The organism is Flavobacterium pokkalii (assembly GCF_014596575.1).
Classification (GTDB): domain Bacteria; phylum Bacteroidota; class Bacteroidia; order Flavobacteriales; family Flavobacteriaceae; genus Flavobacterium; species Flavobacterium pokkalii.
This window is the reverse complement of the sequence record NZ_NASZ01000008.1, coordinates 1-57671: the sequence shown is the minus strand read 5'-3', so window position 1 is coordinate 57671 and position 57671 is coordinate 1. Positions and strand designations below refer to the sequence as shown.

Below are 57671 nucleotides of genomic sequence, written 5' to 3'. Positions count from 1 at the left end.
CTGCCGGAATGGGTATCATTCCTTTTTGGACTTCAGATATTTCCGGATATTGTGGTGATATAAAAGATTATGATGCTATGTCTGAATTATATATTCGCTGGATGCAATTTGGCATTTTTAATCCTTTGAGTCGGGCACATCACGAAGGAGGAAATGCAGTTGAGCCTTGGCTATTTGGCACTGAGGCCGAAAATATTACCAGAGCTGCAATTGAGCTTAAATATAAATTATTTCCTTATATCTATACTTATTCGCGGGAGGCACATGATACTGGTATGCCTATAATGAGAGCTTTATTTTTAGAATATCCTAATGATACGGAAACCTATAATTTAGATGGACAGTTTCTATTTGGAAGAGAATTACTGGTTGCACCGGTAGTTGAAAAAGAAGCGACTACAAAAAGACTCTATTTGCCAGAAGGAGAATGGATAAACTATAATGATGGAAAAACGCTTTATAAGGGGAAACAATGGATTACAGTTGAAGCGCCATTAAATGTGATTCCAATGTTTGTAAAAAAAGGTGCTATTATTCCGAGTATGCCTGTAATGCAATACATACACGAAAAACCTAATTATCCGGTTAGTTTTGATATTTATCCAGATAAAGTTGGAAAAGAATCTTCTTTTGTTTTGTATGAAGATGATGGAGAAAGCAGGGATTATGAAAAGGATATTTATTGTAAAACTAAAATTAGAGCTCTAAGCAACTCTTCTGGCTATACCATTCATTTGAATGTCCGAGAAGAAAAGAATTACAAGCCATCAGGAGCAAGAAACTATATTGTAAAATTGCATAGTGGTACTAAACCTAAATCGGTAATGGTGAATTCTTCAAAAATTAAGAAAGAGAAAACAGAGGTTTTACTTCAAAAAGCAGATTTAGTAAATGAAAAGATTACTTATAGTTGGGATGAAAAAGAAGGAATTGTTTATGTTAAATTACCAGATACCGGTTTGGATTCTCAAATTGAAATTAGCTACGCATTATAAAATTATTTTGAAAGTCAACTGGTTAGAATCCTGCTGAGACAATAAAACAGAACATTCAAACCATTATATCTTAGAAGTTTAAAGATTTTGCGTGATTTTATAAATATTGAAAAGTGGTATAAAAGTAAAAACCCTGGAAATCGTTTGATTTGCAGGGTTTACTGCTTTTTTTAGGCTTTTTTGAAAACTTTGAAAATCTTATTTCAGATTTGTTTTCAGACCTCTGCGGAGAAAGAGGGATTCGAACAAAAACGTCACATCCCGCTATTATACTGCATTTCTAATATTTTTTTAAATGTTGTGCCACGGATGTGCCATGAAGATTTTCACCATTTTTATAAATATTGAAAATTCTAGATTGGTTTAAATCCGTTTAATTTTAAGTTATAAATCTTAATCGATTCAAAGACAAAGCTATGCTTTTTTCATGACAAACTAGGACAAAAAAATTTGAAAACAGATTTTGATAATTGGATTAAGGAATTTATAATTTTTATTTGATTACGGTTTTTTTAAAGTTTAGTCGCCGCTATTACAATCGAATAACTTATTTATAGTTTTTGATATTTATATATGATTTGGAGAGATTAATTACGATAGATAGCAAATTATTATAGAAGTAGATAATTATTTATTAATTACTAAAGGATAACTATCATATTATAAAATTTATTGAATTACAAATATTTTAAAATATTAAGAAAATTTAATTCTATAGTAGAAAAATAATAGCTTTTAAATTTTAATTTATAAATTTGAAGCCTTCATGAATTACTTTCTAAATCAATCTAAATATTCTGGATTAATGAAAAAATCAATCATCATTTGGATGGTGTTGTTATTAGTCAGCCATTTGAGTTATTCGCAATATTCCAATCTTAAATTTGAAAATTTTGACACTAATAAAGGACTTTCCAGTAGTACCAGTGTAGAAATTTTTCAGGATAGTGATGGTTTTTTGTGGTTTGGTACTATTGATGGTTTAAATAAATACAATGGATATGAATTTGAAATTTACCGACCAATTATAAATGATATTCATTCTATAAGTAATAACAGGATTAATGCCATCACTCAGGATGATAAAGGTTATTTATGGGTAGGTACGAGCAATGGATTGAATGTTTTTGATAAAAAATCACAAAAATTTTACCGAATCAATCTTTATAAAAATAAAGATGTCAATGTAAGGGAAGAGATAAATAGTTTGTTGTTTGATAAAAAAAACAGATTGCTATGGGTGGGAACTAAAAATGGTTTAGTGAAAATCATTTTAAATTCTGCGGACTATCCTTCATTTAAAAATTTTCATTTTGACCGTTATACCAATAAGATTAGCGATAAAAAGTCAATTGATAATAATAACGTTACTAATGTTATTCAGGATAAAAAAGGAGATATTTGGATAGGAACCGAAGGGAATAATTTACATCGTTATAATTTTAAGACAAATACATTCGACAGAATTAATATAGTTTTTGAAACCCATCAATATTTAGATCATTTGCCCAAACAAATTCTTCTGGATAGAGAAGGTTATTTTTGGATAGGAAACGATTTATCACATCTTTATTTATATAATCCTATTGCTAAAGCCGCTAAGAAAATTGCACCAGTTGGACAAAGCACACCCGTTTTTCATTTGTATCAGGACAAGAAAGGAACCATCTGGGCTGCAACTGACGGAAGTGGTTTGTATTTGTTGGACAGAAATAAAGGCGTATTACAGCATCTGTTACAAAATCAGGATGATCCCTTTTCCTTGCCTAATAACCAGCCTTCAAATGTGCTGGAAGATAAAGATGGTATCTATTGGATTGCCAGTTATAATAAAGGAATTAATAAACTGGCTTTGTTTAAATCCTCTTTCGGACACTATTTTTATAAGCCCAATAGTGGTAATAAAGGTTTGAGTACCAAAATTGCGCAGTCGGTTATAGAAGATGGAAAACAACGTATTTGGATTGGTACTGATGGAGGAGGGCTTGATTTGTTTGATAGTAAAACAGAAACGTTTAAACACTTTAAATCAATTCCAAGTTCAGTAAATACATTAAGTTCTAATAAAATTTTGTATCTCGCGAGGGGAGAAAATAGCGATTTATGGGTATGCACCTGGGATGGAGGGCTGAATAAATTTAATACAGAAACCGGAACTGTAAAACGATACGAGAACAATACTAAAAATCCTTTTTCTATAGGACAAAATACGGTTTGGTGTGCGGTTAAAGATAATCAGCAAAGATTATGGGTAGGTACATCTACAGCTGGTTTAAATTTGTTGGATACCCAAACGGATAAGTTTTACCAGTATAAAAATCAACTTAACAATTCTAAAAGTTTAATAAGCAATTTTGTTTTTTCCTTATTTGTAGATTCTAAACAGCGTCTTTGGGTAGGTACTTCTTTAGGTTTGTGCTATGTAAAACTGAATCATTTGAGAAGCAGAATTCCTAAAAATATCAACTTTGAAGAAATAAAGATAAAAAACATACAGGGTAATCGTGTCAATCAGGTTACCGAAGATTATAAAGGTAATATTTGGGTTGGAACCGATATGGGGTTGTACCAGCTAGGAACTGATTTAAAATTAAAACAGGCGTATTCTTCTAAAAACGGACTTCCAAATAATTTGGTGGTTGGAATTCAGGAAGATAATAATAAGAATATCTGGGTGAGTACTAAAAGTGGTTTGTCCATATTAAATCCTAGAACTAAGAATATTAAAAGTTTCAATGCTCATGACGGTTTGCAGGGATTAGAGTTCCAAAGTAAATCGATTGCCAAAACTTTTGATGGAAGAATTATTGTTGGAGGACTCAATGGGTTTAATATTTTTTATCCTAATGATATTGCTTTAAATACACACAAAGTACAGCCCATTTTAACCGATATCAGAATATTCAATAAACGGGTAAATGCCGGTGATGCTGTTAACGGAAGAGTATTGTTCGATAAAGCTTTGTCAGATGTTAAAAAAATTGAACTAAAGTACAACGAGGGGTATATCTCATTTGGGTTTGTAGCCTTAAATTATCAAAATCCGGAGAGGGTAAAGTATGCTTATAAAATGAGCGGTCTGGATGATGAATATGTGAATGTAGATAACAATCGGGTAGCTAATTATGCTAATTTGGCTCCGGGGCTTTATACTTTTGAAGTTATGGCATCCATTGACGGGCAATGGAAAAATGCCGGAAAAACAAGTATCTTAATCAGAGTACTTCCGCCATTTTGGAAAACCTGGTGGGCTTACCTTTTATATTTTGCGCTTTTTGTAGCATTGTTGTGGTTCGGATTGGAATATTATACCAATAAGATCAATGAAGAAAAAGAACATGAATTAGATCAAATGAAATTGCGTTTCTTTATCAATGTTTCTCACGAATTCAGAACACCACTTACATTAATTTTAAATCCTGTAGAAAAGATTTTATCCCATTTTAATGATACCGAAGAAGTCAAAAAATCAGCTCTGATTATTCAAAAGAGTAGTAAGCGATTGCTTTATTTGGTGGATCAGCTTTTGGATTTAAGAAAGATGGATATGGGTAAGTCCCGTTTGGAACTTTCCAATATGGATATTGTCGCTTTTGCCAGAGATACTTTTTCTCTTTTTGAAGATTTGGCAAAGAAGAAAGATATTCGTTTTGTATTTAAATCTACATCAAAAGAATTTTACGGACAATTCGATCCCGATAAAATAGAGAAAATGTTGGCTAATTTGTTGTCCAATGCGATTAAGTTTACCGATAATGGTGGAATAATTACGCTTTCCTTATCCGAAGTGATGATTTCAGAAAAGAAATATAAAAAGTTGTTCTTTAGTCCGACAACTCAGGTAAAAGGGATTCAAATTCAGATAAGTGATACTGGTATTGGTTTCAAGAAAAAACAATTGAAAGAAGTGTTTCAGCGGTTTTTTCACGCCGATGCTTCCAAAACAGGAACCGGAATTGGATTAAATTATACTAAGAGTTTAGTCGAATTGCACAAAGGACATATTACTGTAGAAAGTCAGTATAAAAAAGGAACTACTTTTTCCATAACACTTCCTGCTGATTTAAAAGCGGTAGTAAAACAAAAGCAGTCGGATAACTGGAGTACACAAGGTAAGGAAATGAATGCTATCCAATCGGCAGAATATGAAATTGCTATTTCTGACGAAAAAATGAAACCGGATTCACTGGCTTCTGAAAGTGAAAATAAACCACTGATTCTTATAGTAGAAGATAATAAGGTGCTTCGCAATCACTTAAAAAGTGAATTGAAAGAGTATTATCAGGTAAAAGAGGCTACAAATGGGGCAGAAGGTTTGGAAAAAATCAGAAAGTACCAGCCAAATATGGTAATTAGTGATGTGATGATGCCAAAGATGGATGGTTTTGAGCTCTGTCAACAGCTTAAAAATGATTTTGAAATCAGTCATATACCTATTTTGTTATTAACCGCCAGAAATCTGGATGAAGATATGATTAGAGGTTATCAAACAGGGGCAGATGCTTACCTGTCAAAACCGTTTAATATGGCGGTACTGAAAACCCGAATTGATAATTTGTTGGAATCCCGAAAAAGATCCAGAGAGCGCTTTGCTGCTATTGGAGGAATTGTAGCTGCTTCTGAAATTACGATTAACTCATTAGATGAACACTTTCTGGATAAAGCTACCAAAGTAGTAGTGGATAATGTAAGTAATATCGATTTTACATTGGATGATTTATTAGGGAATTTGGGAATGGGACGTTCACAGTTTTACAGAAAAATCAATTCCCTAACCGGACAAAACCCTAGTAATTTTATCCGTACCATCCGATTAAAATATGCATCCGAAATGTTGTTGACCAATCAATATTCGATAAAAGAAGTGGCATTGAATTGCGGATTTAACTCGACAGCTTATTTTACAAAAACCTTTAAAGAAGTTTTTAAAGTAACTCCTACACAGTATATTCAGGATCAAAAAGACCTGGAAGAAACTACTGAAGAATAGATTTTTTAATATAATATTTTGCTAAAAAAGGCTCCGTTTTTAAGTTGAAACGGAGCCTTTTTTTATGGTTCTTTGGGAGAATTAGAGGAAGTATCTTTTAATTTTTCAATTTTTTTAAAAACAGTTTAGATTTTTTTTAGGTTTCAAAGTTGCTTTAAATCCTTGCAAAATATGGGGAAATTAAAAAATGGTCGATAAGTTATACTGATTGAATCATAGGTTATAGACTGCTTTTTTTTTAATCAATAATATTGTAATGCTATTATCATCATTATGATAAAATTTATGATTAAAAATTATGAGTATTAAAATTATCAACCTTCAAAAAATAATTAAATGTAAAAAGAACTAAATTTCATTACCAAATTTGAATTCTCTAAATGTAATTAGAGAAATTAATAAAAAACTAATAACTAAATCAATTAATAACGAAAAAACAATTCATTATGAGAATAAATGCGTTGAATAAAACCGAATTATGGAACAGGATTAAACCATCCTTGGTTTTGTCTTTTCTGGTTTGTATTTCTTCCCAGTCGTTTGCTGAAACTAATGGGAAATTAAATCTGGTTGAAAAATATGCTTTAAATGTAGCTCAACAGCAAATTACAATAAAAGGAAAGGTAGTTGCTGCTGAGGATAACATGGGAATCCCTGGAGTAAATGTAAATATAAAAGGAGAGAAAGGCGGAATAAGTACTGATATTGATGGTAATTACAGTATCAATGTTTCTTCTTCAAATGCAATTTTGGTTTTCAGTGCCGTAGGTATGAAAACTCAGGAAATTAAAGTTGGAACGCAAAAAGTATTAAATGTAACCATGAGTGCTGATGTAGCTTCATTAAATGAAGTGGTAGTAGTAGGTTATGGTACTCAGAAAAAAGCAACATTAACTGGTGCGGTTGAAGTGGTAAGTTCTAAAGTGTTTGAAGATCGGGCAGTAACCAATGTTGGATTGGCATTACAAGGTCAAACACCAGGTTTAGTAGTGACTCGTTCGTCTTCAAGACCTGGAAGTGAGGGACTGAATTTTCAAATACGTGGTTTTTCGTCAATAAATGGTTCTGATCCGCTAATTATTATAGATGGAGTTCCGGCAATAAATGCTCAAGCTTTTCAAAATTTGAATCCAGATGATATTGCGAGTGTTTCAGTTTTAAAAGATGGTTCGGCCGCTATTTATGGTTCCCGTGCTGCTAATGGAGTTATTTTGGTAACTACTAAAAAGGGCAAAGGTGAAGTTAAAGTTACTTTCAACTCTAATTTTCGTTATGTTACTAATGGCTTAACAAACTTTTCACCTAATATTAAACAATATGCTACCATGTGGATTGAGGCTAATAAAGAAGAGTCTTTACCTAATTGGTGGATCTGGGATAGTGAACAGAATTTGAAAAATTTACAACAGGGTGTTGAGGGGGCCTATCATTTTAATACATGGCCAGGTAGGGATTTCTTTATCTTCAATGCTAATAGAATTAATGAATTATTTGGTCCGCGTTTTTCATTTCAACATAATTTAGCTATTTCTGGAGGGGGTGATAAATCTAGTTACAGATTGTCAGCAGGTTATGCTGATAATCAGGCTAATTTGTTGACCGCCTATGATGGAGAAAAACAGATGAATATTCGTTTTAATTATGATTATCAATTATCTGATAAATTAAAATTAGAAACTGGTGTTAGCGTTGTTAATACTAATACTAGTCAACCTTCAAGAGGATTTGGTAATATTCTTTATTCTTTTGATATGCCTTTCTATCCTGCAAAAAATCCTTATGGTCAATGGTTGGCACCTTTTAATGGGGTGGATGCAGGAGCTAACAGGAATGCTGCTGCATCAACTTCAGATGCTGGTCGAATTAACAAGAAAAGATTAACAGGTCGTATAGATTTGAAGGCAACTTATGATATTGGAAGTGGCTTTTCATTAGAAGGCTTGGCTTCTATTCAAAATGAACGATATAATACTGAATCATATGTTGTACCAGTGCAACTCTATGATTGGTATGGAAATCCTACAGCTAATGCATATCAAACAGATGGAATCAATAATGGTTATTCAACAGGTGCTGAATCTAAATATTATTATTATTATCAGGCGTTAGCACGTTATAATAAAACTTTTAACAATGTTCATAATGTTTCCGTTATGGCGGGGGTAAATGGTGAAAAATTCACTTCACAAGGCTTGTTTGGATCACGTCTGGGGTTTGTTGATTCAGGTGTTTATGATATTAGCTTGGCTCCTACTGAAGGACAAACAAATGGCGGATATAAAGGTCAAAATGGTCGTTATTCTTATATTTCCAGAGTGAATTATAATTATGATGAAAAGTACATTGCGGAATTTATTGGAAGAAGGGATGGAAATTCGCGTTTTGCTCAAGGTAATAAATTTAAAAACTTCGGTTCGGCTCAATTAGCATGGGTTTTTACAAAAGAAAAATTCTTTAATTCTCTTAATGGCATTGTGGATTTTGGTAAATTAAGAGCTACAATTGGTAGCACAGGTAATGAAGCTAAAGGATTAGCTGATTTTGAATATCTTTCTCTTGTTAATATTGGAAGTGGGGTAATGGGGCAACCTGCATCACTACAAACAGTATCCTCATTGGCTAATAATGGGATATACAGCCCTAACCGTACTTGGGAAAAAGTGATTCAAAAGAATATCGGTATAGATCTTGGATTTTTAAATAATCGTTTGACTACTTCTTTTGATCTTTATGAAAAGAAAAATAATGGAATGTTGATAGATATTGTATATCCATCTGTTTTAGGAGCAACAGCACCGAAAACAAATAATGGAAATTTTGATTCTAAAGGTTGGGAGTTTGTTGTAGGCTGGAAAGATAGAAAAAAAGATTTTGGCTATAATGTATCTTTTAATATTGGTGATTCAAAAAGTAAAGTATCTGGTATATTAAATGGAGATAATTATGTAGCAGGACAAAACGGTGTTGTTAATGGATATGGATTTAAACCGTTTTTTGTTTATAAGACAGATGGTTATTTTAAAGATCAGGCAGAAGTTGATGCTTACTACCAGGCTTATGGCGGCAAAGGGGATTTAGCCGCATTGCAACAAACTAGTCCAAATGTAGCTTTACGACCAGGTGATACAAAGAGAGTAGATGTAGCTGGTACAGGAACAATTACCGGCGCAGGTAGTAAGAACAGTTCATTGGTATATGCTGGTGATTCAGCATCTCATTATGTGTTTGGGATTAATCTAGGTGGTAATTTTAAAGGATTTGATTTGAATGCTTTTTTCCAAGGACATTTAAAACAAAATATTATGCGTACAGGATATATGGCTTATCCATTTAGAGCCTTGTATACTAACCAAAATCCTTCCTTTTTAGGGAAAACCTGGACCGAAGAAAATCCTAATGCCGAATTTCCTCGTTTAACTGTCAATCCAACACGTGCAGCATGGAATTATGCTAATAATGATTTTATGTTACAAAATAATCGTTATATCCGATTGAAGACTTTAGTGGTGGGTTATACTATTCCTGAAAAAATTACAAAAATGATAAAATTAGATAAAATTAGATTTTATTTCTCAGGTAATGATTTATGGGAAGCTTCAACTATTAAAGATGGATTTGATCCGGAAGCTCAACAAAATGCTACTGATGGAGATAATGCAGGTTATCCATTTGGTCGTACCTGGTCTTTTGGTGTAAATATTGGATTTTAATAATTAAATGAAAAAGTGATGAAAAAAAGTTTAAAATATATAGTTTTTACTGGTCTTTTTTTGGGAATGATAAGTTGTCAGAATGATTTTGTAGATCTAGATCCACCAGGGCAATATACGGATGCAGTTTATTTTAAAAAACCCGCTGATTTTAAAGCATATACTCTTAATCTTTACGGGATTTTGCAAGGATGGAGTTTTGGAAACATGGATAATAATTCAGATTTGTCTGCAAATACTAATTCTAATGGATATGATCTTGGACATGGTACAATCCTTTCTTCAGGAATCAATTGGAGTTATAATGGAATTAGAAGTTGTAACATTTTATTAGAAAAAGCAACAGGATATAATAATTCAAATGGAGATATAAGTCAATATGTTGGAGAAGCTTATTTTTTTCGCGCCTATTCTTATTATGGGTTGTTAAAGACTTTTGGAGGGGTGCCGTTAGTTACTAAAGTACTTAGTACAGATTCACCAGAATTATATGGTCCAAGGAATAGCCGTTATGAGGTGGTAGACCAAATTTTAAGTGATTTAGATAAAGCTATCGCCAATCTTCCAACTGAACAAAATATTTCAGGAAGTGATAAGGGAAGAATAAGTAAATGGGCTGCTATGGCTTTAAAAGCTGAAATTGAATTGTATGAAGCTACTTGGGAAAGATATGTGGGTCAATCTACTGATGGTGACGGTATAGCTGAAGGTGCAGGATCTGCAGGTTATGATGCCGCTAATGTTAATAAATATTTGGCTGATGCAGTAGAAATGTGTAACAACATTATGGGACAAGGAGGTTATGAACTTTGGAATAAAAATGCTGATTCTAAAATGGCAAACTCTAGTTCTTGGTATTTATTCAATCTTGAAGATGCGGGTTCTAATCCGGGAGGATATGATAAATCTACAAATAAAGAGTTTATTTTATATAGGACCTACGATTATACTTTGAAACAATCAGGTATTAATATTACATGGACATCAGGACAATTGTTTCCAAGTCGCAAATTTGTGGACATGCCCGTATGTAAAGATGGATTACCAGCAGATAAATCTCCTTTGTTTCAAGGTTACCATGCAGTCGCTGATGAATTTAAAGATAGAGATTTACGTTTGTTAAATTATTTATATGCTTCAACTACCGCTACTAGTTCAGTTAGTTTAAGTTTTGGTAGTTTAGGATATAGTGGTTATGATAATGCAAAATATAAAGTTTATGGTTTTGGTACTAGAAGAAAAGATAATACTGAATCTGCGAACTGGCCTATTATTCGATTGGCTCAGGTTTATTTAATGTATGCAGAAGCTGTTTATGAATTGAATGGTTCAATTACAGATACTCAATTGGATGCTTCAATTAACAAATTAAGAGCTCGTGCAGGTGTTGCATCTTTGACTAATGCATTAGTGAGTAATAATGGGTTAAATATGAAAGAAGAAATCAGAAGAGAACGTACAGTAGAATTGTATCGTGAAGGGAAGCGTTTTGATGATTTAAAACGTTGGGGAATTTTAGAAGAGTCTTTGAACCCATCTCGTTTAGGGAGAGTAGTAGGAAACGCAACCTATACTACTGCTTTTAAAGATGGATCAGGTAATGCTACCAGTTCTTATCTCCCAAATACTTATGTGTATGGAGAAGAAGTAGTTAGTACTCCGAAAGGTGATTTAGAGTGTGTTGTTATTGATAGTTATTTAAATCATTCAGTTGCTCCTAAACACTATCTGTTTCCAATTTCTCAGACTCAGATGCAGTTAAATACTAAGTTGCTTCAGAATCCGGGATATTAAAGATATTTTTTTATTCAACCATACAGATTTAAATCTGTATGGTTTATTTAAGGTCTTTGTTTACATTGTCTATAAAACAAAGATTAATTGGTGAAAAAAATAAAACTATAAATTATGAAGAAAAATATATTATACAAATCAATCATTATAAGTTTTATGATGATTTTTAGCTTGTCTTTTTTTACATCATGTGAAGAAGGTCCAAATTTTAAAATTGAGGAATATCCGGATTTTACCATTGAAAGTTTCAGCCCAATGGCGGCAAGACCAGGTACTCAGGTTACCATAAACGGTTCCAATTTTGGGGAGTTAAAAGGAGCAGTTACAGTCTATTTTAATGATGTTGCTACAATTCAGGCAGATATAGTAAGCGTTACAGATGGTCAGATAATTGTTATAGTTCCGGCAAACGCATCTACTGGAAAAATAAGCGTCAAAATTTGGAAAAATATAAAAGAGTTTGAAGATTCATTCGAGTTTATTCCAGGAGCTAAAATTACTTCAGTTGACAAGGAACGTGTAAAAGCAGGAGATGTTGTTACAATTACAGGTGAAAATTTTGGAAGCAATGTAAATGATGTACACATCTTTATTGGTACTGTTGAAACAGAAATTACTTCTGTAACGGATACCAAGATACAATTTACAGTACCGGATACCGAATCAGGTAATATTTTATTAAATATTGGAGGACAAGAAGTTCAAAGTATATTTTTATTAATAGGAGATGATTTGCTTACAGGAAAACTTATAGGCCATACTGGCTCATGGGGAAATAATTCAGCAACAACAATTGCAGCTGCTGTAGATGGAAATATTGATACTTTTGTTGATGCTCCAACTTCATCAGGCTATGTAGGTTATGATGTTGGATCTGGTAAACAGGCTTCTTTAACTTCAGTTCGATATGTACCTCGTACCTCTCATCCTCAAAGAATGATAGGTGGTGAGATCCGTGGTGCCAATGATCCTACATTAATTGATGCCGTTACCTTATACACAATTACACAACAACCAGCAACTGGTGTTTATACTAATGTAAATATCAACACGAATCAAAATTTCCGTTATATTTATTATTATTCACCTAATGGAAGTTGTAATATCGCAGAAATTGAATTTTACGGAAATCTTGTAGATGCAACAATCCCTGCAGGTAAATATATTTTTGAGTTCAATGATCCTGCTGCTACAGGAGATTGGCTGGCAATTACTTCAGGTTCTACCAATGTGATTGCTGATGGTAAGTTGAAAGTAACTTTTAATCCGGCACAATTAGGAACTTCTGCCAGTAAACGTCGTGCAGATTTGGCTTATATTGTTAATGGTACATTAAATGGTGTTTCAAAAGCAGCTTGGGTACAGTCTCCTGACTACCCTATTCTGGCAATGAAGATTGCTTTTACACCAACTGGAAGTTATAAACCGGTTTCGGGTAATATAATATTAGATATTGCCTTAGGTGCTAATGTGGGTAATAATAAATATAAAACGGATTATGCTGCTAAAAATGTGATTTATTATGACATGTCTGCTGATTATGCAGCAAATACTTCTCTAGCAACAAGACAGTTTAAAATAGCTGATATTGTAGGTGATGAAACAGGTTATGAAGTAGACTGGATTAGAACCTTTAAAAATACTACCGAATTAGAGGCTTTTATGACTTATATGAAATATTAATTTATAAGTAAGGTTTAAAACATTTTATAAAGAAGATAGGTCATTTATGATCTATCTTCCTATTTTAATTTTAATTATTTTATTATGAAAACTTTAACTACAGTTTTTAAGTTTGTTTTGTTGATTACTGCTATTAGTTGTAGTAGTGCCGATTCTTCATCAACAGAAGAAACAAAACCACCAGTAGTGACTCCACCAGTAGTGACTCCAATTCCAATTAATCCTAATAAAACTTTCACACACCCAGGATTATTACATACACAAGCTGATTTTGACCGAATGAAGGCAAAAGTAAATGCTAGTGCTGAACCTTGGTTATCAGGATGGAACAAATTAATTGCCAATTCTCACTCTCAATTAACATATACTCCAAATCCGGTTGTGAAGTTGATTAGAGGAGGGAATTCAGCCGAGGAACCAAGTCCGGACAATTACAGCAGAGCTATGAATGATGCAGCAGCTGCCTATCAAACCGCTATTCGTTGGAAAATTACCGGGGATAATGCCTATGCTGATAAGTCAATTCAAATTATGAATGCATGGGCTTCTACTTGTACCAGTCTTTCAGGTAATTCTAATATTGTTTTAGGAGCTGGCATTTATGGCTATCAATTTGCTAATGCTGCCGAAATTATGCGTACTTATAGCGGTTGGACTGCTACTGATTTTAATAAATTTAAAAAGTGGCTTGTCGATTTGTTTTTACCTATAAGTAAAGACTTTTTGGTAAGACACAATGGTACTTGTATTTCACATTATTGGGCCAATTGGGATTTATGTAGTATTTTAAATGTAATGTCAATAGGTGTATTGACTGATGATGCGAGTCTTTACAATACTGCTATTACTTATCTTAATGAAGGACAAGGTAATGGTCAATTATTAAAAGTAATTTGGTATGATCATAAAGATGGAACGGCTCAGGTTCAGGAAGCCGGACGAGATCAAGGACATGCACTATTGTGTATCGGTTTTTTAGCGGATATTGCTCAAAGTACCTGGAATCAGGGTGATGATGTATACGGATATAATAATAATTGGATTCTTAAAGGTGCTGAATATGAAGCAAAATATAATTTTATTACTCAGTCAGTTCCATTTGAGCCCTATAATAATTGTGATAATGTAAATCATACTGTGATTAGTAATGCTGGTAGAGGTGAAATACGTCCAATATGGGCGGGAATTTACAATCATTATGTGAAACGTAAAGGTTTGTCTGAAACTACAGATGTTAAATATGTTTCTCTTGTTAAAAATGTGGTGCGACCAGAAGGTGGAGGAGGAGATTATGGTCCTAATAGTGGAGGATTTGATTCTTTAGGTTTTGGAACCTTATTGTATACTTTAGAATAGAATTGATTAATTGAAGTGTTAGAAATTGACCTCATTAGGATTTAAGCTAATGAGGTTTTTTTATAAAAGCTAATATGGTGAAAAAAGGATAATAGTACTTTAAAACCCGATCTTTATAAGGGTTTCAACGTATTTTGGTTGATAATTTATACTAAATGCACCATGAGTTATCTTGAAAAAGCGCTATTCTTACTAATATTGAAAAAGTTTAGAAACTGATTTTTAAGTTTTTCTAAAATCATTAATGAGTTTTCAAAAAAATAATAAAATCCACGTTTAAATTTATTCGGAAGAAAAAATGTGTACAATACAAATTTTGGTTAGTTTGTAATTAGTTTGATTAGTGTGCAGTAAGGTTGCTGGGTGGTTTTCAGCAACCTTTAATCAAATTTTTATAACTTACTTAAATATAAAATAATTACTATGCGAAATAAAATTCTGTCGTTTCTTTTTCTGTTGTTTTCTGTAAGTAATGCGGAATCTCAAAATTTGCCTGTTCCTCAAAATATAGGCTCACAACATCCCCGTGTTTTTGGGAAAGATATGTCATTGAATCAGCTAAAAGAGCTGGTACAAAAGGAAGATTGGGCAGCGGCAATAATTACTAAAACTAAAAATAATGTTGCGCCTTATCTTGAGCATTATAAAAGAGATAAAACCTGGTTAGTTTCCAGATTACAAATGTATTGGAAGACAAAATCAACACAGGTATATATTAATGGAGGAAAATACGATCATGCAGAAGGAGAAGCACCGGTTCCAACAGTAAAGTTCATTGGCGGACGTGGTACACCTTCAAGCTATAGAACTCCAAAATTAGAAGATATTAAGCCCTACATGGATGATCCAAGAGGTTTGTATCTTCAAAATAGTACAACAAATGTATGGGAATGGGGACCTATTGTTGCTACATCTGGAATTGTAAATTCAATCAATAGACAAATTTTAACTATTGCCCGTGATGCCGCATTTATGTACTGGTATTCTGGAGATGAAGAGTATGCAAATTTAGCATACAATGTTCTGGATACGTATTTAAAAGGGGTTTATTATTTGAATGAACCTATTGATTTAAGTCATGGACACCATCAAACTTTAGTTAGTTACATTCAATTTGAAGTTATTCAGGATCATATATTAAATGAAATTACCCAATGTTACGACTTTTTACATGATTTTATTGGGGCTAAAAATCCGGAAAGTATAACAATTTATGACGCTACCTTGCAAAAATGGGCAGATTTACAAATTAAAAACGGAGTAAGTTTTAATAACTGGAATTTGTTAGAAGCGGCTCATATTTCGCACATCGCTTTGGTTTTAGAAAACAATTCAGCTTATAAAAACGGAAAAGGGGCGCAGTATTATCTGGATCAAATTATGAATCAAAGCTCAACTCGACAATGGTCAATGAATAAATTGATGGATTATGGTTACGATAAAACTACCGGAGTTTGGAATGAAAGCCCAGGCTATTCCATGAATGTTTTAAGTGATTTTATTTCGTTTGCCGAGTTTTACGACCGTAATTTTGATATCGATTTGTTAAAAGAAATGCCAATTTTAAAGCAGGCGGTAAAATCCAGTGTACAATATCTTTATCCTAATAAATATATGGTTTCTTTCGGGGATGGACATTACAATAAATTGCGAAAAGAGCCTCTGCTTTATAGTATCGAAAATGCGCAGAAATATGGTAAGAAAGCCGATGAGGAATATTTTACCAAAATGTATCAAACGATTTATAGTGACGAAACAAGAGAAGGAAAATATATTGGGAAAAATATTCAGGATCTTTTTATAGAAAAAAACTTAGTATTTGATAAAAATAGTGCAGCCGGTAAATTAACCGATTTTACTACTCCTTTATTTTATGTGCCTCATAACAGCTGGTTGGTACAACGTCAGGGTGAAGGAGATTCTGCTTTAATGATTAGTCAAATTGGATCCTTAGGAAATCATATGCATTCTAATGGTATTGCGATGGAATTGTATGGGAAAGGTTTACCGTTAGCTCCCGAAATGGGACATGGATCTAGCTATTTTTCTATAGAATATGCCGAATATTATACGCAATTTCCTGCTCATAATACAGTTATCGTTAATGGTAAATCTAAGTATCCCGAAATGAAAAGCAATCATGCCTTTAGTTTGAATGCTGCCTATCCTAAAAGCGGTATTACTAAAGGAATTGTTCCGGGAATTACTTTTTCTGATGTTTCTTTCTTTGAGCCTGAAACTTATAGCGATCAGCGCAGAGTTATGGGAATTGTAAAAGACAATGAAGAAGAGGGTTATTATATTGATATTTTTCGCTCCAATCAGAAAGATGGTAATAACATAAAGAATGAATATTTTTTCCATAATCTGGGACAAAATTTAGAATTGACTGCAATAAATGGAATTCCATTAGATTTAAAACCTACCACAAAATTAGCTTTTGGTGATGGGGACTTAATGGCTTACGATTATATGTGGGATAAAATGTCAATGGAAACCAATCAGGATTTTAAAGGGAAATTTAACCTAGCTTTAAAAGATAAAATCGTAAACATGAATCTTTGGTTTCAAGGGCAATCAGACAGAGAAGTTTTCTCAGTGCTTTCTCCGAAATCTACCGCTTTATCTCATGGTTTATTGCCGGATGATATTAACAAAAGTCCAATTCCAACATTGGTTGTGAGACAAAACGGTGAAGCTTGGAATCGTCCTTTTGTAGCCATTTATGAACCTGCTTTGAATAATGAAACTAATATTCAATCGGTGGATTATTTTGGAAAAAATGAGTTTGTAGGGATTCATGTGACTAATAAATCAGGAAGAGAAGATTTTATTTTTTCGAATACTACTACCAATGAAAAAATGAATTTTAATTTATTTTCAGTTACGGGAACTTATGGAATAATCAGTAAAAAAGCAGCTGATTTTACACTCTTTTTAGGTAATGGGAAAAACATTTCAAATGGAAAATATTCGTTGGATTTAGGCAATGACGTGGCTTCTGCGGTTTTGAAAAATGAAAACGGAGAATTGTATTTTAGTTCAGATGTAGCTGTAACGCTTTCAATTGTTGCAGAAGGAAAAATCAAGAACGGAATTATAACCGATGCAGCTGGAACAAAATATGAAGGGATTTATAATAAAAAGGAGAAAACGCAAAGTTTTAAGTTGCCTGCATTATCGTATCAAAAAATTAAAATTGATATGAAATGATAAAAGTGTTAGATAAGGTATTTGTTAAAGTTTATGAAGCTGCAATATTGATTCTTTTGTTATCAGCTTGTAGTAATTTATTCGGGCAAAGGCATCAACAAAAAAAACACAGAGATTATGATTTTTCGCCTATTGAAAAGAAAATTCAAACTTGGGTGGACAGCAGTTATTATGATGGAGCGTCTATTTTAGTTTCTAAAAATGACAAAGTTGTTTATGAAAAATATTTTGGGAATTATAATAGGGATACTCAGGTGTTTATTGCCTCTGCCGGAAAATGGCTGGCTGCAGCAACAATAGCTTCGGTGGTCGAAAAAACAAATCTTTCCTGGGATGATAAGGTGAATAAATGGTTGCCGGAGTTTAAGGATGTTAAGGGGCAAGCAACTTTAAGACAGCTTTTTTCCCATACTTCCGGTTTTCCGGATTACCAGCCTAAGGATTCAGTTACAGATAATTACCAAACTTTAGAAGAGTCGGTTAAACACATTGTTAATTTACCCGCTAATGCCGAGCCGGGAAGTGTTTTTCATTATGGAGGATTGGCAATGCAGGTAGCAGGCAGAATGGCCGAATTAGCGACGGGCAAAGATTTTGAAACTATTTTTTTAGAAAATATAGCTAATCCATTAGAAATGAAAAATACTCATTTCGTTCCTGTGGATGAAAGTGGAGGCCATAGTCCCATGTTGGGAGGAGGAGCGAAAAGTACACTTTATGATTACGCTCATTTTTTAGAAATGATTAGTCATGACGGGAATTATAAAGGAAAACAAATTTTAAGTGTTGCGTCTGTCGCAGAGATGCAGGCCGACCAAATTGGGAGTGCCAAAGTTGCAAGTCACGAATATGTAGAAAGAGTACGGGCTGAAAAACATAACGGAGTATACGGATTTGGTGAATGGAGAGAAGAATTGGAAGCAAATGGAAAAGCAGTTTTAATAAGCAGTCCCAGTTGGGCAGGTGCTTATCCCTGGATTGACAAAACGACGAATACGTATGGTTTTTTTCTGACTCATGTAAATGTGGTAAAAGCCAATTTAGGGGGCTTTTCTTCTTTTTATAATAGTCCTGTATTGCCTATTATGGTCAGAGACGTTTATAAAAATGCTTCATTACCCCTAAAAGTAAAAACAGGCTTTGTTGAGGTAGGAAATGCAAAACTGTATTATGAAGAATTAGGAAAAGGGGAACCATTGATTTTTATCCACGGCCACTCTTTTGATCATAGCGAATGGGATCCTCAGTTTTTTGAATTTGCCAAAAAGTACAGAGTCATTCGATATGATTGTAAGGGGTATGGTTATTCAGATATGCCAAAAGAAGGACTTGAATTTCTTCATGTAGAAGACCTTTTGAAAGTAATGGATTATCTAAAAATTAAAAAAGCGCATTTGGTCGGACTTTCTATGGGAGGTTTTATAGCGACAGATTTTCTCGCCTTACATCAAGACCGACTTTTGTCAGTTACCATGGCTAGTGGTGGTGTTTTTCCGGTTCCCGGACCATCTGAACCTTGGACAAAAGAACAACTGCTTGTTAGAAGAGCTGAAATTGAAAAGATGGAAAAGGCAGGAACGATGAACCAAAAATGGGAATGGTTAAATGCATTGATGCGAAAAGGAGGAAGTAATCTGGAGCAGATAAGAAGAGCTGTTTGGGATATGATTTACAAATGGGATCAATGGCAGCCTTTGCATGTTGAACCTCGTTTAGTACTGGGGAATGATGTGATTCCTTTGCTAAAGAAGCAAAAAATAACGGTTCCGGTGATGGTTTTAACGGGAGAAGTTGATAAAAATAATCGCAATAAGTTGTTAGAATGCGTGCCTGCTGCCAAACAAGTAATTGTACCCAATGCAGGACATGTGAGTAATCTGGAAAATCCGGAGGCTTTTAATCGATTAGTTATGGAGTTTTTAAAAAATAAATAAAAAAATAATGGTATTTAAAGAAAAATTTTGGTCACTAACTACAATGCTACTATTAGTATTCTGCGGAACATTTAAAACGACTGCTCAGGAATTAGTAGTTTATAAAACAACTGATGCTATTTTAAAAAGCATGCACAATGATGATTTTTCAGTAAAGGTTAGAAAACCGGGCGGTGAGTGGAAAGATTTGTTTGAGTATGGAATAAAAGTAGATCAGGTAGTAGGCACCGGACATTCGGTACAAAATGCTTCGATGGCATCTTTTGATTTTTCGGGCAAAGTTGAAGTAGCGGTAACTCTAAATAAAGGGAATATCAATTCAGCAAGAGTTCGTCCGCTATCGAAAGGAATTAAAACTCAAATCGACAAAAACACTTTGTATTTTACTTTAACAAATCCAGCGAATCTTTCAGTAGAAATCAACGATGATATTTTTCATAACCTGCATCTGTTTGCAAATCCAATTGAGAAAGATGTACCAAATCCTAAAGATCCAAATGTCATCTATTTTGGCCCTGGTATTCATGAAATTCCAAATCAAATATTAAAAGTACCATCTAATAAAACTCTTTATTTAGCCGGTGGTGCCGTATTAAAAGGGCAGATATTGATTGACAATGCTCAAAATGTGAAGGTTTGTGGTAGGGGTATTGTCGATCAGGAAGTTAGGTTGGGTGTTAAAATAGCTTTTTCTAAAAATATTACTATTCAGGATATTTTCGCTTCACAATGCTTGACAGGAGAATCGGATAATGTAAGCATCCAAAATGTAAAAACCATCAGCTTTTTTGGTTGGGGAGATGGGATGAATATAATGGCTGCTAATAATGTCTTGTTTGATAGGGTCTTCATCCGTTCTTCTGACGATTGTACTACGGTTTATGGTACTCGTAAAGAGTTTAAAGGCGGTGCAAAAAATATTACGATGCAAAATTCAACACTTTGGGCTGATGTTGGTCATCCTATTTTGATAGGGACACATGGAAATAGTGACAAACCGGATGTGCTGGAAAATCTAATTTATAAAAATATCAATATTTTGGATCATAAAGAAAAACAACAGGATTATCAAGGTTGTATGAGTATCAACGTTGGCGATAATAATCTGGCTAAAAATGTGCTATTTGAGAATATCAGAGTAGAAGATTTCAGAGAAGGTCAATTACTCAATTTAAGAGTATTCTATAATGTCAAGTATTGTACAGCACCTGGCTTGGGTATCGAAAATGTCGTGTTTCGTAATATAGATTATTATGGTCAAAATGCGAATACTTCGATTATTGCCGGTTACAACGAGCAAAGAAAAATTAAGAACATCAGTTTTGAAAATCTGAAAATAAATGGGGTTTTAATTTCTGATGATATGCAAGGAAAACCAAAGTGGTATAAAACTTCTGATATGGCTAACTTTTTTGTTGGAGAACATGTGGAAGGAATCACTTTTAAAACGAATTAAAATAAATAGTATGAGATACAAGCATTTCAAAAGTAGCCTACTGGCAATAAGTTTCTTCCAATTAATATCGTTAACGGCCTGTACAAAAACGGATAAACATGAAGAAATTAATATTGAAATAAAAAACACATTGGGGTTTAGCCGTAATGAAATTATTAGCCTGCATCGTAATAAATTGCACCCCCTTTTAGATAAAAACAATCAAAAAAATATTCGTATCAAGCAGAAGGGAACTAATCAATATTTAGTTACACAATGGGTTGATAATGATGGAGACGGAAAAGGAGACGAGTTGCTTTTTCAGGCAAATGTAGCGGCAAATGCAACGGCAAAATATGTAATTATACTGGATACAATACCGGTTGCCGAGCCAAAGGCGAAAACCTATTCGCGTTTTGTACCGGAACGAATTGACGATTATGCCTGGGAAAACAACAAGGTGGCCTTCAGAGCTTATGGTCCTGTAGCACAACAACTAGTTGAAGAAGGCAAAGAAGGAGGAACACTTTCGAGTGGTATCGACTTATGGTTGAAAAGAGTGGACTATTCTATAATTGACAGTTGGTATAAAAAAAATGTAGCCAATCCGGGATATTACCATATAGAACATGGAGAAGGTTATGACCCTTACCATGTAGGGGCAAGTCGAGGAACAGGAGGAACAGGACTTTGGGAAAAAGATAGTTTATTGGTGTCAAAAAATTATGTGAGTTACAAAACAATAACCACAGGGCCTTTGCGAACCGTTTTTGAATTGACTTATGCTCCTTGGAGTAGTTATGATATTCAGGAAGTGAAAAGAATTTCACTGGATTTGGATTCAAATTTTTCAAAATTTGAAATTAGTTATAGTTCAAATAAAAGGATTCCTAATTACACAGTTGGAATTACGCTTCATGATAAAAAAGGAGAAGTGAACATTAACAAACCTAAAGGATGGTTTCGTCATTGGGAACCAATTGATAGTGCATTTGTAGGAGAAGGAATTGTTTTAAGTCCTAAATTGATTGATACCGCTTTTGTTCATGATTCGAAAACAGCTGATCAAAGTAATTTATTAATTCTGACCAATCCCGATAATAAAATAACGTACTACGCAGGATTTGCCTGGACAGCAAGCACCCAAATAAAAGATGTAATGGATTGGGATGCAATGTTAGAAAAACAGGCTGAAATAATTGCCAATCCATTAGTGATAAAAATTAACAAATAAGTAATACTAAATAATGGATATAAAAAAAATAATTTTCAGATTTAAATACATCTTTTTAGGACTTACAGCTTTCCTATTAGGAAGTTCTAATTCTCTTATAATAGCACAGACACAACAGCAAACTAAAAATTATGTTTCTCAAGTCTGGCAATCAGATAAGGGAGATGGGACTTATACCAATCCCATTTTGTATGCCGATTATTCCGATCCCGATGTAATTCGGGTAAAGGATGATTATTATATGACGGCCAGTAGTTTTAACTGTATTCCGGGTTTACCCATTTTGCACTCAAAAGACTTAGTAAATTGGAAAATCATCAATTATGCGTTGGAAAAACAAATTCCCGAAACGGTTTTTAATATTCCACAACATAGCAAAGGAGTTTGGGCTCCCGCTATCCGATTCCATAAAGGCGAATTTTATATTTATTGGGGAGATCCCGATTTTGGTGTATATATGGTTAAAACCAAAGATATTTATGGCAAATGGTCAACGCCAATATTAGTAATGGCAGGAAAAGGAATCATTGATCCCTGTCCGCTTTGGGAAGGAAATAAGGCCTATTTAATTCATGCCTGGGCTGGAAGTCGTGCCGGTATCAATAGTGTTCTCACAATAAAAGAGATGAATATCGAAGGAACTAAAGTGCTTGATGAAGGTCAAAACGTTTTTGATGGTCATGATAAACACCATACTATGGAAGGTCCAAAATTGTATAAAAAAGACGGCTATTATTACATCTTTGCTCCCGCAGGAGGTGTTGAAACAGGTTGGCAGGTAGTCATGCGTTCAAAAAACATTTACGGCCCTTATGAAGATAAAATCGTATTAGAGCAAGGGAGTACTAATATAAATGGACCGCATCAGGGAGCTTGGGTAACAACTCCTGATAATAACTCCTGGTTTTTACATTTTCAGGATCAGGGCGTTTATGGTCGTGTATTGCACCTGCAACCGATACAATGGAAAGACAATTGGCCACTTATGGGAAAAGATTTTGACGGAAATGGCGTAGGTGAACCAATACTTTCGGGAATCAAACCAGTTGTTGGGAATAATTTACCAATTGTACACCCTGCAGAAAGCGATGAATTTGACAATGGAAAACCGGGCTTACAATGGCAATGGTATGCTAATTCTTCTATAAAATGGAGTGCTCAAATTCCCGGAACAGACTATTTGAGACTTTTTACCATTAGTCAAAAAGAGGAACCTAATCTTTGGAATGTACCCAATCTATTATTGCAAAAACTACCGGCTCCTAATTTTACTGCAATAACCAAAGTGAATTTGACTACTGAATGGGATACTCCAGGCAAAAAAGCAGGCTTATTATTGATGGGGAAATCCTATGCTTATGTAGCAATTGCTTTTCACGATGGAAAGTATTGGGTGCAACAAATTAGTTGCACTAATGCTCATGAAGGCACTTTAGAAAAAGTTATTGAAGAAAGACCTTTAAATTCAAATGAAGTACAATTGTGCATGAATATCACCGCTCCTAATGCTGCCTGCAAGTTTAGTTATAGTGAAAATGGAATTGATTTTATCACAATTGGTCAAGAAGCAATAGCAGAAAAAGATTTATGGATTTCAGCCAAAATAGGAATTTTTGCTCTAAGCCAATCGAATGTAAGAATGGGAGGCTACGCTGATTTTGACTGGTTTAGAATAACAAAATAAATATTGAAGTAATGAAATTATTTAAAATTTATACAATAGGCGTTTTGCTTTGTTGTACAGTAACAATAAAAGCACAATCAATCCTTCAGGAAACAGTGCAAAACCTAAAGTCTCCTGATGGAGCTTATGATTTTACTTTTTATCAAAAAAAAGGGAATGCAGGCGAAAAACAAATGTATTACAGTCTGTCATTTAAAGGAAAAAAAGTGGTGTTAGAGTCAGAATTGGGAATATTGATTGAAAACAATACTTTCGAGTCAGCACTTGGAATTCCTAATGATAACTGTAAAGTTTGGGGTGAAAACCTAAATTTTACAGGCGTACAACTTAATGAGGTAAGTGATTCCTGGAAACCCGTGTATGGTGAAAATGCAATTATTCAAAATAAGTATAACGAAATAACGATAGCCTTTCGAAAAGGAGAAGTAGCAAAAGAAAAGTTAACCGATGGTTACGATAAAAACAAAAGTTACTTTATGAATGTAGTAGTTCGAGCATACAATGAAGGGGTCGCTATTCGATATCATTTTCCAGAGCCTACAAATGGATTATTCCTACATATTGTTGGAGAACAAACCCAGTTTACGATGCCAGAAGGCACTTTGGCTTATTACGAGCCTTGGGCACAAGCTCATTATTCTTTATTGCCGCTTAAAGATTGGAAAGGCCAGAGTGAACGCCCTTTAACAATGAAACTTACAAATGGTTTGTCAGTCGCAATTGCCGAAGCTCAAATGATTGATTATGCCCGAATGAAGTTTAGTTTAAATGCCACAAAACCCAACACCTTACAGGCTACATTATACAGTAGTGTAGATGTAATTCCTGCCTACAGTACTCCTTGGCGCGTGATTATGGCTGCGGAAAAGGATATTGATTTGATAAAAAACAATACAATCATTTTGAATCTAAATCCTGAAAATCAAATTAAGGATATTTCTTGGATTAAACCGGGAAAAGTAATTCGTGTAGCTAAATTGACTCAGGAAGATGCTAAAAAATGTGTTGATTTTGCTGCCGCACATAGTTTACAATACATCCACTTGGATGCAGGTTGGTACGGACCTGAAATGAAAATGAGTTCTGACGCTACTAAAGTTTCTGAAACCAAAGATTTCAATATGCCGGAATTAACGGCTTACGCCGCTTCAAAAGGAATCGGTTTATGGGTCTATGTGAATCAACGTGCGTTGATTCAGCAATTGGATTCCATTTTACCATTATATAAAAAATGGGGAATCAAAGGGATTAAATTTGGATTTGTTCAGGTGGGAAATCAGCGTTGGTCAACTTGGCTGCATGAAGCCGTTAAAAAATGTGCAGAATACGGTTTAATGGTGGATATACATGATGAATACCGTCCTACCGGTTTTAGCCGTACGTATCCTAATTTAATGACACAGGAAGGAATCCGCGGCAACGAAGAAATGCCGGATGCCAACCATAATACCATTTTGCCTTTTACCCGTTTCTTAGCAGGACCAGCCGATTATACGATTGCGTATTATAGCAAAGCGATTAAAAATACACATGCACACCAATTGGCATTAGCAGCGGTATATTACAGTCCAATTCAATTTATGTATTGGTATGACCAGCCTTCTGCATATCAGGGAGAACCGGAAATTGAGTTTTTTGATCGAGTAAAAGCGGTTTGGGATGAAACCAAAGTAATTAATGGTGAAGTAGGAAAATATATTACAGTTGCCCGAAGAAGTGAAAAAGAATGGTTCGTAGGTACTATTACAAATAATGAAGCTCGTAAAATTATAATTCCAACTGACTTTTTAGTTAAAGGGAAAAAGTATGTGGTAAAATCATTTCAGGATGATGACAAAGTAGCAACGCGTACCAAAGTAGCTGTTGCTGAATTCAAAATTAAAGGAGGAGAAGTTTTGAGTTTTAATCTAAAAGCTTCAGGCGGTGTGGCGTTGATTATTTCTGAAGTTTCTACAAAGTAAATTTTGAAAAATGAGAATTCTAAATTATTTAAATTTTGCTTTGTGTTTCATTTGTCTGAACAGCTATGCGCAGGTTTGGCAATGGAGTACTCCGGTAAAAGGAATGATTTCTGATGAAACCAAGGATCATCCGCAAGCTTATTTATGGATTCCTGAGAATTGCAAGCAGGTCAATGGAATTGTTTTTGGCCAACACAACATGATCGAAGAAGGAATCTTGGAACATGCCTATTTTAGAAAAGTAATGGCCGAAATAGGTTTTGCTGAAGTATGGGTTACGCCGGTAGTGAGTTGGATGTATGATAAAACTAAAGGAGAGGATAAGATAATCTCAGATATGTTCAAAGATTTGGCTGAGGTTTCAGGTTATCAGGAATTAGCTAATGCACCTATTGTACCCATAGGACATTCGGCAATGGCAAGTTTCCCATGGAATTTTGCAGCTTTTAATCCGGAACGAACCTTAGCCTTAGTTTCAATCCATGGCGATGCGCCACAAACGAATCTAACTGGCAATGGTAAACCGAATCCCGATTGGGGTAAGAGAAATATAGATGGAATTCCATCCTTATTCATCATGGGGGAATACGAATGGTGGGAAAAACGCATACAGCCAGCTTATAACTATATTCAAAAACATCCAAAAAGTGTAATTACCTTATTTGCTGATGCCGGTCATGGTCATTTTGATTATTCAGATGCTTTAGTAAAGTATATGGCTGATTTTATTTGCCAAGCTGCAAAAAAGAGAATCCCTACCAAAACAGAATTTAATGAAAAACCACAGCTTAAGCCAATAAATCCCGAATCAGGCTGGTTGATGGACAAATGGAGACAGGATTCTATTCCGCAATCAAAAGCTGCTTCATTTACCACTTTTAAAGGCGACCGAAGAACTGCATCCTGGGTATTTGATAAAAAAATGGCAAAAAATACGGAACAATTTTATGCGCAATCCAGAGGTAAGAAAATGCAATACATTGGTTTAATGCAAAACGGAGAAATAGTGCAGCCAGATAAAACCCATGCTAATTATGCTTTAGCTTTTAAGCCTTTACAAGATGGAGTTTCTTTTACTTTAAAAGCTTTTTTTGCAGATAGCTTAAGGTTAAAACCGGTTTCTGATTTTGCCAAAACACCACTTTCAATTGACCGTATTTGTGGCCCCGTAAAGAAAGTTAATGATACTACTTTCCAAATCAGATTTGATAAATTGGGTTTTAATAATAGCAAACGAAGCAGTGATATTTGGCTTTTGGCACACAATGAAGGGGATGCCGTTTATAAAAGTGCAGTACAGCAGTTGCATTTGCGATTTCCAATTAAAAATCAAGATGGAACACCTCAACAGATTGATTTTGTGTCGATAAATGATGTTGCAATTGGAATAAAAAAAATAGCATTAAATGCAAAATCAAGTACAGGGACAAAAGTAAGTTATTATGTAAAAGAAGGCCCTGCTTATATTGATGACAATATACTGCATTTTACTAAAATACCACCTCGAACCCATTTCCCAATTAAAGTTACCGTGGTAGCCTGGCAATATGGAATTGCAGATCAATTACAATCGGCAGATCCTGTTGAACGAAGTTTTTGGATTAAGTAATAGTTCGCTCCAGCGTATAAAAAAAGAGAAGCAGTTAAGCAACAAAGCTTAACTGCTTTTTTTATATAAATATAACGTGTGATCTGTTAATAGCTGTATTTACTGGTTTTTATTAAAGATAAGAACTATAATTTATAGTGATTGGATTATAATTTATCGTCCGGGAATATTATTCTTAGTAACATTGAATGTTCTTAAGAAGGATCATTTTTGGTTGAAATAAAGAAGAGAAATTTTCCAATAAAAAATGAAAGTCGTTAGAATAATTTTTAAATAAAAAAATATTAAAACAGAATGATTAAGTATTTGATTTTAGCTGTAGGGATGTCAATTAGTATGTATGGGCAATCTCATTATCCGGGTCAGCATGAAGGAAAATTGAAATTAGATGATACTAAAAATGTAAAGGTTTTAGGATTTGATCTTCATGATGTGAAGTTATTGGACAGCCCGTTTAAGGATAATATGCTGCGCGAAAGTAAATGGATCATGGATATTGATGCTAATCGATTGTTGCATAGTTTCAGGAATAATGCGGGAGTTTTTAGCAGTCAGGAAGGTGGTTATTTTACGGTGAATAAATTAGGAGGCTGGGAATCCCTTGACTGTGATTTAAGAGGTCATAGTACGGGGCATATTCTTTCCGGTTTGGCTTTATTATATGCTGCTACGGGAGAGAAAATATACAAAGTCAAAGCGGATAGTTTGGTTACGGGCTTGGTTGAGGTTCAAAAAATATTGAATCAAAAAGGATATTTGAGTGCGTTTCCGCAAAATCTAATAGACCGCGCCATTGCAGGAAAAAGTGTTTGGGCACCTTGGTATACTCAACACAAACTTTTTTCAGGTTTAATCGACCAATATCTTTATTGTGACAGTAAGCCGGCATTAGAAATTGCTAAAGGAATGGCCGATTGGGCTTACGAAAAGTTAAAGCCTTTAACTGATGAAGGACGTAAAAGAATGCTTAGAAATGAGTTTGGGGGAATGAATGATTCTTTTTATGCCTTATATGAAATTACAGGAGACAATAAGTATAAATTCCTTGCCGAATTTTTCTATCACGAAGACGCATTGAATCCGCTTTTGGATAAGGTTGATAATCTCAATAAAAAACATGCCAACACCTATATCCCTAAACTAATAGGTTTGTCACGAAATTATGAATTGGAAGGAGGAAATAAAAACCGTGAAATCCCTGAGTTTTTCTGGAATACTGTTGTCGATCATCACACATTTGTTACGGGGAGTAATAGTGATAAGGAGAAATTTTTTGAACCGGATCATCTTTCAGAGCATTTGAGTGGTTATACCGGAGAGTCTTGTAATGTTTATAATATGCTAAAACTAACCCGTCATTTGTATGGCTATAATCCGCAAATAAAATATGTGGATTATTATGAAAAAGCACTTTACAATCACATTTTGGGGCAGCAGGATCCAAAAACAGGCATGGTAGCTTATTTTCTACCGATGAAACCCGGTGCGCACAAGGTTTACAGTACGCCTGAAAATTCATTTTGGTGTTGTGTGGGAAGTGGTTTTGAAAATCAGGCAAAATATGGGGAGTTTATTTATTATCATGATAAAGGGCTTTATGTGAACCTTTTTATTCCGTCCGAATTGAATTGGAAAGAAAAAGGAATTATCGTAAAACAGGAAACTAGTTTTCCAAATGTAGGAAGTACAAAGCTGACCCTTAGTACTCCTAATCCAGTGAGCATGCCAATTCATATTCGATATCCATCATGGGCGGTAAGTGCAGAAGTAACAGTAAACGGAAAAAAGCAATCGGTTAAATCAAAACCAGGAAATTATATAGTGCTCAACCGAAATTGGAGCGATGGAGATTCTATTGAAGTTTCTTTTGGAATGGAAATAAGTGTAGTGCCAACAATTGATAATCCTAATATAGCGGCAATAACTTACGGACCTGTAGTATTGGCAGGAAAAATGGGAACGGAGGCTATGGCTGAACCCGCACCTTATAGCAATCCAAAGTTGTATAATGATTATTACACTTACGATTATAAGGTTCCAAATAGTCTTTCGAATAAGCTGCCGTTTTCGGCAAAAAAACTTGAAAATAATATTTTAAAGGATAAAGAGAAGACCCTTGAGTTTAAAATAAAAGGAACAGAGAATACTTTGAGCCCTATTTATAATATACATGGAGAAAGGTATATCATCTATTGGAATTTGACAAAATAATAAAGATTTAGCGGAATATATTATGAATTTAAAAAAACAAATTGCAGGCTCCCTTTTTGCAACTTTAATGCTGGTGGGTTGTGGAAGTACTATTACAAATAACAAATCAGATAAAGGATTTGATGTAGATGCACAATTAACTTATTGTGTCAAACAATCTTCAGATGCTTTGAAATTAATACCCAATGATGGCTCATCTATTCCCAGGAATATTGCTCCGGATAGTAAACAATGGAAATATGTGGATTTTACAGACTGGACCAGTGGTTTCTGGCCTGGAGAACTATGGTATTTATACGAATCTACAGGAGATCAAAAATGGGAAACAGCGGCTGATAAATTTACCAATTATTTAGCACCACTTTCTGTTACTCCGGCTCTGGATCACGATTTAGGTTTTCAGGTTTTTACTAGCTATGGTAATGGGTATCGTTTAACTAAAAATCCGGAGTATAAAAAGGTAATTTTAAAAACAGCCGATACATTGGCAACACTTTTTAATCCCAAAGTAGGAACAATTTTGTCCTGGCCAAGAGAAGTTCCCAATATGGAATGGCCACAGCATAATACGATTATGGACAACATGATTAATTTGGAATTGTTGTTTTGGGCTTCTAAAAACGGAGGAAGTAAAAAGTTATACGATATGGCTGTTAGTCATGCTACAGTTACGATGGACAATCATTTCCGACCAGACTATACTTCATATCACGCAGTGGTATATGATAAGGAGACAGGTAAGAAAATAAAAGCGGTTACCCATCAGGGCTATAGTGACAGTAGTATGTGGGCTCGTGGGCAGTCCTGGGCTATTTATGGTTATACCATGGTTTACAGGGAAACTAAAGATCCTAAATTTCTTGATTTCGCTCATAAAGTAACCCGCGTATATTTAGACCGATTGCCAAAGGATTTAATTCCATATTGGGATTTTGATGATCCAACAATTCCCAAAGCACCTAGAGATGCTTCGGCAGCGGCAGTGGTGGCTTCGGCACTCTTGGAATTATCAACTTATACGCAGGATGCTGTTTTAGCTAAAGAATATTTAGATAAGGCCGAAGGAATGCTAAAAGAGCTTTCAGATAGTTACCAAAGCAGAGATAAAAATACTGCATTATTGTTACATTCTACAGGACATAAACCGGCTGGTTCCGAAATCGATTATTCGATTATTTACGCCGATTATTATTATGTAGAAGCCTTATTAAGGTATAAAAAAATGAAAGCAGGTAATGCCCCTTTATTGACATCTAGCTTTGACTAAAAATAAATAAATTATAACCAATCCAAAAAATAAAAATTAAAAATGAACAATAAAAAAATAATATACTGGTCTATAGTTGTAGCCTTAGCCGGTTTTCTATTTGGTTTTGATACCGTAGTAATTTCAGGAGCCGATAAACAATTACAGCAATTATGGAATTCATCTGAATTATATCATGGTTTGGTGGTGATGTCATCAGCACTTTGGGGAACAGTAATAGGTGCTGTTTTTGGTGCTATACCTACAAATGCATTAGGTAGAAAGAAAACTTTAATTTTGATAGGAATTTTATTTTTTCTTTCCGCAGTGGGTACCGCACTGGCTAATGACTCCATCATTTTTTCAATTTTTAGATTCTTAGGAGGATTAGGAATTGGAGCTTCCACGATTGCAGCACCAACCTATGTTTCGGAAATTGCTCCTGCTAAAGACAGAGGGAAATTGGTAGCCTTGTACCAATTTAATATTGTGTTTGGTATTCTAATCGCTTTTTTGTCTAATTATTTGTTGCAGGATATAGGAGAGAATTCCTGGCGTTGGATGTTGGGAGTGCAATCTGCTCCGGCTTTAATTTATACTTTATTAGTTTTTGGAATTCCCGAAAGTCCGCGTTGGATTTATGAATATAAAAAAGACAAAGAGAAAGCGGTTGAAATATTACGTTTGGTGAATACAGAGGAAGAAGTAGCTGAGGAAATAAAAGCTATGGAAAATGAAAAAGGACAAGAAATAGCTGATGAGTCTATTTTTATGAAAAAATATCGCAAACCACTGATGCTGGCTTTTTTCATCGCATTATTCAATCAGTTTTCAGGGATTAATGCTTTCTTGTATTATGCGCCACGTATTTTTGAATTGGCCGGTTTGGAAAAATCAGCATCGTTTTTTAGCAGTATTGGGATTGGAATTGTTAACTTGATTTTTACACTAATAGGTATTTCTTTAATTGATAAGTATGGACGTAAAACGTTGATGTATTTGGGATCTGTTGGTTATATAGTGTCTTTAGGATTAGTAACACTGGCTTTTTATTTTGAGTGGAAAGGTATGGCTGTCCCGGTGTTTTTCTTTTTATTTATCGCTTCTCATGCAGTAGGCCAGGGGTCTGTAATTTGGGTTTTTATATCTGAATTATTCCCAAATAAATTAAGAGCAGCCGGTACTTCTTTTGGAACCTCAGTTCATTGGGTATTGGCAGCTTTAATCCCTTCATTCATTCCGTTTTTGTTTAAAGAAATTGGCTCTACAACAGTGTTTGGTATTTTCTGTCTAATGATGGTTTGGCAATTGCTTTGGGTATTCTTTAAAATGCCGGAAACTAAAGGGAAAACTTTAGAGGAATTGTCAGAAAGTCTGGCAACAAAATAAGTGAAACTAATAACTAATATATAATAAAGAATGACAAATTTATTTAGTCTTGAAGGTAAAACAGCTATGGTTACCGGAGGAATACACGGATTAGGAATGGCAATGGCAGAAGGTTTAGCCAAAGCAGGAGCAGAGTTAATTATTACTAATAATGTGCAGGAACCTTTAGATGTGGCGATTGAACAATACAGAAATGCAGGTTATAAAGCTACTGGATATGTGTTTGATGTAACTGATGAGCTTGATGCTGAAAAGAAAGTGGCAGAGATTGAAGCTAATCACGGTAAAATTGACATTTTAGTGAACAATGCAGGAATTATTATGCGCGTATTAGCTATTGATATGCCAGTTTCTGATTTCAGAAAAGTGATTGATGTGGATTTAGTAGGTCCGTTTATTATGTCAAAATTAGTGGCTAAAGGGATGATTGCCCGTCAGTCTGGAAAGATTATTAATATCTGTTCGATGATGAGTGAGTTAGGGCGTGACAATGTCAGTGCTTATGCTTCAGCTAAAGGAGGTTTAAAAATGTTAACCAGAAACCTTGCGACCGAATGGGCAAAATACAATATTCAGGTAAATGCAATTGGTCCGGGTTATTTTGCGACTTCGCAAACAGCACCAATTCGTGTAGATGGTCATCCCTTCAATGAATTTATTATAGGAAGAACACCTGCAGGTCGTTGGGGTGATCCGGAAGATTTAGCGGGAACAGCAGTTTTCCTGGCTTCTGATGCGAGTAATTTTGTGAACGGTCAGGTGATTTATGTGGATGGTGGAATTTTAGCTACCATCGGAAAACCTTCAAATGAATAGATTAATGGATATTAATACAGATAAAAATAATACTAAAGAGCTGGTTTTTAATCAAATTGAAGCTGAATTAAAAAAAGAAAATTTTACGGTTGTCAAGAAAGATAATTTTAGACCTTGGGGAGGTTTTTTCGTAATTGACGAAGGTCAGGCAGCAGTTTTTGCAGCTAAATATTTTCCACATCTTGAGATGGATTCGATTAAAATTACCAATAAGTTAAGTCCAAAAATTTTAGTGGTGGCTCCAAATAAAAGATTGTCTTGGCAATATCATTTTCGAAGAGCTGAAATTTGGAAAATAGTAGCCGGAATTGTAGGAGTAAAGACCAGTCTGACGGATGAAGAAGGAGATGTACAAAGTCTTGTTCCGGGTGATTTTATCCAAATGGATAAAGGAGAACGTCACCGCTTAATTGGTTTGGATTCCTGGGGTATCGTTGCTGAAATATGGCAACATACCGATCCTGAAAATCCGTCTGATGAGGAAGATATCGTTCGTTTACAAGACGATTTTGGTAGGTAGTTAGCCAATGCTAAATTTTTTAGCTTATTGTTTTGAATAATAAGTTATTAATTTAATTGGGATTTGTTTTAGCAGTTTTTTATAGAATTTATTTTTTGCCCAAATTATATCTGAACAGGATATGATTTGGGCATTTTTTTTAAACAGGATTAATGAAGTTTTGGTAGAAAAGGAGAACCATTAACTTCTTAGTTTTTTTAGTTCAATTATTTTAAAAATGGATGCTAATTTATGCATTATGGACGATGATTTATAGTTATGGTGATTCCTTTAAGCTAATTTAGAACGGTTGATAATGAGTGATATATAGTTCAGTTATAAACGTTTAATTAAAATAGTTAGCCTATGATAAAATGAAAAAAAGTAAGATGTCATAATCTGTTTTGATATCTGTAAATCTAAAACCAACACCGACCACTAAAAAAGAATTAGAAAATTTAACACTCTAAAAATGAACCAAAAAACTACTTTATTGATTTCTCTTTTTAAGTCAGTATTTTTTAAAACTGACAGTAAAAAACAAAGCCGATTTATTAACTTGGGCTACATTAGTATGTTGATACTGTTTTTACCTTTTGTAAAAATAGAAGCACAAACAGGATTGATTAATGATGATTTCTCAACGGGAAATACCTTTAATTGGATTCCTGTAACTTCAGGATCAACTGGGCAAATCCAAAATGGAAAGTATCTTGTAAATTTTGCTCCGGTTTCAGGAGGGAAATACCGTGCCGATTTTCGAAAAAATGGAGGGGTAACTTTTCATGCGGGTTCTTATCCTATTATCGCGATTAAAATTACAAAGCCACCCCGTTGTAATTATTTTTTTGATACTAATTTAGGTTCCTACAATAGCGTGAATAATAATGCAACTAAAATAGCTACAGATACAGGTAATGTATATTACTGGGATTTATCCACAGGAAAATTAGGAACAACAACGCTTTCTACAACTCAGCCAACAACTTTAACTTCTTTTCAGTTTAAAATAGCAGATATTGTTTTGTCTCAGGAGGAGATTGATGCTAATAAGACTTTTTATGAAGTATCCTGGGTAAAATCATTTGCTTCTGTAGATGCCTTACGTTCTTATTTAAATCCTTCCGGGAATACAAATCCTCAATTTGAATTTAGCGGAAATTTTGTGCACCCGGGACTATTACATAGTGCTGCTGATTTGGATAGAATTAAAGATTTAGTAAGTCGCCAAGTAAGTCGTCCGTATCAAAGCTATCAGCAATTAATCGCTTCCGGTAAAGCATCCGCTACTTATACGATGAAAGGTCCTTTTACAGCTTTAACAAGAGATCCATCAATTACCGTAGATGGTATTGCAGGTGGAACAGTCAAAAATAATGTCGAAAGTGATTTTTTAGCTGCATACTATAATTCTTTAATGTATAAAATTACAGGTAATGAAGCCCATGCTTTAAAAGCAGTTCAAATTATCGATGCTTATTCAGCCACCACAAAATCAATCATTGGTGCAGACGAAGAGTTAAATGGATTGTATGGATTTATGTTGGTCAATGCAGCAGAAATTATGCGAGCAACCTATCCTGCGTGGTCATCAACTAAAGTTTTAGCATGTCAGAATATGTTAAAATCTGTTTTTTATCCTATCATAGGTAATTTTAGACCTTGTGCTCATGGAAATTGGGACATTATTTGTATGAAAGCATTGATGGGAATTGCCATATTTACTGAAGATACCGCTATGTTTAACAAAACTGTAAACTACTATTATTACGGAGACGGCAATGGAAGTATCAAAAATTATGTACTTACTGATGCAGGTCAATTGCAGGAAAGTAACCGAGATCAACCACATGTAATGTTGGCGATAGGTTCCCTAGCTGAATTGGCAGAAATGGCCTTGAAACAAGGCATAGATTTGTACTCAGCTAATAATAACGCTATTATGAGAGGTTATGAATATACATCTCAATATAATTTGGGACAGGATGTGCCTTATCAAACCAGTTATGATTTTTGCGAAAAAAATTATCAAGATTATACTCCAACTGCTATTTCTCCCAATGGAAGAGGTGAGTTAAGAGCTGTATTTGAAATTGCTTACAATCATTATGTATACCGTAAAGGTTTGGCGATGCCTCAAACCATGGCTGTATTAGGTAAAATGGGGCCGGAAGGAGCGCCTTTTGGAGCTGATAATCCGGGTTATGGTTCACTACTTTTTTATTTGAATGCTACAGCTAATCATCCTTTTCCAAATGAAGGTTTAATTGATGATAATTTCACAACAACTACAGATAATTGGAAAGCTGTTACTTCAGGTTCTGTTGCCACTAGTGAAAATGGGGAATTAAAAATTACAACAATTCTTCAATCTAATGGGAAAAGTAGGGGAGATATGCAAAAAAACGGAACAACTGTTCATCCGGGTAATTTTCCAATATTGGCAGTTAAAATGAAAAAACCTGTAAGCTGTAATTTTATTTTAGATACCAATTTAGGATCTTATGGAAATGGAAGTAACAAATGGACAGGAAAAGAGGGAGAAGAAATTTATTATTACGACTTAACTAAAACTGGTTTTGGTTCATCGGCTGTTTTGTTATCTTCTATCGATGCCACCACATTGTCAACTTTTCAGTTTAAAGTAGCTGATATTGCCTCCGGTGAAACAAATTATACTGTTGATTGGGTAAAAACGGTTAAATCAGTTGCTGATTTGGTTGCATTAGATCCTGCTACAGGATTAATAAATGATAATTTTACATCAACTACAGAGGGATGGAATGCAGCTACCAGTGGAGCAATTGCTGCTACAGATAATGGACAATTAAGAGTAAATCTTTCAAAACAAACAAATGGATCCTATCGAGGGGATATCAAAAAAACGGCGGGTGTAACCTTATATCCAACTAATTATCCAATTGTAGCTATTAAATTTAAAAAGCCTTTAGTCGCAAATATAACTTTAGATTCAAATTTAGGATCATTCGGTAATGGAAGTAACAAATGGACAGGAAAAGTAGGTAATGATATCTATTATTTTGATTTGTCTAAAACTGGTTTTGGTTCAACTGCTGTATTAAGTTCTCCAACGGCTCTTTCTACTTTTCAATTTAAAATTGCAGATATTACATCGGGAGAAACTAACTATCAGGTTGATTGGGTAAAGACAGTTAAGTCTGTGTCTGAATTACAAGCATTGATTGCACCAGCTTATCAAACAATCTCATTTCCTGTAATGGCCACAAAGAAAATGGGTGATGTGGATTTTGATCCTGCTACAGCGAGCTCTGGTTTGCCAATGACTTATTCCAGTTCAAATGTAAATGTAGCAATAATTGTGAATGGAAAAATTCATATTGTTGGTGCTGGAACTACGGAAATTACTGCTTCTCAAACAGGTGATGCTAATTATTATTCAGCTGATATGGTTACACGAAATCTTGTGGTGGTTAAAAATGATCAGAGTATTACATTCAATAACCTATCTGAAAAAACAATGGAGGATGCTGATTTTACAGCCGGAGCTATTGCGAGTTCAGGATTGACGATAAGTTATACAAGTTCTAATCCGGAAGTTGCTACAATTCTTGATGGTAAAGTTCACATTGTTGGCGCAGGAACAACCATTATCACAGCTTCGCAGTCTGGAGATGAAATCTATAATGCAGCGACTTCTGTTACACAACCGCTAACTGTGAATAAGTTATTTTATGTAGATGCAGACAAGGATGGTTTTGGATCGGGTACAATAGCTTTACTTGCTGTTAATGAAGCACCGGAAGCTTATGCTACTAACAATCTTGATTGTGATGATACGCAGTTTTTATATGCAGATAATGATGGTGATGGATTAGGGGCAGGTGCTCCGGTAGCTTGTGGTGTGGCAAACAATTTAGACTGTGACGATACAAACCCAATGCAATTGACTGCTGTAATACCGGATGTATATGCGATGAACGCAGCAATAGATGCAAAAAATACTATTTATGTAGGTTATGGACCATCATCGTTAAATATTACTGCTATACCTTCAGGTGGTACTGCTCCTTATAGTTATGTTTGGAATTCAGGGCAAAAATCTCAAACCATAGCTGTTGCTCAGGCAGGAATTTATAGCGTATTAATAATTGACGCAAAATCATGTCAAACTACCGTTACAATTGAAATCAAAATGATAAACGTGCAATGTGGTAATAGTGGTGACAAAGTGATGGTTTGTCATAATGGTCAGGAGATTTGTGTAAGTTCGACAGCTGTTCAGTCCCATTTGAATCATGGAGATAAATTGGGGACATGTGTAAGTACTACTAATAAAGAAGCTAGTGATAAAACTTTAATAAGTACTAATAAGACTTCTGGAAATATTACAGTATATCCAAATCCAGTGAGTTCAGTTGTCTACGTGAACTTAAATGAAGTTCACACTGGTGCAACTTTGGAATTATACAATGTTTTAGGTACAAAAATACGTATTCAGGAGATAAAGGATAAAATACAATCAATGTCGATGGAAGGGGTGTCTTCGGGGAATTATTTGCTGCATATTCTAAACGGAAATGATAGAATTGTGAAGTATATTGTTAAAAATTAATTGTTTTCATTTGGATTCAAAAAGCCGTCATTTAAAAATTGACGGCTTTTTTTTACTTTAAAATAAGATTATGAATGATAAGAGATTGAATCGTTTTAATGTTAATTATTGTCAGTTTTTTTAATTGAAAGTTATTATATTAAAAGAGAATTTTAAATTCTGTTTACTTTTCTCAGACATCATCAATTAAGCTTATATATTTGGAACGATTTAAAGACTGACTTAGTTCTAATAAAATAATTCCTAATTTCTTAACGTTACTATAATAAAACCAGAATTTTTTATCAAATGCAATTATTTTTAATAAAATTACAATGTCTTGCGGGTAGAGATTGTTTTTTGCTTCTGTAATGTTGGATATTTCAAATTGCGATATGTGATTAATGGTAGGTTAGGTCCCAATTTAATAATTTGTATTATTAAAAGCTAAATTACGAAGTCTGTTTCTGTTTAATAACTCCAGGCTAAACAGAATTTGATTTATTAGGAATATTTGATTGTTGAAATTCTTCTATTGTCATATTACCGATTGCGGAATGTCTTCTTATCGTGTTGTAGAAATTTTCAATGTAGTCATGGATTGATTTTCTGGCCTGTTTTCTGTTTTTATATTGATAGCGGTGCACCAGTTCGGTTTTCAGCGTTTTAAAAAAACTCTCGGCCACTGGTGCTGGTTCTCTTTGATCGGAGGCTTCTGCTCAGCGACCATCCTATGACTTTCCGGTCAAACAGATCTATAACTACCGTTAGATATGCCCAGCCGTCTGCCGTTCTGATATAGGTAAGGTCTGATACTTATGCTTGGTTTGCCCTTTCTGTTTTGAAATTCTGGTTCAGTAGATTTTCGGCAGCCCTGCCTTTAGGTGAGCTGTTCGTGGTCTTTTAAAATTTTAATTTTGTTATCCAGCGGAGCTGCTGTTCGGCCATGATCTTTCTGACAAGTGAAGGGCAGGCCTTGATACCCAACGATGCCAGTTCTCGGCTGATTCTTGGGCTTCCGTACCTGCCTTCGCTCCAGTGGTAGATCCTTGAAATCTCTGATGCGATAAAAATCCGCCGTTCTGTCCGACTGGTTCGGAGCCCGCGCAGCCACCTGTAGTAGCAGCTGGGGCTGATCGCAAAGACCGCGCACATTTTCCCGGTCGGAAAACGACCGGCATTTTCCCTAATGAACAGGTATATGCTCCTTCTTGGCCCTCGCAGAAGCGCTGCGCCTTCCTTTAGGATGTCCAGCTCCAGTCTGGTGTTTCTGAGCTCCTTTTGAAGGCGTGCCGTTTCCTTTCTGTCTGCTGCCCGACCTTCCGGCTGCTGCAGGGTTAGCTTTCCCTGGCGGAAGCGGTTTTTCCAGTGCTGGAGGCAATTTCTGTTGATCTTGAGCTTTTCGGCCGCAAGCCGCAAGCTTTTATAGCCCATGCAAGCTTTGGCAGCCCAGACTTTAAATTCGTTGCTGTATTTTTTACGGGTGGTTTTCATTTTCTCAAATGTTTGAGATTTTATCCTGCCACAGGACAGCAAAAAATAATGTACGTATTTTTTTACCCCCCCTCTCTAAAGGTTCAGAAAAAAAATCGCCTTAGTTTTTTGTGTGAAAAAAAGTATCAAGTCCACTCACGCTGCGCCACGGATGTGCCATGAAGATTTTGCGTGATATTATAAATATTGAAAAGTAGGATAAAATAAAAAACCCTGCAAATCGTTTGATTTTCAGGGTTTACCGCTTTTTTTTTGGCTTTTTTGAAATCTTTGAAAAGTCTCCTTTTTGGCCTTCAGCGGAGAAAGAGGGATTCGAACCCCCGGACCTGTTACAGTCAACAGTTTTCAAGACTGCCGCAATCGACCACTCTGCCATTTCTCCAATAAGTTGCTATCATTTTGTGATTGCGAGTGCAAATATAGAATGTTTTTCCTGATAAAAAAACATTTAAAGCAAAGAGCCGTCAATATTTTTTGATAAATGGACTTTTAGTTATTCTATTCCTTTTTAATGTATTGATTTTGAGCTTTAATTTCTGAAATTTTAATGTGTTATTATTTTAAAATTTTTGAAAAACAGATTAAAAATTGAGATTTCCGGCTAATTCTTTTAAAGCAATTTCCGATAATTTTGCCTGATATTGGGCATTACTGTAGCGTACAGTTGCGTTTACAAAGTTAAGTTGGGCGGTTCTGAATTCTAAAGTAGTTATCGTCCCGATATGAAATTTATCCAGTGTGATAGCTAAGTTTTGCTTCGCAATGGCCTGATTGGTTTTTTCTAACTGAATCAATTCTAAATTTGTTAGATAAGTTTGGTACGCGGTTGCTAATTGGGTTTCCAAATTAAGATTTTGCTGTTCAATTTGGATTTTAGTATTTTCAACAGCTAAATTGGCTATTTTTTCATTTCGGCGTTGTGCCAAACCGTCAAATAAATTTAAAGAGGCGCTAAATCCATAGTTGATTCCTTTGGTCGAAGATTGAGTGGTAAAGCCCAAACTCGATTGAGTGTCCACAAAATTATAGCCTGTATTGACTTTTACGGTGGGATATCGGGAAGCTTTGACTTGTTTTAGCTGTAACTCGGCAATTCTTTTATTAATGATTTCTGCTTCGAGTTGTGGATTTTGTTTTTGGGCCAATTCACTTAATTCTGTCAGTTTTAAATTCGAATCTACTTTAAAAATATCAGTTACTTTAAAATCGGTTTTAGTTGCTCTGGCCAGAATTTGATTCATCAAAATTTTGGTATTACTTAGCAATTCTTTTTGCTTTAGCAAAGTTACTTTGTCGGTATTTAAATCAACCTGAGCATTTAAAACTTCTAATTTAGAAGCTTTGCCAATACTGAAACGATTTTGTGCTAAAGTGAGTCTTTGTTTTGAAATAACAATCGTAGAGTCTAAAGCTGCCAGTTGCTGCTGTTGCTGTACCAAATCATAATAAGTACCATAAACGTCTCCAATTTTGGTTAGAATACTTAATTTTAGTTCTGATTCACCCAGTTTCTGAAGTTCCTGAAGTTGTTCTCTTTTGGCAAACATTTTCATACCGTCAAAAACAGTCCAATCTAGATCCACGCCGTAATTCAAACTATTGCTTTTACCGTTGTTTAAGCTGTTTACAGTGCCGTCTGAACGGGTTTGGGATATGTTTTGTAAATTATTATTATCGACTATCGAAGCGGTAAGTTTAGGTAACATTCCCGCGTTTCCGATGCTGTTATTGGTTTGATCCATTTTCAAATCATTCGCGGCAATTTTGATTTCGTAATTATTTTCCAAGGCTATTTTTAAAGCTTCTTCGATGGATAAAATTTGCTGCGCATTTGTATTCATTGTACAAATGAAAAGCAGCAACGATAAAAGAAACCATTGATTTGAATATTTTATATTAGTTACTTTGTTTTTCATATGCTTCAATATGTTCAAATTCAGGATAATGTTTTTTAGCTCTCGACCACATAAAATAAAGAGCCGGAATGATAAATAAGGTAAGTATTAATGAGAAAATAGTTCCTCCCACGATTACGACTCCCATGCCAATTCTGCTGGTTGCGGCTGCTCCTAAGGAAAGGGCAATAGGTAAAGCTCCTAAGGAAATGGCCAAACTGGTCATTAAAATTGGACGCAAACGGGCTTCGGCGGCTTCCATAATGGCTTCCATTTTTGGTTTTCCCTGTTCCCGAAGCTGATTGGCAAATTCGACAATTAAAATTCCGTTTTTGGTTACCAGTCCAATAAGCATCACTGTCCCAATCTGGCTGAAAATATTCCAGGTTTGATCAAATAGCCACAGCGAAAATAAAGCTCCGGCAACAGCCATAGGAACGGTTAAAATGATAATGAATGGATCTACAAAACTTTCAAATTGTGCCGCCAATATTAAAAAGATAAGTAATAATGCCAGTCCAAAAGCAAAAGCTGTATTGGAACTACTTTCGACAAAATCTCTGGATTCTCCACCTAAATCGGTGGTAAAAGTATCATCAAGAACTTTCGCTTTGATTTCGTTCATGGCTTCAATTCCGTCACTAATACTTTTGCCCGGAGCTAAACCGGCTGAAACCGTTGCCGACATGAAACGGTTGTTGTGATACAATTGCGGAGGATTGCTTTGTTCTACCACATGAACAATATTGTCCATTTGAATCAATTCGCCTTTATTATTTTTAACATACATCGAAGTTAAATCTAAAGGTTTCGAACGATCTTTTTGATCGAATTGTCCAATAACCTGATACTGTTTTCCCTTTTTGATAAAATATCCAAAACGTTGTCCACTTAATGAAAGTTGTAGGGTTTGCGCAATATCAATTACTGAAACGCCTAAACTTTCAGCTTTTTCGCGGTCAATGCTGATATTGATTTCAGGTTTGTTGAATTTTAAATTTACATCGCTCATGGAAAAAGTAGAATTGTTAGCCACTTCATCCATAAACAAAGGAATTTTTTCTTCTAGTTTTTCAAAATTCTGGTTTTGAATAATGTACTGAATTGGTTGTCCGGCGCGTCGATTTACGGCAATAGTAGGTTGTTCTGTAACCGAAATTTTAGCATCAGGATAGCGTTTTACCCATTTGCTTAATTTAGCAGCAATATCATGCTGGGTTCCTTTTCGTTCTTCCGGATCGTTTAATGAAAGTCGGACAAAACCACTGTTTACAGCTGCTGCAGCCGAATTAGGAGCCACAAGAGTAAGACTCACTTTTTTCTCAGGAATCGAATCGTCTATAAGTTTTGAGATTTCCTGTATAAAACGGTCGGTGTATTCAAAACTTGAGCCTTCCGGTGTGGTCATTCTTAAAATCAGAGAACTGCGGTCATCATAAGGAGCGGTTTCTTTTTTGAGCAAATTATAAAACGTAAAAATCAATCCGAAACAGGCAATTAAAATGGGGAAACTAATCCATTTTTTTGCCATAAAACAATCCAGAGCCTTAGCGTAAGATTTGTTTAATTTTTCAAAATAAGGTTCGGTTAAACGGTAAAATTTAGACTTTTTTTGTTCGCCACCTTTCATTAAATAGGCATTTAGCATAGGAGTTAAGGTCAAAGAAACAAAAGCCGAAACCAATACCGCAGCTCCAATGACCACACCAAATTCCCGGAATAATCGACCAACGAATCCTTCTAAGAAAATTACCGGTAAAAATACCGCTGCCAATGTGATGGAAATAGAAATTACCGCAAAGAAAATTTCGTTTGAACCTTTGACGGCTGCTTCAATTGGCGACATACCTTCTTCTACCTTTTTAAAAATATTTTCGGTAACCACAATTCCGTCGTCCACTACTAATCCCGTAGCCAAAACAATTGCTAACAGCGTTAAAACGTTAATGGAAAATCCAAAAAGCCACATGATAAAAAAGGTCGCTATCAAAGAAACCGGAATATCAATTAAAGGTCTGAATGCAATGGCCCAGTCTCTAAAGAATAAATAGATAATCAGGATTACCAGCAGGATTGAAATACCAAGGGTTTCGGCAACTTCCATTACCGATTTTTTGACAAAAATAGTGTTGTCTAAAGCAATATTGAGATGAATATCTTTAGGTAAATCTTTTTTTAAAATTTCGAATTGTTTGTAGAATTCTTTAGAAATATCCAAATAGTTCGCTCCGGGTTGCGGAACTATGGCTACTCCAACCAAGGGTAAACCGGATTGGGTAAGTTTGGTTTCAATATTTTCCGCATCCAAAACGGCAGTTCCAATGTCGCTAAAACGCACAATTTTATCACCATTTGAACGAATGATAATATTATTGAATTCTTCTTCTGTGGATAAATTCCCAACGGTTTTTACCGTCAATTCGGTATTGTTTCCGGTTAATTTTCCCGATGGTAATTCCACATTTTGTTTGTCTAATGCCGATTTGACTTCGGCTACCGTGCAGCCATAAGAAGCTAATTTTGCCGGATCAATCCACATACGCATGGCATAACGTTTTTGCCCCCAAATTTGAACTCCACTTACGCCGGGAATAGTTTCCAGTCGTTGCGAAATAACATTTTCGGCATAATCGCTCAGTTCAAGCTGATTTCTGGAATCACTTTGTACAGTCATCGAAATAATAGCATCACTGTCGGCATCGGCTTTAGAAACTACCGGAGGCGCATCAATATCCTGAGGTAATTTTCTAACCGCCTGCGAAACCTTGTCACGAACATCATTTGCCGCTTCTTCTAAATCTTTGTCCAGATTAAATTCAACGGTAATATTACTGCTTCCCTGATTACTTGACGAGCTAATATTTCGGATTCCGTCAATAGAATTGATAGCTTTTTCTAAAGGTTCAGTGATTTGAGATTCAATAATATCGGCATTGGCACCTGTATAACTGGTTTTAATCGAAACCTGCGCTGGATCAATAGAAGGAAATTCACGAACACCCAGATAAGTGTAACCGATAATTCCAAAAATGATGATAGCCAGATTCATAACTATCGTCATTACGGGTCTTTTTATGCTTAAAGTGGATAAACTCATTATGCTTTAGAGGTTATGGATTGTGAATTATGAGTTGCGGGTTGTGAGTTGTCAGTTGTGGATAAAACGTATTAGCCATAACTCACAACGCATAACTTATAACTTTATCTTTATGGGAGTTTCGTTTTTTAAAGCCATTACACCACTTGTAATTACGGTATCGGCCGGATTTAATCCTGACAGAATTAAGACTGAAGCATCGGTTCTGGTGGCGGTTTCAACCATTACTTCTTTGGCTTTTCCCTGGTTCGAGATAAAAACTTTTTTCCCGTTTTGAACCGGAATAATTGCTTCGGTAGGAACTACAATAGCATCTTTAATGACTGCTAACGGCAATTCGACGTCGGCAAAAGTTCCCGGAAATAATTTACGGTCTTTATTTTCGGTAATGGCGCGTACCTGCAGGGTACGGGTGGCTACTTCAATCGCCGGCTCGATAGCATATATTTTTGCTTTAAATTTTTCTTTTGATCCCGAAACAGAGAAGTTAAATTCGGTATTGTCAGTTACCTGACCGGCGTATTTTTCCGGAATTGAAAAAGTGATTTTAAGTTTGCCAAGGTTAACCAGATTAGTTACTAAAATACTCGGAGTGATGTAGGTTCCAACAGAAATATTTCGTAATCCGATTTTGCCGGAAAAAGGAGCACGAACCGAAGTTTTGGCTAATTGCGCTTTGATTAGCTGACTTTGGGCTTTTGCCGAAGCATATTCGGCTCTGGCTACATCGTATTCTTCCTGACTGATGGCTTCTTTTTGCAATAAAAGCTTGGCTCTTCTTTCGTTTTCAGCTGCCAGATTTTCTTTAGTGGAAGTCTGACTTAATTGCGCTCTTAGTTCCGAATCATTGACTTTAAATAAAAGCTGCCCTTTAACAACCTGACTTCCTTCTTTAAAATTAATACTTTCAACAATTCCGGATACTTCCGAACGAATTTCCACCTGCTCATTGGCTTCAATAGAGCCGGATAAGGACAGGTTGTTGTCAAAAGTTTGTGGTTTTACAATGATTCCATTCACCTGAATAGGATTCTTTTTGTCTGATTTGTCTTTGCCGTTTTCCGAATCTTTTTTGTTTTCAATAATTCGGTAAGTCACAAAAGAACCAAAACCAATAATGAGTAAAGCGTAAACTAAGTTTTTTATTTTCATAGTCAATGAAAGAATAAAATTTGAAATAAATTATTTACAGGAACTGTGTGAGATTAAGAAACTGCAATTTAAATCATATTTAACGCTTGTTTGTATAAATACTAAGAATTAGATGTTTTTTAACAATTTGTCAATATTCTTTATGCAGTAGTAAGTTAGGACTGTTTTTTTTTATAAAGGTTTATTGCTTTTGTTGGAAAAAACATAAAAATAGCGATAACGGACTAATTTTTAAATGTAAAGTACTTATTTGTAGTTGTTTAACTGATGTAATTCCAAATATTTTTTTTCTTAGTCAATTCCATATAGACAGCTTTTAAAACGGCGTGTTCGGGTTTTTGCAGTCCCATATCTGAATTTACAATTTGCATTGCATGAGCACGTGCCACCGAAAGGACTTCTTTGTCTTTTACAATATCGGCAATTTGAAGGTTAAGTACACCGCTTTGTTGAGTTCCCATGAGGTTGCCGGGACCGCGAAGTTTTAGATCCACTTCGGCAATTTCAAAACCGTCATTGGTACGAACCATTGTTTCCATTCGGGTTTTACTGTCAGAACTTAGTTTATGATCGGTAATTAGAATGCAATAACTTTGTTCGGCGCCACGACCTACACGACCACGTAATTGGTGTAATTGCGAAAGACCAAAACGTTCGGCGCTTTCGATAATCATTACTGAGGCATTTGGGACATTTACGCCCACTTCAATTACCGTAGTAGCCACCATAATATTGGTTTTTCCTTCAGCAAAACGTTTCATTTCAGCATCTTTATCGGCTGGTTTCATCTTGCCGTGTACAATAGAAATTGCGTATTGTGGTAACGGAAAATCTCTGGAAATACTCTCGTAACCGTCCATCAAATCTTTGTAATCCATTTTTTCTGATTCCTGAATTAAAGGATAAACAATGTAGATTTGGCGGCCAATGGCAATTTCATCCCGAATAAATTTCCAAATTTTCAAACGATTACTGTCATAGCGATGTACGGTTTGAATCGGTTTTCGGCCGGGTGGCAATTCGTCGATGACAGAAATATCCAAATCGCCATACAAACTCATCGCCAAAGTGCGTGGAATAGGAGTGGCGGTCATTACCAGAATATGTGGCGGAATAGCATTCTTTTTCCATAATTTAGAGCGTTGTTCTACACCAAAACGATGTTGTTCGTCAATGATTGCTAATCCGATATTGTGAAATTTTACTTTGTCTTCCAGTAAAGCGTGAGTGCCAATCAGGATTTGTAAATTCCCGTTTTCAAGCTCTTCGTGGATGATTTTTCGTTCTGAAGTTTTAGTTGAACCAGTGAGTATTTTAATATTTATATTCAGTTTATTAGCTAATTCCGAAAGTCCTAAAAAATGTTGATTCGCTAAGATTTCTGTAGGTGCCATTAGGCAGGCTTGAAAACCATTATCGATAGCCAGTAACATACTCATGAAAGCCACGATGGTTTTTCCGGAACCTACATCTCCTTGTAACAAACGATTCATTTGGGCGTTGCTTCCCATGTCGGTTCGGATTTCTTTGATAACTCTTTTTTGCGCATTGGTTAATTCAAAAGGCAGGTGATTTTGGTAGAAATCATTAAAAAGAGCGCCTACTTTACTAAAAGGATGTCCTTTAATTTTATGTTTTTGAATCAAATTTTTCATAATCAATTGCAGCTGAATGAAAAATAATTCTTCAAATTTTAATCGAAATTGAGCCTTTGCTAAAGCATTGGCATTTTTGGGAAAATGAATATTGAATAAGGCCGCATTCTTCGGAATTAACTTCAACTCCTGCATTAAGTAATCGGGTAAAGTTTCTGAAAATAAAGCTTGTGTTTCAATAAATAACTGTTGCATCATTTTATTAATGACTTTGTTCGAAATCCCACGATTGGTTAGGGTTTCTGTTGAAGGATACACTGCCTGCATGGCCGAACGCAAACTTTGTTGGTGTTCGCTCCAAAGTTCAATTTCAGGATGCGGCATGTTGTAAATTCCGTTAAAAGAAGAACATTTTCCAAAAACAACAATTACTTCGTTTATTTTTAAAGATTCCCGAATCCATTTGTGTCCCTGAAACCAAACCAATTCCATTTGTCCTGTTTCATCCACAAAAGTAGCTACGAGTCTTTTTCTGCCTTTTGCAAATTCAACAGTTTTGACATTGATAATTTTTCCGATAATTTGTACCTCGGCTATGTTGTTTTGCAGTTCGTTGATTTTGTAATAACGGGTTCTGTCTATGTAGCGATTTGGGTATAAATTCAGTAAGTCTGCATATTTGTGAATCCCTAATTCCTTACGAAGCAATTCGCCCCGACTGGGACCAACGCCTTTTAAATATTCGATAGGAGTAAGCAGGAGATTGTTAGAAGACATTTAGAATTTTAGATTTTACCCTTCGACAAGCTCAGGGTGACAATGAAAAAATGATAAAAGGATTAATCTTTAAATTTCAAAAAACGAAGATAGTTTTTAATTGGGAATTTTGAAAATCCTTTTGAATTTAAGTATCGCTGTATTTGATGATATTTTAAATTATTGTCTTATTTGGTGATATTTTAAATTATCGTTTTATTTGGCGATATTTTTTGTATCTTGCATTAAAATCATAAAAAATGAAAGCAGTTATTACAGGAGATATTATGGGTTCCAGAAAACTGGCATCGGCAATTTGGTTGCCGGAACTAAAAGCAGTTTTAAGCCATTATGGTAGCGAACCTAAAGATTGGGAAATTTATCGGGGAGATAGTTTTCAGTTGCTTGTTCCTGCCGAAGAGGCACTCGAAATTGCTTTGTGTATAAAAGCGACAATTAAGCAATTTAAAGAAATAGATGTTCGAATGGCAATAGGAGTGGGGGCTGTAGATTATCTGGCAGAGAAAATCACGGAATCCAATGGTGAGGCATTCATCAATTCGGGTGAATGTTTTGAAGATTTAAAAAAGCAAACCTTAGGGCTTAAAACGCCTTGGGAACCGATGAACGCAACTTTTGCGGTTGTCTTTCCGTTTATGTTGATGATTGCCGATAACTGGACCAGTACTTCAGCTGAAATTTTGAAAAAAGCAATTGAAAATCCGGAGTTTAATCAAAGTCAATTAGCGGAATCCCTGAACAGAAAAAGTCAAAGTTCTATTAGTTCGTCGCTGAAAAGAGCAGGCTATGAAGAGCTGAAAAACATGATTTCATTTTATAAACAGCAAATTCAAAAACAATGATAGTATTATTTTTAAGTCTGATTTTAGCACATTTTGTTGGCGATTTTTTGTTGCAGCCTTCCAGTTGGGTTAGGGATAAACAACGGAGAAAAGTCAAATCAAAATATTTGTATTACCATATCGGAGTGCATTTGGGATTGCTTTTAATTGCTACCCAATTCAATAAAGAGTATTTGTTAGGCGTGCTTTTTTTAGCCTGGAGCCATTTGATAATTGACGTTGCTAAATTGCATTTCGAGAAAAAGAAAACGGAAAAATTATGGTTTTTTATAGACCAATTGTTGCATTTGATAATGATTGCGTTAGTGGTTTATTGTTATTTTCCATACGAAATTCCCGTAGAGAAATTGTATTCTCAACAAAGTCTGGCTTTGCTTACTTCATTAGTTTTGGTGACTTATGTAAGTGCGATTGTGTTGAAAGTAGTATTGTCTAAATGGAGTGCTCAAATTACGAAAAGTGATGCCGGAAAAACGAATAATGCCGGGAAATATATTGGGATTTTGGAGCGATTGTTTATCTTCTTTTTTGTAGTAACTAATTTTTGGGAAGGAATCGGATTTTTGTTGGCAGCTAAATCCATTTTTAGATTCGGAGATTTAAAAGAATCTAAAGACGTTCGTTTAACCGAATATATTTTGATAGGAACTTTATTGAGTTTCGGTTTTGGGATTTTATGTGCGATGTTGTATCGATGCTTTATTTAACCGCAAAGTTTTGAAAGTTCTTCGCAAAGTTCACAATGAAAAGTAATGTATTGAATCTGCTTGTAAAATTATAGCACGCAGATTCAGCAGATTTTAGCAGATTAAAAATAACAAAGCTTCGCAAAATCTTTAAAAAAACTTTGCGAAGCTTTGCCTATATTTTTTCTCTTTGCGGTAAGAAAGAATTAATCTTACTCCGGAATTTGCTGACTCAAACAGTGTAAGGTTCCGAATCCCCAAATTAAATCAATTGCGCTAATGCCAATGATTTCTCTGTCAGGAAAACATTCGGCTAAGATATTTAAAGCTTTACGATCATTTACATCGTTGAATGTAGGTACTAAAACGCAGTTGTTTAAAATCAGGAAGTTTGCATAACTTGCAGGTAAACGTAAATCTTCAAAATCCAAACGTTTTGGCATTGGCAAAGTCACAATAACAGGCGATTTTCCGTTTTCTAATTTGGCATTTTGCAAACGTTTTAAATTGTCTTGTAAAGGCTCGTAATTGGCATCTGTTTTATCCGTTTCTACAATGGTAACAATCGTGTCTTCGTTGATAAAACGAGCTAAATCGTCAATGTGACCGTGAGTGTCATCACCCTGGATTCCGTCGCCTAACCAAATCACATTGGTTACACCTAAATATTCTTTGAAAACTGCTTCGTAATCTTCTTTAGTAAATCCGGCGTTACGCACCTGAATACTTGGGTGCATCAGGCATTCTTCTGAAGTTAAAAGCGTACCACGACCGTTTACATCAATTGCACCACCCTCAACGATTACAGGTTTTCCTTTGTAGCTAACCTGAGTTAATGGTAGTTGTAAAGTATCGGCAACTTTGGCAGGAACATGCTTGTCTAACTGATAGTTTTTATATTTTGCCCAACCGTTAAAGTTAAAATTCAAAGCTTCTCTTTTGCCATCTTTATAAACAACAATTGGCCCCGAATCACGCATCCAGCTACGGTTTGTTTTTTGTTGGATAAAAGTAATCTTATCTAAATCAACTCTGGCACGATCCAGCATATCCGTTACTTTGGCTTGCAGTTTATCATCAATAACTACCAAAAAAACTTTTTCGTAAGTAGCCACTTTTTTAATAAACTCCACAAAAGCCCATTGAATTGCTTCGTATTTTCCAGGCCAATCGTTTCCGTTATGCGGAAAACAAAGTAAAATTCCCTCTTGTTTTTCCCATTCAGCAGGAAAACGTCTTGTAGTTATATTCATGATTAATCAATCGCTCTTTTAGTAATACCACCAAAAGCATCAATTCTTCGGTCTCTGAAGAAAGGCCAGTTTTGACGCACATTTTCCTGTAAATCTAAATCTACTTCAGCGATTAGGATTTCTTCTTTATCATGAGAGGCCTGAGCTAAAATTTCTCCCTGCGGGCCACAAATAAAGGAAGCACCCCAGAATTCGATTCCGGCAGTGTCAGGTAAATATTGTTCAAGACCAATTCGGTTAGCTGCTGCTACATAAACACCATTGGCTACAGCGTGCCCTTTCATCACGTTCATCCAGGCTCCATATTGGTTGGCACCATATTGTTCTTTTTCAGCCGGATGCCATCCAATTGCTGTTGGGTAAAATAAAACTTCAGCACCTTTTAAAGCTGTTATACGGGCTCCTTCAGGATACCATTGATCCCAGCAGATTAATGTTCCGATATTTCCTTTTTTAGTTGGATTGTTTTTGAAACCTAAATCGCCCGGAGTGAAATAGAATTTTTCATAAAACGCCGGATCGTCCGGAATGTGCATTTTGCGGTACAAACCAGCTTCGGTACCATCTGTATCGATGATGTAAGCAGAGTTGTGATAAATACCTGCCATTCTTTTTTCGAAGAAAGGCACAATAATTACCACGCCTAATTCTTTAGCCAATTCGCTAAAAGCGATAAAAGAAGTACTGTATAATGGTTCAGCCAAAGCAAAATTATCAACATCTTCACTTTGACAAAAATAATGACTGCTATATAATTCAGGAAGGGAAATAACCTCAGCGCCTTGAGCAGCTGCATCTCTTACCCAACTGATACATTTTTTAAGATTGTTTTCGGCTACATCATTCAGGTTTAACTGAATAACCGCTATTTTGTATTTTTTATTTGGCATTGCTAAAAGTTTTAGACTGCAAAAATAGGTATTTTTATGAAGAGTAAGAATATTGGGATTTAGAAAAGTGATAAGTTACAAAATTGTAGTTATTACATTTATCTTACATAAATGTGGATTAAATCAATTTTATATTTATTTTTGTCAGAAAATTATTTTTTTAATTTATGGTAAAAATTTTACGTCTACTATATTCCTGTTTTTTTCTTGTTTTCTTTGTTTTTGGGAACTTTAATCAAGCTATTGCTAAACCTTTAATTTTTGGGGATGAAAGAATGGTAGTTGCTCCTGTTGTTGATTTTACTTTTAATAATGACAACAGTTGTTCGGGTACACCGATTACTTTTGTTCCTGAAGTTAGCGGAGATGCTCCTTTTACTTATGAGTGGGATTTTGGAGACGGAACGACTTCTACGAATAGTAATCCTACACATACTTTTACTGCCTTAGGCTGTGGTACTCAAAACTTCTCGATAAAATTAACTGTGAAAGACAGAAATGGTATTTCGACAACTTCTTCTCCAAAAATTGTTACTGTAAAACAAAAACCAGATTTAAAGTTTGTCAATTTAGATGCGGGTTCTACTTCAGTTTTTGAACGTTGTGGTGATAATAATACGAGCTTAACCTATACTATTAGAGTAGATAATGCTTCTGCTTCGGTCTCCTGTATTAGTTCTTACAATATAGATTGGGGTGATGGAAGTACTGAAACAAATGTTAGTTTTCCTAAAACACATAGTTACCAACGTTTAGGTTCTTTTAATATGGTTATTACAGCCATAGGAAGTGCAGGTTGTAATAATAGTATTTCGTACATCGTAAAAAATTCAAACAATCCTGTAGGAGCTTTGATTGCTCCGGGAAATACGACCAACTTTTGTATTCCGGTAGCTCCAATGAATTTTGCCATTGGTTCCTGGGCATTAAATCCTTCTGATACCAGGTATACGGTAAATTATGGCGATGGTTCAACAGCAACCTATACACAAACTCAATTAGAAAGTTCGGTTTATTATAATGCTTCAAATCCTTCTGCATCTCAGGATTTTCCTATTCCGCATACTTTTACACGTTTTAATTGTCCGGCTGGAAGTACGGTTACTTTGACTATTAGTAATTCTTGTGGAAGTACGAGTTTATCAGCCGGTCCTATCATTATTTTGGATAAACCCATAGTAAGTTTTAGTGTACCATCAATAGCTTGCGTGAATTCGTCAGTTTATTTTAGTAATACCACTGTTGCCGGATTTAAAAATGATTGTAGTACAGTGGGAGTATATACCTGGGATTTTGGTGATGGAACACCCGTATCTAATCAGGTTAATCCAAGTCATGTTTATACTTCACAAGGGTCATATACAATTAAACTAAATGCTGTAACGCCTTGTGGTGTTGGGGTAGAATATAGAAGAGATATTTGTGTAGAGCCTGTTTTACAACCCAATTTTACTTATACAAAAGCTTGTATCAATTCGAATACTCAGATAAGCAATACAACCGATGCGAGATTTGCCTGTGGTTCTCAAAGTTATTATTGGACAGTTACATCTTATTATGATCCGTATTGTGAAAATGAAAGAGGGAATTGGTATTTTACTGCCGGAACAGGTTCTTCTTCAAAAGACCCTGTGATTAATTTTACGGTTTCGGGAACTTATTATCTTCGATTAAGAACGATAAATTCTTGTGGTATCGAACGGGAGATTACTAAAATGATTGAAGTTAAAAAACCTCCGATTATTTCTTTAGATCCAATTTCTAATTATTGTAATTCTGCCACAATCAATCCGGTTGGAAAAGTAGTAGAGAATTGTGCGCCGAGTTCGGAGCTGACTTATTCCTGGAGTTTTCCCGGAGGAACGCCTTCAACATCTAACTTCTTAAATCCAGGACCTGTTAATTATACAACCAGTGGAAATTATACGGCTACATTTACTGTAAGTAATAGTTGTGGATCGGTTTCAACGACACGAACTTTTTCTGTAAATACAGTACTTTCTCCAATTATTTCCGCAAAAACAGATAGAATATGTAGTGGAAGTTCTTTTAGCATAACTCCTAGAAGTGGTGGAGGAGATAATGTTCCGTCCGGTACTACATACACCTGGTCAACACCAATAGTTTCGCCTGCCGGAGCAATAACTGGTGCATTTGCACAATCTTCTCCTCAAACGAGAATCAGTCAAACATTAACTAATCTTACCTCAAATCGTGCTACTGTTACTTATACTGTTTCGCCTACAGCAGGCAGCTGTCCCGGGCCTAATTTTACTGTTACCGTTACCGTAGATCCATTGATTACTGCTAATCCTGTAATTGTAAATACGAGTTGTTTTGGTTCTGATGATGGAGCGATTAATTTAACGGTAAGAGGAGGAATTCCTTTTACTACAGGTGATCCGTATTTGTTTTCTTGGACAGGCCCCAATGGTTTTACCAGTACTGATGAGGATATTTCAAATTTAGTTGCAGGAAGTTATACTTTGAAAATTACTGATAATGGGAATTGTCCATTTGTAGCTACTTATCAGATAAATCAACCGGCTAAATTTGCTTTTTCTGGATTTAAAACAGATATTTCCTGTCATGATTTGAATGACGGACAAATTAATTTAAATGTAAACGGAGGTACAGCTCCTTATACTTATGTTTGGACGAAAGATGGTAATCCGTTTACGGGAACTAATAATCTTCGAAATTTATCTGAAGGTGTTTATCATGTAACTATTACCGAAGTTAATAATTGTGATATACTCGAAGGGGATTATACAATTGTCAATCCTCCATTATTAGAAGTTACATTAGCAAGCCAAAAAAATATTTTGTGTTATGGGTATAATACAGGAGAAATTGATGTAGATGTAAGCGGAGGCCGCGCCACACAAACAAGTCCCGGAGTTTTTAATTATAGTTATTATTGGACAGGACCTAATAATTATAGCAGTACGGTTAAAAATCCAAGAAATCTGTATGCAGGAACTTATCATTTGAGAGTAACAGACAATTCAGGATGTATTGATGATTTAGAGGTTGTGTTGACTCAGAATCCCGAAATTAAATTAGAGTATACCAAAACCGAAATTGCCTGTTATAATTATAGCGATGCCTCAATTACGATTACTAATATTAGTGGAGGTGTCCCTTTTGCAACAGCAGAACCTTATATTATCAAATGGAGTAATTTAGGTTCAGGAAGAGTCCAAAATAATTTGTCGGCAGGAACTTATATTATTACTATTGAAGATGCTCTGGGTTGCCCTAAAGTATTTCCTATTACCATTGACAATGTTCCCGAGTTTTCAATTAGCCCTGATATAAAAGATGTAAGCTGTTATGGTGAAAAAAATGGTTACATCCGATTGAATTTAGTAGGAGGAGTTGCTCCGGTAACCTTGGTCTGGAGCGATGGTTCGACTGCGGGAACGGAGCGAAATAATTTGGGACCAGGGAAGTATTCGGTAAAAATTACAGATAAAAAAAATTGTACCATTCAGGAGGAATTTATTATTAATGAGCCTTTACCAATTGAGTTAAGCGCTGATGTTTCTAATCCGTTGAGTTGTTACGATGCGAATACGGGAGCTATTAATCTCGTAGTAACAGGGGGAACGCCGCCTTTTACCTATGTCTGGTCTAATGGGGCTAATACAGAAGATTTAGCCAATTTGCCTCCGGATAATTATACCGTAAATGTGACGGATGCTAATGGCTGTAAAGCAACTAATTCCTGGAAAATTATTCGTTTTGAACAATTGACACCTACGGTAGAAACCATAACTGATTTTGATTGTGATACTAAATATGTGAAACAAACATTCGTAGGACATGTTAAGGGAGGAATCCCACCTTATACCTTAAGCTGGTCTGACGGAGTAGTTAGCGGCAGTAATAACCAAATCATGAATACAAACAACAACGGTTTGATTGTATTTAGTGTCAAAGATAGTTTTGGCTGCGAAGCTAATTTGCCTTTTAATGTGAATACACCAGTTTTGGGAGAAGCTAATTTTAATTATGCTTCTTATGGTCACGATGTGTATAATTTATATTCGATTTTTGATCCTGTTTTGTTTACCAATTTAGCAACTGGGGATTTTACGAATATTTCCTGGGATTTTGGAGACGGTAATTTTTCTGATGAAGAAAATCCATCGCATATTTATACAAGAGTGGGGACTTATACCGTAAAGCAAACTGTTACTTATCCTTTTGGTTGTCAATATGTGTATACTACAACCATAAAAATTGAAAAAGGCTACAGCGTAGAAATGCCAAATGCATTTACACCTAATAATGATGGGGTTAACGATAGTTTTGCTCCAATATTCTTAGGTTTTACTGAAGTTACTTTGTATGTATTTGATACCTGGGGAAGTTTGATTTACAGTGAAACTGGAGAAAACATTAAGGGTTGGAATGGAAAAGTGAAAGGTTTAGAGGCTGAAAACGGTAATTATTATTACAAAATGATTGGTAAGACTTTTTACAAACATGATGTTGTTCTGGAAGGTGCTTTAACATTAATCAAATAAAAGAAGTACATAACTAATGAGAATTAAATTAATTATTATCCTGATTTCGTGTTTCTTCTATTCGAATGTTAAAGCACAAGATCCCATTTTTACCCAGTATTTTTTAGTTCCCGAAACCTTAAATCCCGGATTTACGGGCTTTATGGAAACCACCTATACAGGAATCATTCACCGTGAACAATGGCCGGATTTGAATTTGAAAATCGCTACCGATTATGCTTTTTTAAATACATGGAGTGAAGACATGAATTCCGGATTAGGTGTTAGTTTTTTAAATCAAAGAGAAAGCGCCACCAATTACAACTTTTCACAACTGAATGCTAATTATGCTTATCGGGTACGGGTGAGTGATGAGTGGGATTTCAGACCTGCTATAGAAGTAGGCTTTGGATATAAGTCTTTTGCTTTTCGAAATTTATTATTGGAAGACCAAATTAATATTCGAACCGGAATTAATAATGCTACCTCGATTGATCAGGCTTTACAAAATGACAAAGTAGGTTTTTTTGACATTGGAGCAGGGATGGTTTTTAATACCGAAGATTTATGGATTGGACTTTCGATGAAACATCTCAATAAACCCAATATTGCTTTTAACAAAGATGGAAATGTTCCTTTGAATACCTTTTTCTCATTGAGCACAGGTTATGAATTCCTGCTGGCTGATTATATTGATGTACAGTTTTTCCCGTATGCCACAAAGATGTTTGCTACTGCTAATTATATGCAACAAGGTCGATACAATCGTTTAGATTTAGGAGCGTCTATTTTGTTCGAAAAAATGTTTTTCGGAGCAACTGCTGTCACTAATCCGGCTAAAAACGGACTTGATAGTCATTTGTTGACTTCTGTTAATCTTTTTACAGGCCTGCAATACGATCACTTGCGTTTGGGCTTGTCTTATGATATGAATACCACTAAAATTGGTAGAACTGGTGGAGTGTATGAATTGTCATTAACATATCAGTTTAATTTGGATAAAAAATGTTTTGGTTGTCCTAATTATACAGGAAGATAAAAAAACAAAGAAGCCGTCTCAAAACTGAGGCGGTTTTTTTTGTGCTTTATATTTGGTTTAACATAAGTTATTTCGTATATTTAGTCGTTGATTTACAACTGATTA

31 protein-coding genes, 1 tRNA gene and 1 pseudogene (1 of these 33 running past the window's edge) are annotated in these 57671 nt (G+C 35.1%); 23 read left to right on the top strand and 10 right to left on the bottom strand.

Translation table 11 applies throughout. The features are described 5' to 3' along the window. The 19 genes from B6A10_RS07195 to B6A10_RS07105 form a co-directional block, all read left to right on the top strand. Positions 1–995, top strand: the final stretch of a protein-coding gene (locus B6A10_RS07195) for a glycoside hydrolase family 31 protein (RefSeq protein ID WP_238929373.1). It extends 1543 nt beyond the left edge of the window; the window shows 995 of its 2538 coding nt (coding positions 1544–2538); its start codon lies beyond the left edge, outside the window; it ends in the stop codon at positions 993–995. Positions 996–1800: 805 nt separating this feature from the next. Next, positions 1801–5985, top strand: coding sequence for a two-component regulator propeller domain-containing protein (locus B6A10_RS07190; protein ID WP_188220325.1), 4185 nt, complete (start codon positions 1801–1803; stop codon positions 5983–5985). 446 nt (positions 5986–6431) lie between these two features. Continuing rightward, entirely contained in the window at positions 6432–9695 is a 3264-nt protein-coding gene (locus B6A10_RS07185) for a SusC/RagA family TonB-linked outer membrane protein (protein ID WP_188220324.1), read from the top strand. A 66-nt stretch (positions 9696–9761) separates the two neighbouring features. After that, a complete protein-coding gene (locus tag B6A10_RS07180; protein ID WP_238929372.1) occupies positions 9762–11489 on the top strand; it encodes a RagB/SusD family nutrient uptake outer membrane protein in 1728 nt (575 codons plus the stop codon). A 114-nt stretch (positions 11490–11603) separates the two neighbouring features. After that, positions 11604–13172: an IPT/TIG domain-containing protein gene (locus B6A10_RS07175; protein ID WP_188220322.1), complete on the top strand. Its 1569-nt coding sequence runs from the start codon at positions 11604–11606 to the stop codon at positions 13170–13172. An 84-nt stretch (positions 13173–13256) separates the two neighbouring features. Beyond that, on the top strand, positions 13257–14528 hold the full coding sequence (locus tag B6A10_RS07170) for an alginate lyase family protein (protein ID WP_188220321.1): 1272 nt from the start codon (positions 13257–13259) through the stop codon (positions 14526–14528). A gap of 423 nt (positions 14529–14951) precedes the next feature. Then, positions 14952–17741: a heparinase II/III domain-containing protein gene (locus tag B6A10_RS07165; protein ID WP_188220320.1), complete on the top strand. Its 2790-nt coding sequence runs from the start codon at positions 14952–14954 to the stop codon at positions 17739–17741. After that, positions 17738–19675 carry an alpha/beta fold hydrolase gene (locus tag B6A10_RS07160; protein WP_188220319.1) on the top strand — a complete coding sequence of 646 codons (1938 nt, stop codon included), beginning with the start codon at positions 17738–17740 and terminating at the stop codon, positions 19673–19675. Before B6A10_RS07165 ends, B6A10_RS07160 begins: the two co-directional genes overlap by 4 nt. A 7-nt stretch (positions 19676–19682) precedes the next feature. Continuing rightward, the gene (locus B6A10_RS07155; RefSeq protein WP_238929371.1) at positions 19683–21131 is read left to right on the top strand and encodes a glycosyl hydrolase family 28 protein; all 1449 of its coding nucleotides are present in this window, start codon (positions 19683–19685) and stop codon (positions 21129–21131) included. A 10-nt stretch (positions 21132–21141) separates the two neighbouring features. After that, positions 21142–22344, top strand: coding sequence for a DUF4861 family protein (locus tag B6A10_RS07150; protein ID WP_188220318.1), 1203 nt, complete (start codon positions 21142–21144; stop codon positions 22342–22344). A 13-nt stretch (positions 22345–22357) separates the two neighbouring features. Further along, complete coding sequence (locus tag B6A10_RS07145; RefSeq protein WP_188220317.1) at positions 22358–24028, top strand: glycoside hydrolase family 43 protein; 1671 nt, start codon at positions 22358–22360, stop codon at positions 24026–24028. A gap of 11 nt (positions 24029–24039) precedes the next feature. After that, positions 24040–25989, top strand: a complete 1950-nt coding sequence (locus tag B6A10_RS07140) for a glycoside hydrolase family 97 protein (protein ID WP_188220316.1) — start codon at positions 24040–24042, stop codon at positions 25987–25989. 10 nt (positions 25990–25999) lie between these two features. Then, positions 26000–27598: a hypothetical protein gene (locus B6A10_RS07135; protein WP_188220315.1), complete on the top strand. Its 1599-nt coding sequence runs from the start codon at positions 26000–26002 to the stop codon at positions 27596–27598. Positions 27599–27892: 294 nt separating this feature from the next. Beyond that, entirely contained in the window at positions 27893–29809 is a 1917-nt protein-coding gene (locus B6A10_RS07130) for a glycoside hydrolase family 127 protein (protein ID WP_188220314.1), read from the top strand. Positions 29810–29831: 22 nt separating this feature from the next. After that, entirely contained in the window at positions 29832–31076 is a 1245-nt protein-coding gene (locus B6A10_RS07125; RefSeq protein ID WP_188220313.1) for a glycoside hydrolase family 88 protein, read from the top strand. 42 nt (positions 31077–31118) lie between these two features. Further along, complete coding sequence (locus B6A10_RS07120; RefSeq protein ID WP_188220312.1) at positions 31119–32444, top strand: sugar porter family MFS transporter; 1326 nt, start codon at positions 31119–31121, stop codon at positions 32442–32444. 30 nt (positions 32445–32474) lie between these two features. After that, a complete protein-coding gene (locus B6A10_RS07115) occupies positions 32475–33260 on the top strand; it encodes a gluconate 5-dehydrogenase (protein ID WP_188220311.1) in 786 nt (261 codons plus the stop codon). Next, entirely contained in the window at positions 33253–33780 is a 528-nt protein-coding gene (locus B6A10_RS07110) for a cupin domain-containing protein (RefSeq protein ID WP_238929370.1), read from the top strand. The genes B6A10_RS07115 and B6A10_RS07110 overlap by 8 nt, the downstream gene beginning before the upstream one ends. 451 nt (positions 33781–34231) lie before the next feature. Further along, positions 34232–38353: a DUF4979 domain-containing protein gene (locus tag B6A10_RS07105; RefSeq protein WP_188220310.1), complete on the top strand. Its 4122-nt coding sequence runs from the start codon at positions 34232–34234 to the stop codon at positions 38351–38353. Positions 38354–38817: 464 nt separating this feature from the next. Here B6A10_RS07105 and B6A10_RS16430 read toward each other — a convergent pair whose 3' ends face one another. The 8 genes and pseudogenes from B6A10_RS16430 to recG form a co-directional block, all read right to left on the bottom strand. Continuing rightward, positions 38818–39018 carry an IS3 family transposase gene (locus tag B6A10_RS16430; protein WP_084817048.1) on the bottom strand — a complete coding sequence of 67 codons (201 nt, stop codon included), beginning with the start codon at positions 39016–39018 and terminating at the stop codon, positions 38818–38820. Further along, positions 38999–39133 (bottom strand): annotated as a pseudogene (locus B6A10_RS16425) (hypothetical protein); the annotation flags it as partial. The gene B6A10_RS16430 and the pseudogene B6A10_RS16425, both read right to left, overlap by 20 nt. 102 nt (positions 39134–39235) lie before the next feature. Continuing rightward, on the bottom strand, positions 39236–39826 hold the full coding sequence (locus tag B6A10_RS07095; protein WP_188220309.1) for an IS3 family transposase: 591 nt from the start codon (positions 39824–39826) through the stop codon (positions 39236–39238). A gap of 297 nt (positions 39827–40123) precedes the next feature. Beyond that, positions 40124–40208 (bottom strand) — tRNA-Ser (locus tag B6A10_RS07090). A 199-nt stretch (positions 40209–40407) separates the two neighbouring features. Then, positions 40408–41742 carry a TolC family protein gene (locus B6A10_RS07085; protein WP_188220308.1) on the bottom strand — a complete coding sequence of 445 codons (1335 nt, stop codon included), beginning with the start codon at positions 41740–41742 and terminating at the stop codon, positions 40408–40410. Next, a complete protein-coding gene (locus B6A10_RS07080) occupies positions 41723–44818 on the bottom strand; it encodes an efflux RND transporter permease subunit (RefSeq protein WP_188220307.1) in 3096 nt (1031 codons plus the stop codon). The genes B6A10_RS07085 and B6A10_RS07080 overlap by 20 nt, the downstream gene beginning before the upstream one ends. A gap of 96 nt (positions 44819–44914) precedes the next feature. Beyond that, on the bottom strand, positions 44915–45970 hold the full coding sequence (locus B6A10_RS07075) for an efflux RND transporter periplasmic adaptor subunit (RefSeq protein WP_188220306.1): 1056 nt from the start codon (positions 45968–45970) through the stop codon (positions 44915–44917). Between the two features lie 260 nt (positions 45971–46230). Beyond that, positions 46231–48342 carry an ATP-dependent DNA helicase RecG gene (gene recG / locus B6A10_RS07070; RefSeq protein WP_188220305.1) on the bottom strand — a complete coding sequence of 704 codons (2112 nt, stop codon included), beginning with the start codon at positions 48340–48342 and terminating at the stop codon, positions 46231–46233. A gap of 239 nt (positions 48343–48581) precedes the next feature. Here recG and B6A10_RS07065 point away from each other — a divergent pair, with 239 nt between their 5' ends. Together B6A10_RS07065 and B6A10_RS07060 are read left to right on the top strand one after the other, a co-directional pair. Next, positions 48582–49184 carry a transcriptional regulator gene (locus B6A10_RS07065; RefSeq protein WP_188220304.1) on the top strand — a complete coding sequence of 201 codons (603 nt, stop codon included), beginning with the start codon at positions 48582–48584 and terminating at the stop codon, positions 49182–49184. After that, positions 49181–49891: a DUF3307 domain-containing protein gene (locus B6A10_RS07060; RefSeq protein ID WP_194431823.1), complete on the top strand. Its 711-nt coding sequence runs from the start codon at positions 49181–49183 to the stop codon at positions 49889–49891. Before B6A10_RS07065 ends, B6A10_RS07060 begins: the two co-directional genes overlap by 4 nt. Positions 49892–50082: 191 nt before the next feature. Here the strand turns inward: B6A10_RS07060 and B6A10_RS07055 are convergent, their stop codons facing one another. Both B6A10_RS07055 and B6A10_RS07050 read right to left on the bottom strand, forming a co-directional pair. Continuing rightward, positions 50083–51123 (bottom strand): agmatine deiminase family protein, encoded by a 1041-nt coding sequence (locus B6A10_RS07055; RefSeq protein WP_188220303.1) that lies wholly within the window; start codon positions 51121–51123, stop codon positions 50083–50085. Positions 51124–51125: 2 nt separating this feature from the next. Then, on the bottom strand, positions 51126–52013 hold the full coding sequence (locus B6A10_RS07050) for a carbon-nitrogen hydrolase (RefSeq protein ID WP_188220302.1): 888 nt from the start codon (positions 52011–52013) through the stop codon (positions 51126–51128). Between the two features lie 167 nt (positions 52014–52180). Between B6A10_RS07050 and B6A10_RS07045 the strand changes: the two genes are divergently transcribed. Further along, positions 52181–56548, top strand: coding sequence for a PKD domain-containing protein (locus tag B6A10_RS07045; protein WP_188220301.1), 4368 nt, complete (start codon positions 52181–52183; stop codon positions 56546–56548). A 16-nt stretch (positions 56549–56564) separates the two neighbouring features. Beyond that, positions 56565–57566: a PorP/SprF family type IX secretion system membrane protein gene (locus tag B6A10_RS07040; RefSeq protein WP_188220300.1), complete on the top strand. Its 1002-nt coding sequence runs from the start codon at positions 56565–56567 to the stop codon at positions 57564–57566. The last annotated feature ends 105 nt before the right edge of the window (positions 57567–57671 follow it).

Coding starts and splice junctions, on each gene's coding strand:
- B6A10_RS07190 (WP_188220325.1), top strand. CDS start 1,801: ATGAAAAAATCAATCATCATTTGGATGGTGTTGTTATTAGTCAGCCAT.
- B6A10_RS07185 (WP_188220324.1), top strand. CDS start 6,432: ATGAGAATAAATGCGTTGAATAAAACCGAATTATGGAACAGGATTAAA.
- B6A10_RS07180 (WP_238929372.1), top strand. CDS start 9,762: ATGATAAGTTGTCAGAATGATTTTGTAGATCTAGATCCACCAGGGCAA.
- B6A10_RS07175 (WP_188220322.1), top strand. CDS start 11,604: ATGAAGAAAAATATATTATACAAATCAATCATTATAAGTTTTATGATG.
- B6A10_RS07170 (WP_188220321.1), top strand. CDS start 13,257: ATGAAAACTTTAACTACAGTTTTTAAGTTTGTTTTGTTGATTACTGCT.
- B6A10_RS07165 (WP_188220320.1), top strand. CDS start 14,952: ATGCGAAATAAAATTCTGTCGTTTCTTTTTCTGTTGTTTTCTGTAAGT.
- B6A10_RS07160 (WP_188220319.1), top strand. CDS start 17,738: ATGATAAAAGTGTTAGATAAGGTATTTGTTAAAGTTTATGAAGCTGCA.
- B6A10_RS07155 (WP_238929371.1), top strand. CDS start 19,683: ATGGTATTTAAAGAAAAATTTTGGTCACTAACTACAATGCTACTATTA.
- B6A10_RS07150 (WP_188220318.1), top strand. CDS start 21,142: ATGAGATACAAGCATTTCAAAAGTAGCCTACTGGCAATAAGTTTCTTC.
- B6A10_RS07145 (WP_188220317.1), top strand. CDS start 22,358: ATGGATATAAAAAAAATAATTTTCAGATTTAAATACATCTTTTTAGGA.
- B6A10_RS07140 (WP_188220316.1), top strand. CDS start 24,040: ATGAAATTATTTAAAATTTATACAATAGGCGTTTTGCTTTGTTGTACA.
- B6A10_RS07135 (WP_188220315.1), top strand. CDS start 26,000: ATGAGAATTCTAAATTATTTAAATTTTGCTTTGTGTTTCATTTGTCTG.
- B6A10_RS07130 (WP_188220314.1), top strand. CDS start 27,893: ATGATTAAGTATTTGATTTTAGCTGTAGGGATGTCAATTAGTATGTAT.
- B6A10_RS07125 (WP_188220313.1), top strand. CDS start 29,832: ATGAATTTAAAAAAACAAATTGCAGGCTCCCTTTTTGCAACTTTAATG.
- B6A10_RS07120 (WP_188220312.1), top strand. CDS start 31,119: ATGAACAATAAAAAAATAATATACTGGTCTATAGTTGTAGCCTTAGCC.
- B6A10_RS07115 (WP_188220311.1), top strand. CDS start 32,475: ATGACAAATTTATTTAGTCTTGAAGGTAAAACAGCTATGGTTACCGGA.
- B6A10_RS07110 (WP_238929370.1), top strand. CDS start 33,253: ATGAATAGATTAATGGATATTAATACAGATAAAAATAATACTAAAGAG.
- B6A10_RS07105 (WP_188220310.1), top strand. CDS start 34,232: ATGAACCAAAAAACTACTTTATTGATTTCTCTTTTTAAGTCAGTATTT.
- B6A10_RS07095 (WP_188220309.1), bottom strand. CDS start 39,826: ATGAAAACCACCCGTAAAAAATACAGCAACGAATTTAAAGTCTGGGCT.
- B6A10_RS07085 (WP_188220308.1), bottom strand. CDS start 41,742: ATGAAAAACAAAGTAACTAATATAAAATATTCAAATCAATGGTTTCTT.
- B6A10_RS07080 (WP_188220307.1), bottom strand. CDS start 44,818: ATGAGTTTATCCACTTTAAGCATAAAAAGACCCGTAATGACGATAGTT.
- B6A10_RS07075 (WP_188220306.1), bottom strand. CDS start 45,970: ATGAAAATAAAAAACTTAGTTTACGCTTTACTCATTATTGGTTTTGGT.
- recG (WP_188220305.1), bottom strand. CDS start 48,342: ATGTCTTCTAACAATCTCCTGCTTACTCCTATCGAATATTTAAAAGGC.
- B6A10_RS07065 (WP_188220304.1), top strand. CDS start 48,582: ATGAAAGCAGTTATTACAGGAGATATTATGGGTTCCAGAAAACTGGCA.
- B6A10_RS07060 (WP_194431823.1), top strand. CDS start 49,181: ATGATAGTATTATTTTTAAGTCTGATTTTAGCACATTTTGTTGGCGAT.
- B6A10_RS07055 (WP_188220303.1), bottom strand. CDS start 51,123: ATGAATATAACTACAAGACGTTTTCCTGCTGAATGGGAAAAACAAGAG.
- B6A10_RS07050 (WP_188220302.1), bottom strand. CDS start 52,013: ATGCCAAATAAAAAATACAAAATAGCGGTTATTCAGTTAAACCTGAAT.
- B6A10_RS07045 (WP_188220301.1), top strand. CDS start 52,181: ATGGTAAAAATTTTACGTCTACTATATTCCTGTTTTTTTCTTGTTTTC.
- B6A10_RS07040 (WP_188220300.1), top strand. CDS start 56,565: ATGAGAATTAAATTAATTATTATCCTGATTTCGTGTTTCTTCTATTCG.